At 72.4% G+C, this 57008-nt stretch carries 55 protein-coding genes and 2 tRNA genes (1 of these 57 running past the window's edge); 22 read left to right on the top strand and 35 right to left on the bottom strand.

What is annotated here, in order from left to right:
* The 9 genes from hypF to ABZ881_RS26510 form a co-directional block, all read right to left on the bottom strand.
* Window positions 1-1504 carry the 5' portion of a carbamoyltransferase HypF gene (gene hypF, locus ABZ881_RS26550; RefSeq protein ID WP_358488336.1) on the bottom strand. It extends 884 nt beyond the left edge of the window, so the window shows 1504 of its 2388 coding nt (coding positions 1-1504); its start codon is at window positions 1502-1504; its stop codon lies off the left edge, out of view.
* Window positions 1501-2697 carry an NHL repeat-containing protein gene (locus ABZ881_RS26545; RefSeq protein ID WP_358488335.1) on the bottom strand — a complete coding sequence of 399 codons (1197 nt, stop codon included), beginning with the start codon at window positions 2695-2697 and terminating at the stop codon, window positions 1501-1503. The genes hypF and ABZ881_RS26545 overlap by 4 nt, the downstream gene beginning before the upstream one ends.
* The gene (locus ABZ881_RS26540) at window positions 2694-3602 is read right to left on the bottom strand and encodes a NifU family protein (protein WP_358488334.1); all 909 of its coding nucleotides are present in this window, start codon (window positions 3600-3602) and stop codon (window positions 2694-2696) included. Before ABZ881_RS26540 ends, ABZ881_RS26545 begins: the two co-directional genes overlap by 4 nt.
* 54 nt (window positions 3603-3656) lie before the next feature.
* Window positions 3657-4940, bottom strand: a complete 1284-nt coding sequence (locus ABZ881_RS26535; RefSeq protein WP_358488333.1) for a hypothetical protein — start codon at window positions 4938-4940, stop codon at window positions 3657-3659.
* Between the two features lie 17 nt (window positions 4941-4957).
* Window positions 4958-5206 carry a hypothetical protein gene (locus ABZ881_RS26530; RefSeq protein WP_358488331.1) on the bottom strand — a complete coding sequence of 83 codons (249 nt, stop codon included), beginning with the start codon at window positions 5204-5206 and terminating at the stop codon, window positions 4958-4960.
* Window positions 5207-5212: 6 nt separating this feature from the next.
* Window positions 5213-6028, bottom strand: a complete 816-nt coding sequence (locus tag ABZ881_RS26525; protein WP_358488330.1) for a hydrogenase maturation protease — start codon at window positions 6026-6028, stop codon at window positions 5213-5215.
* Window positions 6025-7632, bottom strand: coding sequence for a nickel-dependent hydrogenase large subunit (locus tag ABZ881_RS26520; protein ID WP_358488328.1), 1608 nt, complete (start codon window positions 7630-7632; stop codon window positions 6025-6027). The genes ABZ881_RS26525 and ABZ881_RS26520 overlap by 4 nt, the downstream gene beginning before the upstream one ends.
* Before the next feature lie 41 nt (window positions 7633-7673).
* Window positions 7674-8645, bottom strand: a complete 972-nt coding sequence (locus tag ABZ881_RS26515) for a hydrogenase (RefSeq protein WP_344023974.1) — start codon at window positions 8643-8645, stop codon at window positions 7674-7676.
* A gap of 105 nt (window positions 8646-8750) precedes the next feature.
* Window positions 8751-9278, bottom strand: coding sequence for a DUF1641 domain-containing protein (locus ABZ881_RS26510; RefSeq protein WP_358488327.1), 528 nt, complete (start codon window positions 9276-9278; stop codon window positions 8751-8753).
* A 287-nt stretch (window positions 9279-9565) separates the two neighbouring features.
* On the opposite strand from ABZ881_RS26510, the gene ABZ881_RS26505 reads away from it, so the two are divergent.
* The 5 genes from ABZ881_RS26505 (at window position 9566) to ABZ881_RS26485 (ending at window position 13802) form a co-directional block, all read left to right on the top strand.
* Entirely contained in the window at window positions 9566-10534 is a 969-nt protein-coding gene (locus ABZ881_RS26505; protein ID WP_344023970.1) for an AraC family transcriptional regulator, read from the top strand.
* A 56-nt stretch (window positions 10535-10590) separates the two neighbouring features.
* Window positions 10591-10929, top strand: a complete 339-nt coding sequence (locus tag ABZ881_RS26500) for a hydrogenase maturation nickel metallochaperone HypA (RefSeq protein WP_344023968.1) — start codon at window positions 10591-10593, stop codon at window positions 10927-10929.
* A gap of 2 nt (window positions 10930-10931) precedes the next feature.
* A complete protein-coding gene (gene hypB / locus ABZ881_RS26495) occupies window positions 10932-11720 on the top strand; it encodes a hydrogenase nickel incorporation protein HypB (protein ID WP_358488325.1) in 789 nt (262 codons plus the stop codon).
* A gap of 111 nt (window positions 11721-11831) precedes the next feature.
* Complete coding sequence (locus ABZ881_RS26490) at window positions 11832-12767, top strand: class I fructose-bisphosphate aldolase (RefSeq protein ID WP_358488323.1); 936 nt, start codon at window positions 11832-11834, stop codon at window positions 12765-12767.
* A 90-nt stretch (window positions 12768-12857) separates the two neighbouring features.
* A complete protein-coding gene (locus ABZ881_RS26485; protein ID WP_358488322.1) occupies window positions 12858-13802 on the top strand; it encodes a calcium/sodium antiporter in 945 nt (314 codons plus the stop codon).
* Between the two features lie 49 nt (window positions 13803-13851).
* On the opposite strand, the gene ABZ881_RS26480 is transcribed toward ABZ881_RS26485, so the two are convergent.
* The 4 genes from ABZ881_RS26480 to ABZ881_RS26465 form a co-directional block, all read right to left on the bottom strand.
* The gene (locus ABZ881_RS26480) at window positions 13852-14490 is read right to left on the bottom strand and encodes an AmiS/UreI family transporter (RefSeq protein ID WP_358488321.1); all 639 of its coding nucleotides are present in this window, start codon (window positions 14488-14490) and stop codon (window positions 13852-13854) included.
* A 10-nt stretch (window positions 14491-14500) separates the two neighbouring features.
* Complete coding sequence (gene fmdA, locus ABZ881_RS26475; protein WP_358488319.1) at window positions 14501-15754, bottom strand: formamidase; 1254 nt, start codon at window positions 15752-15754, stop codon at window positions 14501-14503.
* A 134-nt stretch (window positions 15755-15888) separates the two neighbouring features.
* Entirely contained in the window at window positions 15889-16176 is a 288-nt protein-coding gene (locus tag ABZ881_RS26470; protein ID WP_358488318.1) for a zinc ribbon domain-containing protein, read from the bottom strand.
* A 69-nt stretch (window positions 16177-16245) separates the two neighbouring features.
* A complete protein-coding gene (locus tag ABZ881_RS26465; RefSeq protein WP_358488317.1) occupies window positions 16246-17331 on the bottom strand; it encodes a substrate-binding domain-containing protein in 1086 nt (361 codons plus the stop codon).
* Window positions 17332-17417: 86 nt separating this feature from the next.
* On the opposite strand from ABZ881_RS26465, the gene ABZ881_RS26460 reads away from it, so the two are divergent.
* The 6 genes from ABZ881_RS26460 to paaE all read left to right on the top strand — a co-directional run bounded on the left by ABZ881_RS26460 (window position 17418) and on the right by paaE (window position 21764).
* Complete coding sequence (locus tag ABZ881_RS26460) at window positions 17418-17858, top strand: MarR family winged helix-turn-helix transcriptional regulator (protein WP_358488315.1); 441 nt, start codon at window positions 17418-17420, stop codon at window positions 17856-17858.
* Between the two features lie 79 nt (window positions 17859-17937).
* A complete protein-coding gene (gene paaA / locus ABZ881_RS26455; protein WP_358488314.1) occupies window positions 17938-18900 on the top strand; it encodes a 1,2-phenylacetyl-CoA epoxidase subunit PaaA in 963 nt (320 codons plus the stop codon).
* A complete protein-coding gene (paaB, locus tag ABZ881_RS26450; RefSeq protein WP_358488313.1) occupies window positions 18897-19259 on the top strand; it encodes a 1,2-phenylacetyl-CoA epoxidase subunit PaaB in 363 nt (120 codons plus the stop codon). Before paaA ends, paaB begins: the two co-directional genes overlap by 4 nt.
* Window positions 19256-20152: a 1,2-phenylacetyl-CoA epoxidase subunit PaaC gene (gene paaC, locus ABZ881_RS26445; RefSeq protein WP_358488311.1), complete on the top strand. Its 897-nt coding sequence runs from the start codon at window positions 19256-19258 to the stop codon at window positions 20150-20152. The genes paaB and paaC overlap by 4 nt, the downstream gene beginning before the upstream one ends.
* A 5-nt stretch (window positions 20153-20157) precedes the next feature.
* Window positions 20158-20658, top strand: a complete 501-nt coding sequence (paaD, locus tag ABZ881_RS26440; protein ID WP_358488378.1) for a 1,2-phenylacetyl-CoA epoxidase subunit PaaD — start codon at window positions 20158-20160, stop codon at window positions 20656-20658.
* Window positions 20658-21764 carry a 1,2-phenylacetyl-CoA epoxidase subunit PaaE gene (gene paaE, locus ABZ881_RS26435; RefSeq protein WP_358488310.1) on the top strand — a complete coding sequence of 369 codons (1107 nt, stop codon included), beginning with the start codon at window positions 20658-20660 and terminating at the stop codon, window positions 21762-21764. Before paaD ends, paaE begins: the two co-directional genes overlap by 1 nt.
* Before the next feature lie 29 nt (window positions 21765-21793).
* Here paaE and ABZ881_RS26430 read toward each other — a convergent pair whose 3' ends face one another.
* The 7 genes from ABZ881_RS26430 to ABZ881_RS26400 all read right to left on the bottom strand — a co-directional run bounded on the left by ABZ881_RS26430 (window position 21794) and on the right by ABZ881_RS26400 (window position 29200).
* On the bottom strand, window positions 21794-22945 hold the full coding sequence (locus ABZ881_RS26430; RefSeq protein WP_358488309.1) for a DUF6596 domain-containing protein: 1152 nt from the start codon (window positions 22943-22945) through the stop codon (window positions 21794-21796).
* A 6-nt stretch (window positions 22946-22951) separates the two neighbouring features.
* Window positions 22952-23359, bottom strand: a complete 408-nt coding sequence (locus ABZ881_RS26425; protein ID WP_358488308.1) for a YciI family protein — start codon at window positions 23357-23359, stop codon at window positions 22952-22954.
* Between the two features lie 193 nt (window positions 23360-23552).
* On the bottom strand, window positions 23553-23753 hold the full coding sequence (locus tag ABZ881_RS26420; protein ID WP_344023939.1) for a cold-shock protein: 201 nt from the start codon (window positions 23751-23753) through the stop codon (window positions 23553-23555).
* Window positions 23754-24575: 822 nt separating this feature from the next.
* On the bottom strand, window positions 24576-25385 hold the full coding sequence (locus ABZ881_RS26415; protein WP_358488307.1) for a methylenetetrahydrofolate reductase: 810 nt from the start codon (window positions 25383-25385) through the stop codon (window positions 24576-24578).
* A 47-nt stretch (window positions 25386-25432) separates the two neighbouring features.
* Entirely contained in the window at window positions 25433-26428 is a 996-nt protein-coding gene (locus ABZ881_RS26410) for an AraC family transcriptional regulator (protein ID WP_358488305.1), read from the bottom strand.
* A 279-nt stretch (window positions 26429-26707) separates the two neighbouring features.
* Window positions 26708-28183, bottom strand: coding sequence for an aldehyde dehydrogenase (locus ABZ881_RS26405; protein WP_358488304.1), 1476 nt, complete (start codon window positions 28181-28183; stop codon window positions 26708-26710).
* A gap of 66 nt (window positions 28184-28249) precedes the next feature.
* Window positions 28250-29200, bottom strand: coding sequence for a helix-turn-helix domain-containing protein (locus ABZ881_RS26400; RefSeq protein WP_358488303.1), 951 nt, complete (start codon window positions 29198-29200; stop codon window positions 28250-28252).
* 319 nt (window positions 29201-29519) lie between these two features.
* On the opposite strand from ABZ881_RS26400, the gene ABZ881_RS26395 reads away from it, so the two are divergent.
* Together ABZ881_RS26395 and ABZ881_RS26390 are read left to right on the top strand one after the other, a co-directional pair.
* On the top strand, window positions 29520-30659 hold the full coding sequence (locus ABZ881_RS26395; RefSeq protein ID WP_358488301.1) for an LLM class flavin-dependent oxidoreductase: 1140 nt from the start codon (window positions 29520-29522) through the stop codon (window positions 30657-30659).
* Between the two features lie 270 nt (window positions 30660-30929).
* Window positions 30930-31085, top strand: a complete 156-nt coding sequence (locus tag ABZ881_RS26390; RefSeq protein WP_358488300.1) for a hypothetical protein — start codon at window positions 30930-30932, stop codon at window positions 31083-31085.
* Window positions 31086-31404: 319 nt separating this feature from the next.
* Here ABZ881_RS26390 and ABZ881_RS26385 read toward each other — a convergent pair.
* The 11 genes from ABZ881_RS26385 to dnaA all read right to left on the bottom strand — a co-directional run bounded on the left by ABZ881_RS26385 (window position 31405) and on the right by dnaA (window position 44872).
* Window positions 31405-31480: transfer RNA gene (locus ABZ881_RS26385), tRNA-Ala, on the bottom strand.
* A 35-nt stretch (window positions 31481-31515) separates the two neighbouring features.
* On the bottom strand, window positions 31516-31626 hold the full coding sequence (locus ABZ881_RS26380) for a DLW-39 family protein (RefSeq protein WP_211286625.1): 111 nt from the start codon (window positions 31624-31626) through the stop codon (window positions 31516-31518).
* 38 nt (window positions 31627-31664) lie between these two features.
* A tRNA-Ile gene (locus ABZ881_RS26375) sits at window positions 31665-31738 on the bottom strand.
* Window positions 31739-31830: 92 nt separating this feature from the next.
* Window positions 31831-32610, bottom strand: coding sequence for a DUF3566 domain-containing protein (locus ABZ881_RS26370; RefSeq protein ID WP_358488298.1), 780 nt, complete (start codon window positions 32608-32610; stop codon window positions 31831-31833).
* Between the two features lie 103 nt (window positions 32611-32713).
* The gene (gyrA, locus tag ABZ881_RS26365) at window positions 32714-35218 is read right to left on the bottom strand and encodes a DNA gyrase subunit A (protein WP_358488377.1); all 2505 of its coding nucleotides are present in this window, start codon (window positions 35216-35218) and stop codon (window positions 32714-32716) included.
* 57 nt (window positions 35219-35275) lie between these two features.
* Window positions 35276-37342, bottom strand: coding sequence for a DNA topoisomerase (ATP-hydrolyzing) subunit B (gyrB, locus tag ABZ881_RS26360; protein WP_358488296.1), 2067 nt, complete (start codon window positions 37340-37342; stop codon window positions 35276-35278).
* A 505-nt stretch (window positions 37343-37847) separates the two neighbouring features.
* Window positions 37848-38402, bottom strand: a complete 555-nt coding sequence (locus tag ABZ881_RS26355) for a DciA family protein (protein WP_358488295.1) — start codon at window positions 38400-38402, stop codon at window positions 37848-37850.
* A 228-nt stretch (window positions 38403-38630) separates the two neighbouring features.
* Window positions 38631-39830, bottom strand: coding sequence for a DNA replication/repair protein RecF (gene recF, locus ABZ881_RS26350; protein ID WP_358488293.1), 1200 nt, complete (start codon window positions 39828-39830; stop codon window positions 38631-38633).
* A 7-nt stretch (window positions 39831-39837) separates the two neighbouring features.
* The gene (gene gnd, locus ABZ881_RS26345) at window positions 39838-40773 is read right to left on the bottom strand and encodes a phosphogluconate dehydrogenase (NAD(+)-dependent, decarboxylating) (protein ID WP_358488292.1); all 936 of its coding nucleotides are present in this window, start codon (window positions 40771-40773) and stop codon (window positions 39838-39840) included.
* 122 nt (window positions 40774-40895) lie between these two features.
* The gene (gene dnaN / locus ABZ881_RS26340) at window positions 40896-42050 is read right to left on the bottom strand and encodes a DNA polymerase III subunit beta (RefSeq protein WP_358488291.1); all 1155 of its coding nucleotides are present in this window, start codon (window positions 42048-42050) and stop codon (window positions 40896-40898) included.
* Window positions 42051-43192: 1142 nt separating this feature from the next.
* A complete protein-coding gene (dnaA, locus tag ABZ881_RS26335; RefSeq protein ID WP_358488289.1) occupies window positions 43193-44872 on the bottom strand; it encodes a chromosomal replication initiator protein DnaA in 1680 nt (559 codons plus the stop codon).
* Between the two features lie 493 nt (window positions 44873-45365).
* On the opposite strand from dnaA, the gene rpmH reads away from it, so the two are divergent.
* From rpmH to ABZ881_RS26295, 8 genes are all read left to right on the top strand, one after another.
* On the top strand, window positions 45366-45503 hold the full coding sequence (gene rpmH / locus ABZ881_RS26330; RefSeq protein WP_085915072.1) for a 50S ribosomal protein L34: 138 nt from the start codon (window positions 45366-45368) through the stop codon (window positions 45501-45503).
* A 27-nt stretch (window positions 45504-45530) separates the two neighbouring features.
* The gene (gene rnpA / locus ABZ881_RS26325; RefSeq protein ID WP_358488287.1) at window positions 45531-45947 is read left to right on the top strand and encodes a ribonuclease P protein component; all 417 of its coding nucleotides are present in this window, start codon (window positions 45531-45533) and stop codon (window positions 45945-45947) included.
* Window positions 45948-46051: 104 nt separating this feature from the next.
* Window positions 46052-46318, top strand: a complete 267-nt coding sequence (gene yidD, locus ABZ881_RS26320) for a membrane protein insertion efficiency factor YidD (RefSeq protein WP_358488375.1) — start codon at window positions 46052-46054, stop codon at window positions 46316-46318.
* 72 nt (window positions 46319-46390) lie between these two features.
* Window positions 46391-47542, top strand: coding sequence for a membrane protein insertase YidC (gene yidC / locus ABZ881_RS26315; RefSeq protein WP_358488286.1), 1152 nt, complete (start codon window positions 46391-46393; stop codon window positions 47540-47542).
* A 90-nt stretch (window positions 47543-47632) separates the two neighbouring features.
* Window positions 47633-48151: a R3H domain-containing nucleic acid-binding protein gene (locus ABZ881_RS26310; protein WP_344023853.1), complete on the top strand. Its 519-nt coding sequence runs from the start codon at window positions 47633-47635 to the stop codon at window positions 48149-48151.
* The gene (rsmG, locus tag ABZ881_RS26305; RefSeq protein WP_358488285.1) at window positions 48148-48822 is read left to right on the top strand and encodes a 16S rRNA (guanine(527)-N(7))-methyltransferase RsmG; all 675 of its coding nucleotides are present in this window, start codon (window positions 48148-48150) and stop codon (window positions 48820-48822) included. The genes ABZ881_RS26310 and rsmG overlap by 4 nt, the downstream gene beginning before the upstream one ends.
* Before the next feature lie 71 nt (window positions 48823-48893).
* Window positions 48894-49787 (top strand): ParA family protein, encoded by an 894-nt coding sequence (locus ABZ881_RS26300; RefSeq protein WP_358488283.1) that lies wholly within the window; start codon window positions 48894-48896, stop codon window positions 49785-49787.
* A 1-nt stretch (window position 49788) separates the two neighbouring features.
* Complete coding sequence (locus tag ABZ881_RS26295) at window positions 49789-50757, top strand: ParB/RepB/Spo0J family partition protein (protein ID WP_358488282.1); 969 nt, start codon at window positions 49789-49791, stop codon at window positions 50755-50757.
* Between the two features lie 1328 nt (window positions 50758-52085).
* Here the strand turns inward: ABZ881_RS26295 and ABZ881_RS26290 are convergent.
* A complete protein-coding gene (locus ABZ881_RS26290; protein WP_358488281.1) occupies window positions 52086-53036 on the bottom strand; it encodes a D-alanine--D-alanine ligase in 951 nt (316 codons plus the stop codon).
* Between the two features lie 77 nt (window positions 53037-53113).
* Window positions 53114-54511: a PLP-dependent aminotransferase family protein gene (locus ABZ881_RS26285; protein ID WP_358488280.1), complete on the bottom strand. Its 1398-nt coding sequence runs from the start codon at window positions 54509-54511 to the stop codon at window positions 53114-53116.
* A gap of 280 nt (window positions 54512-54791) precedes the next feature.
* Between ABZ881_RS26285 and ABZ881_RS26280 the strand changes: the two genes are divergently transcribed.
* A complete protein-coding gene (locus ABZ881_RS26280; protein ID WP_358488279.1) occupies window positions 54792-55466 on the top strand; it encodes a GNAT family N-acetyltransferase in 675 nt (224 codons plus the stop codon).
* A gap of 98 nt (window positions 55467-55564) precedes the next feature.
* On the opposite strand, the gene ABZ881_RS26275 is transcribed toward ABZ881_RS26280, so the two are convergent.
* Window positions 55565-56725: an N-acetylmuramoyl-L-alanine amidase gene (locus ABZ881_RS26275; protein ID WP_358488277.1), complete on the bottom strand. Its 1161-nt coding sequence runs from the start codon at window positions 56723-56725 to the stop codon at window positions 55565-55567.
* Between the two features lie 183 nt (window positions 56726-56908).
* Window positions 56909-57008 (bottom strand): integrase core domain-containing protein (locus tag ABZ881_RS26270; protein ID WP_358488374.1); only part of this gene is annotated, 100 nt, incomplete at its 5' end.

Here is a 57008-nt window from a genome sequence, read left to right as displayed (position 1 = left end):
CGTGCGCGTGGTGGTGCTGCACCAGGTCGGGCGGGTGATCCACGGCGTACCGCTCGGCCCGCTGCCTGCTCAGGTAGCCGGGATGCAGGTCCGCGGCGATCCGGTCCGGGCGTCCGCGCAGCGTGGTGAGCCGCTCGACAGCCCGGTCGAAGGCCAGCGCGGTGTCCAGCGATCCCATGTCCCCGACGTGCGCCGAGCAGAACGCCCGGCGGCCGTCGGTCAGGCAGAACGTGTTCTTCAGCTCGCCGCCGACGGCCAGCACCCGCGGCCCGTCGATCCCGAGATCGACCGGCAGCGGGGCGAACCCGCGGGACCGGCGGATCGGCAGCTCGGCGCCGTCGACGACCCGCACGACGGAGTCGTCGCACGGGACCTCGATCGGCCGGTCGTGGTCGAGCACCGCGTCGCACAGCGCAGGCAGCCGGTCGCGGGCGTCGGCGTCGGTGTGGCAGAGCGGCTCGTCGCTGAGGTTCGCGCTGGTCAGGACGACGGCGTCCGGCACCGGGGCCGGATCGCCCGGCACCGGGGCGAGCAGCAGGTGGTGCACCGGGGTGTAGGGCAGCAGCAGCCCGAGCAGCGGGTTCCCCGGGGCGACGCCTGCGGCGACGGGGGCGTCGTGGCGGCGGTCCAGCAGCACGATCGGCCGCTGCGCCGAGCCGAGCACGGCGGCCTCGTCCGGCCCGACGACGGCGTGTGCCGCGGCGACGCCGAGATCCCGGACCAGGACGGCGAACGGTTTCGCCGAGCGGGCCTTGCGCCGGCGCAGCTCGGCGACCGCGCTCCCGTCGTCCGCGCGGCAGGCCAGGTGGTACCCGCCGAGCCCCTTCACGGCGACGATCCGCCCGGCGGCGATCGCGCGCTGCGCGGCCGCGATCGCGGCGTCCCCGGTGTGCCCGGTGTGCTCGCCGTCCGCAGCGCGGTAGCAGAGGGTGGGCCCGCAGTCCGGGCAGGCGACCGGCTGGGCGTGGAACCGCCGGTCACCGGGATCGCCGTACTCGGCGGCGCAGCGCGCGCACATGCCGAACCCGGCCATCGTCGTCGACGGCCGGTCGTAGGGCAGGGCGCGGATGATCGTGAACCGCGGTCCGCAGTCGGTGCAGGTGACGAACGGGTGCCGGTACCGGCGGTCGGCCAGGTCGAACAGCTCGCCGACACAGGCGTCGCAGGTGGCGACGTCCGGTGGGACGACGGTGACGGCGCCACCGGAGCCCCGGCTCCCGTCGATCCGGAACGAGCCGCCCGCACCGGCCGGCAGGCCGGTCCAGCGGACGGTGTCGATCCTGGCCAGTGGCGGGGCGTCGGTGCGCAGCCTGCGGCCGAACTCGTCGAGTGCCTCGGCCGGGCCCTGCACCTCCAGGAACACCGCGGCGGAGTCGTTGCCGACCAGCCCGGCCAGCCCCAGCTCGGTGGCCAGCCGGTGCACGAACGGCCGGAACCCGACCCCCTGGACGACGCCGGTCACCTCGGCACGACGGCGGACGGCGCCGGTCGCCGGGGCGCTCACGACTCGGGCTCCGTCCGGTGCCACAGCACGACCCGGTTGTTCCCGGAGTCGCACACCGCCATCCGGTCGCCGTGCAGGGACAGGCCGTACGGCCAGCACAGCGTGTCGTGCAGCACCGCGGCCCACCGGTTCTCGCCGTTGCGGGCGAAGTCCGGCTGGGCGAGGACGTGATCGGCGCCCCGGCCGTCGTCGGGCACGGTGTCCCAGAGCAGCACCCGGTTGTTCGCCGTGTCGGCCACCGCGAACCGCTCGCCCAGCGGGTCGAGGCAGGCGGCGTAGGGAAACCGCAGACCGGCTGCGGTCTGCGGGGCGTAGGGCCACTCGTCGGCGGTGTACAGGCCCGGCTGACCGATCGCGTACCCGGCCGCCCGGTCCGCGTCCGGGACCGGGGACCAGCCCAGCACCCGGTGGTTCCCGGCGTCGGCGACCAGCAGCAGCCCGTCCCGGCCGGTGATCGCGTGCGGCCAGCGGAAGCTGGCCGGCCCGACGCCCTCGCCGCGGTTCTCCTCCCGCGCCGCCGGTCCGGGTTGGCCGAGGACGACGTCGGCGGGCCGCCCCGGGCCGGGGATGCCGCCGTCCCAGCCGAGCACCCGGCGGTTGCCGGTGTCGGCGACCCAGAACCGGCCGTCCACGATCCCGACGCCGAACGGCCAGTAGAAGGTGCCCGCGGAGCACTCGCCGCCGGCGTTCGGCTCGACGCCGGTCGCGTCGCGCTGGCCGAGCACCAGGTCCGGCGGGACGTCGTCGGAGCGCGGCACGGTGTCCCACACCAGTACCCGGTGGTGCCAGGCGTCGGCGACGACCAGCCTGCCGTCGTGCACGAGGACGCCGGTGGGCAGGTTCATCCCGTTCTCCGGGCCGCGCCCGCCTGCGGCCCGGCCCTCGGTGACGGCGTCCGGCTGCCCGAGGACGACGTCGGCGGGCTGCTCGTCGGTGTCCGGCAGGGCGTGCCAGAGCAGCACCCGGTGGTTCCCGGTGTCGGCGACCACCAGCAGGTCGGGTCCGATATGGACGCCGCGCGGCGAGTACATCCAGGACCGGGACGGCGCGGCGCAGGGCAGCGCGAGCCCGCCGGTCGCCGGCGCGCCCAGCCACGCCCCCGGCGCCCATCCCCCGGCCAGCGCGGGATCGGTGCCGGGATCGGTGCGGTCCGGGCGCCCGGCGACGGTGTGCCGGACGGTCAGCCTGCTCACGGGTCGGCCCGTACCCAGACGGTGTCCCGCTCGACCCGCATCGGGAGCCGTTCCAGCTGGGCACCGGGCGCGCTCAGGCACTCGCCGGACCCGGCGTCGAAGCAGAAGCCGTGCCACGGGCAGGTCAGCGTGCCGCCGCGGACGTCGAGCACGGCGTCGTCGAGCGGGAGGCCCTCATGCGCGCACTCGTTGCGGAAGGCGGCGAGCCCGTTGTCGACGTTCACCAGGATCACCGAGGTGCGGCCGCCGGGCGTGTCCAGCTCGACCGGGTGCACCTCCCCCACCCCGAACCGGTCGGTGGTCCCGGCCCTGGTCCAGCCGGTAGTCGCCGGGTCGGGGCCGATCCGCAGCTCGTCGAGCGGGATCAGGGTCGGGGACGGCTCGTTCGGCAGCACCTCCACCCCGGTCACCTCGTCGACGCCGTCGACCAGGCTCGACTCGACCAGGTTCCGAAGCGTCACCGCCGACATCGAGCAGCCGTTGCAGGCGCCCTGCAGCCGGACATAGGCGGTCGCTCCCTCCACCCGGTCCAGCAGCACGTCGCCGCCGTGGCTCGCCAGCTGCGGCCGCACCCCGGCGAGTGCCCGCTCGGCCCGGACCGACACCGGCTCGCGCACGATCCCGTGCAGCGAGAGCAGCATCCGCACCACCGGCACGTCGGCCAGCTCGAACAGCGCGGGCCGGGTCGACTCGTCGTCCTTGAGCCGGCGGACGATCTGCACCAGTCCGGCCCGGTGCACGGCTTCCAGGGCCGATCGCAGCTCCTCGGCGGCGGACCGCGCCGCCGGATCGAGTTCGTCCAGCGCGCGCACGGCGCGGTCCACCCGGTCGGCGAGCTCCTCGAACGTCGGGTCGCCGCCCGGCTCCCCGGCCGGGGCTGCCGTTCCCGGCATCACTGCCGTCATCGCCGGCTCCTCACTGCGGTGTGGTGGGTGGTGGTCGTCCGGGACGGGTGCGGATCAGCCGGGGGCGGGCGCCGGCGCGTTGCCGTGCTCGGCGGTGCGGGCCAGCGCGACCTGCCGGGCGATCTCGTCGAGCACCCCGCGCACCGCACGGACCGACGCCTCGTCGGTGTGCTCCTCGAACAGGAACCGGGCCTCGTAGAGCCGGGCCTTGGCCTCGTCGAACGCGCCGAGATGGGCGAGCACGGTGCCCTGGTTGCTCAGCACCCTGGCCCGGCCCAGCGGGTCGGTGTCCCGGTCCCGGGTCTGCAGCACCGCCTCGTAGATCTCCACGGCGTCGACCAGGTTCTCCTCCCGGTGCGCGGTCGGCCCGTAGACCAGCGAGTTCGCCAGGTTGAGCTGCAGGCTCGCCCACTCGGCGGGATGGTCCTCACGGGTGTAGACGGTCATCGCGGCCCGCAGCGACTGGGCCGCGATGCCCAGCCTCAGCTGGCCGGAGGCCTCCACCATCGGCATCGTCAGATAGGCGGTGGCGAGTCCGGCGTGCGACGCCGCCCAGGTCAGCGGGGCGTCCTCGCGGCGGACCAGCTGCAGCGCCGAGTGGTAGTGCGGCACGGCCGCGTTCAGCAGGTCGGGCCGGTCGTCGGCCTGCTCGTGCAGTGCCCCGGCCAGTTCCAGGTGCACCTCGGCCCGGCCGACTCCGAGCCCGTCGGCATCCTCCAGGAGCGCCAGCGCCCGCTCGAACCGGGGCACGCAGCGGCGGTCGCCGTGTTCGCGCAGGATCCCCGCGGACGCCGCCGCCAGGAGCCCGGCCAGCGGCCGCGACACCGGGGACGCCGACTCGGCGGCCCGGTCCAGCAGGTCGACGGCGGCGGCCGGGCCGTCGGTCCCGAGCGCGTGGGTGGCCCTGGCGGACAGCACCAGCGCCGCGATCTCGCCGGTCGCACCGCGGTCGTCCGGGGGCAGGTCGGTCCGCCCCAGCGCGAACAGCACCAGATCGACCAGCACGCCGAGCTCGCCCAGCTCGGCCCTCAGCGCAGCGGGGGACGCGCCGTCCGGGTCGAGGACGAACCGGTTGTACCGGGTGACCGGCCCCTGGTCCGGGTCGGCGGCGAGCGCGGCCAGTGCGCCGTCCCGGTCGCCGGCGTGTGCCCGTTCGTGCGCGCGCATCGCGCCCGGCCAGCTGCCGGGGATCCGGCCGGCGAGCAGCTCGGCACGGGCCGGGTCGGAGCCGGGCCCGGCCGGCACCAGGAGGTACCCGAGCGGCAGCGGCAGCACGCCGAGCGGCTGCGGGCGCGGCACCGGACCCGCCGGGCCGGGATCGTGCGGACGGTCCAGCATCTGGGGTTCCCCCGTGTTCATCGCAGGTCTCGCAGGTCTCGTTCGGCGGCGCGGCGGATCAGCCGGGCGGAGATCCGGGCGCGTGCCTCGGTCGGGTGGTCGCTGATCCGCCTGCGGACGACACCGTCGGCGAAGACGACGACGATCTCGACCACCCACCGGCCGCGTTCGTGCACGACCTCGGTGTGCACGTCCAGGGCCTCGTCCGCGGAGCTGTCCGGGCGGGGTGCGGTCCTGGGGCGCTCCTCATCCGGTGTCCCACCCATCGCCCGTCACGCCTCCCGGAGCGGGATCCGTAACGCCTTCTGCTCGTCGTCCCACCGGGTCGGCCGTGGCCCGGTGACCGTCCGTTCGCCCAGCACCTCGCGGACCAGGACCGAGCGGTCCCCGGCCGGGTTGCGCTGTTTGAGCATCAGGCCGCCGCTGCGCGGGCCGTGCAGCGGGACCAGCCAGAGATCGTCGTCGCGGACGGCGGCGACCGCGGCGTCCGACGGGAACCGGCCCGCGGCGAGCCGGGCGGGCAGCCGCAGGTAGCCGTCGGCGGTGAACTCCACCGGATCGTCGGCACCGTCGGGCCGCAGCGGTGCCAGGTACTCCCGCTCCACCATCTCGATCACCTGCTCCATCCCCCGGGTGGCCGGATCGGACAGCTCGGCACCGAACTCCACGCCGGCCGCCTCCACCAGGAACACCGTGACGTCCTCCGGGCAGGCGTCCCCGAGTGCCCACCTGGCCAGGGGGATCGCATGGTCCCAGCGGAACGAGTGCGTGTGTACTCCCTGAAGCGGTGGGAGCTCGGCCAGCTCGGAGCCGGGCACCCGGAACACCGTGCCCGGCGCGGAGCCGGTCGCCGCCGCGTCGACGATCACCACCCGTTCCGCGCCGCGCATCTGGAAGGCCACGTCCATCCCGGCCGTCCCGCCGTCGACCAGCCGGGCCCCGTCCGGCATCCCGCGTTCCCACAGGTGCCGGACGAGGACCGGGCCGATGCCGTCGTCGCCCCGGAGCAGGTTCCCGCAGCCGACCACCAGCACGGCGCAGCCGGGCGGTTCCAGGTCCGGTGGTTCGGTGGCGGACGTCGGACTCACACCATTCCGTTGACGACGAACTTCGACAGCTCGCGCCCGGTCCTCCCATCGTAGGCGTGCACCGTGCACACCAGGCAGGAGTCGAAGCTGCGTGCCACGTGCCCCAGCTCGACCGGGTCCTCGGCGTCCACGATCGGCGAGCCGACCAGCGCGGACTCGATCGGGCCCAGCATCTCGGCGCCGTCCCGCGGACCGATGTTCCAGGCCGTCGGCGTCACCACCTGGTAGTTCTTGATCTTGTTGTCCTCGATCACGATCCAGTCGGACAGCGCACCCCTGGCCGCCTCGGTGGACCCGAAGCCCTTGCCCTCGGCGTGCTCGACCGGCTTGGTGTAGAAGCTCTCCTTCAGGTCGAGCCGGTCCAGCCAGGTCCGCACCCAGGAGTAGTACTTCGGCGCCTCGTGCATCCGGGCCAGCTGCCGGACGAACACGCTCGGCCCGATCGAGTTCACGATGTCGACGAACAGCGGGTCGTCGTCCTGGTGCTCGGCCGCGCCCGGTCCGCCCGCCGCCATCCGGCGGGCCAGCGGGCCCGCCTCCAGCGGCACGTGACCCAGGCCGGGCACGTCGTAGCGGGGCGACTTCGCCCAGCTGTACTTGCCCTGCTTCGCGCCCTCGGCCGGGTCGATCGGGTTCGTCTCGCCCTCGAACGGGTGCAGCGAGCCGGTGCCCTCGTAATACGAGTGCGTGACGTCCTCGGTCACCCGGGCCTGGTCGAACGCGTGCCAGGTCCCGTCGGCGTAGATGCCGGAGCGGCCGATCAGGGCGTCGTTGCGGCCCTCGATCGTCGGGTTCTCGTAGAGCGACGGCTCGAAGTAGGTCCCGGTCGCCAGGAAGTTCCCGACACCGCGGCCGTACTTGTCGAGGCCGACGTCCAGCGCGTAGCGGATGAAGAAGCCGCAGTCGCTCTCGTAGTGCGACTCGTTCTCGTCGACCCAGGCGAGCACGTCCTCCCAGGTCCGGTTCTCCAGCCAGCGCTCCACCGAGCAGCCCAGCCACTGCTTCTCCAGCCAGTTGTCCTTCCAGTGCTCGAAGATCGCGATGGCCCGGGTGACGTCGGCCAGGGTCGGCGCGCACATCACGCCGCCGGGCACCATGAAGCTGGAGTGCGGCCACTGCCCGCCGAAGATCGCGTAGACCTCGACCGGCTTGGCCGAGAGCACCACGCCCGGCTGGTAGCTGGTCCCGACGTACGGCGCGAACCGGCGGACCGCCTCGTCGTACAGCGCGGACTTGGCGTAGTTCTTGTTGGTCAGGTCGATCGCGAACAGCGCGTAGAAGTACCGCGGGATCGACTGCAGTGTCTCCGCCGCCTGGCAGATGTTGCGGATCAGGGTGGCGTTCGGCGGCATGTGCGTCTTCCATGCCGTGTCCAGCGCGTACGCCGACTTGTAGAGGTGGCTGCCGCCGCAGATGCCGCAGATCCGCGGCGTGACGATCAGGCCGGCCTGCGGGTCCTTGCCGCGCAGGATCATCTCGAAACCGCGGAACATGGCGGCCTCGGTCCAGGCCGAGGTGACGACCCCGTCCTCGACGGTCACCCGGACGTCGAGGTCGCCCTCGACCCGCCCGAGCGGGCTGACGTGGAGATCGAGTGTGGTCATGGTGGTGGTGGTCCTTTCGGAGCGTCGGTCGGGACGGCCGGTCAGACGACGAACATGTCCTCCTTGGACCACTGCGGCGCCGCGATCTTCGCCGCGGCCGCGTGCGCCATGTAGGTCAGGTGATCGCTGCCCTCCGGGACCTCCTTCGGGATGGCCCCGCTGACCTTCTGGGTCTTGAAGACCGTCCCCGGAGCGAGGTCGAAGTGCGGGAACTCGGGCTCGGTGCACCCCAGGCACGGCATGCCGGCCCTGGTCTTCGACGACTGCCGGTTCCACAGGATGCGGTTGCACGGCGAGTGCGTCATCGGCCCACGGCAGCCGAGCTCGTAGAACAGGCAGCCGGTGCGGGTGCCCTCGCCGAACGAGTAGGTCGACTGCTTGTACTCGAAGAACTGGACCCTGGTGCAGCCGGTCTGGGTGAAGGACTTGAAGAACGTCTCCGGCCGGTGCATGTCGTCCAGCGTGATGTCGCCCGCCCGGCCGGTGGCCAGCGCGACCAGGATCTGGGTGATCCAGTCCGGGTGTGCGGGACAGCCCGGGACGTTGATCACCGGCAGTCCCATCTTCGACGTGAAGTCCGGGCCGAGGAAGCCGCCCTTGGCCCGCTTGTGGAACTGCAGGCCGGTCGAGCCGGACGGGTTGGGCTCCATCGCCGGGATCCCGCCGAAGCAGGCGCAGTCGCCGATGGCGACGACGATCTGCGCGGCGGCGGCCAGGTCGGTGACCCAGTCCTTCATCGGGCGGTCGGCGAACATGTCCATCCGGCCGGAACCGTCCGGGGCCTCGATGACGGTGCCCTCGAACACGAAGATGTCCAGCGGGCGTTCACCGTTCACGCAGTCCCAGAAGACCTTCTGGGCGTTCTTCCCCAGCTCCAGCCCCAGCGACGGGTGCCAGACCAGGTCCAGCCCGAAGTCGACGATCAGGTCGACGACGTTCGGTTCCTCCGCGTTGAGGAACGACATCGTGTTCCCGCTGCACGCTCCGCCCTGGAACCACAGCACGGATGCCATGGGGGACTCCTCTCGGCAGGCTCCGCCCCGCGGCGGGCCGTGGTGGGCCGGTGGCCGGAGCCGCCGGTGCGATCTGTTCGGACGTGGGTGGTGGGTGGTGTGCGCTCAGCCGACCCGGCGGCCGAGCGCCCGCGCGGTCTCGAGCAGGACGGCGAGGCCGCGGGCGACGTCGTCGTCGCGCAGCGTGCGCAGCAGGCCGAACACGCCGGACGGTGGCGCGGCCCCGGCGGACGCCCGCTCCCGGCCCTCGACCAGCGCCTCGCCGAACAGCACCAGCGTGTCCGCCGTCCGCGGGTCGGTGAGCAGCGACGAGGTGAGCAGGGTCTGCAGCTGCGGGGTCGCACCGGCGACCCCGCCGGACAGCGTGACGAGGCTGCCGAGCAGCCCGCGCAGGTCGAGATCGGCGAGCTCCGCCGGGAGCCCCCCGGACCGGAGGTCGCGGATCCCGCCGGCGACGGCCTCGGTGATGGCGTCTCCGCGCCGGATGACGCCGTCCAGCGACTCGACCAGCAGGGCGAGCAGGTCGGCGTGCTCGAGGATGTCGCCGAGCGCGGCGGCGACCTCCGGGTCGTCCAGCCGTTCCACGAGCCCGTCGGCAGGCGACCGCGCGGCGAGCTGACCGTTGACGGTCACGGGTTCCTCCTCGGTGGTGGGCGAGCGTGTGAGGTGAGGCACAAGGCTAGGCCCGCGGATCGGCCCGGCCTATCTCTTCTGCGCAGCAACTGTCGCGATCGCGCGGACCTTGTGACGGTCATGCGCTGTTCTGCGAGACGAACTTGCGTGCAGGGTGGAGGATTCCGCACGGATCACGGAGTTGTGAGCGGCTCATGTCTCGTCTGTCCCGACTGCGCTCGATCGACATCCGGCGAACCCGGGGGCCCGTCCGACGGAAGATCCGGTCCCGCGGCGTCCCGCCGGCGTTGGCCGAGCACGAGATCTTCTACTCGGAGGAGCTGTGGGAAGCGGCTTTCATGGTCGGCAAGGTGCTGTCGGCCGCGACGCTCGACCTGCGCCACCCGCAGGATCCGGGATTCGCGGCGAGCCTGTTCGGGGTGCAGCTCCGCGACATCAGCCTGCTGTACCTGGACCTGACGGTGGCCGCCACGCTGGACATCCCGGCGCTCGGGCCGTACTTCACGGTCTGCATGCCGACGAACGGCCGGGTGGTGTGCGAGCACGGCTCCGGGGTCGCCTTCGAGGCGAACACGGTGCGCGCCCTGGTCACCAGCCCGGGCACCGCGCTGACCATGCACTTCGACCACGACTCGCCGATCCTGCTGCTCCGGATCGAGGAGCAGGCGCTGCTGGCGTACCTGACCCGGCTGCTGGGGCGGCGGCTCCCGCACCCGATCAGCTTCGAGCCGGAGTTCGACCTGGCCGCGGAGCCCGCGATGCGCTGGAACACCGCGGTGCAGCTGCTGCACGCCGAGGTGTACTACCCGGACTCGCTGGTCCAGCACGGGCACGGCATCGGGGCGGTGGAGGAACTGCTGATGTCCAGCCTGCTGTTCCTGCAGCCCTCGAACTACCACGCCGACATCACCCGGCCCACGAGCTCCACCGGGCGCCGGGTCGTGCGCGAGGCCACCGAGTTCATCGAGGCGCACCTGGGCGAGCGGATCACGATGGACCTGCTCGCCCGCAGCGTGCACATGAGCGTCCGGTCGATCCAGCAGGCGTTCCGCGACGAGCTCGGGACGTCCCCGGTCGCCTATATCAGGGAGCGCAGGCTGAACAGGATCCGCGACGAGCTGACCGATGCGATGCCGCGCGACGGGATCACCGTCACGGCGGTCGCCGAGCGGTGGGGCTTCCACCATCTCGGCAGCTTCTCGGTCGAGTACCGCAAGCGCTGGGGCGAGTCGCCGTCGGAGACGCTGCGCCGCTGACCATGCGCCGCTGACCATGCGCCGCTGACCGTGCCCACCCACCGGAAGGAGTCGCCGTGCACGAGCTGTCCCTCTGCCGCTCGATCGTCGGGGTCGTCGAGCGGCACGCCGACACCGCGCGCGTCCGCCGGGTGAACCTGCAGGTGGGGCAGCTGCGGCAGGTGGTGCCCGCGACGCTGACCTACTGCTGGTCGCTGGTGAACGCCGACACCCCGCTCGGCGGGTCGGAACTGTGCATCGAGTCGGTGCCCGCCCGGATCCGCTGCACCGGCTGCGCGGGCACCACCGAGCTCGACGCCCCTGTCCTGGTGTGCGCACACTGCGGCGGGACCGCGGTGCAGGTCGTCGCCGGGGAGGAGTTCCTCATCACCTCACTCGAACTCACGGAGGCCTGACCATGGGTCGATTCCACCGGCACGACGAGCACGGCCACGCGCACGAGCACGGCCAGGCGCACGAGCACGGCCAGGCGCACGGGCACGGCCACGGCGCGGATCCCGGCGACCACTCCGGCTACGACACCGGGCCGGAGCGGGTGAGCGTGCTCGAGCGCATCTTCGACGAGAACGACGCCACCGCCGCCGCGAACCGGGCCGACTTCGAGGCCGCGGGCGTGACCGTGGTGAACCTGATGTCGTCACCCGGCGCCGGCAAGACCTCGCTGCTGCGGGCCACCCTGCAGCGCCTGGCCGGCGGGCCGCGGATCGGGATCGTCGAGGGCGACATCGAGACCAGCATCGACGCCGACCGGCTCGCCGGTCTCGGCGCCGCGGTCACCCTGGTGAACACCGGCAACGGGTTCGGCGGCGAGTGCCACCTGGACGCCCCGATGGTGCGCTCGGCGCTGCCCCGGCTGCCGCTGAACGAGCTCGACCTGGTGATCATCGAGAACGTCGGCAACCTGGTGTGCCCGGCCGAGTTCGCCGTCGGGGAGCACTCCCGGGCGATGGTCTACTCGGTGACCGAGGGCGAGGACAAACCGCTCAAGTACCCGGTGATGTTCCGGTCCGCCGACCTGGTCGTGGTGAACAAGATCGACCTGCTGCCGCACCTCCCGTTCGAGCTCGACGCGTTCTACCGCAACCTGCGCGCGGTCAACCCGGACGCCGCCGTCGTCGAGACGAGCGTCCTCACCGGCGCCGGGATCGGCCGCTGGTGCGACTGGCTCACCGGCGTCCGGCGATGACCGGCGGCTACCCCGCCGGATCCTCCGTTGCGGGGAGGCGACCGGCCGCCGGCCGGTCCTAGTGTCACGGCACGACCGCGACGCGGTGTCGCGGTCGCCGAGGAGGTGTCCATGCACGGGATGCGGGCGACGGCGGGTGCTCTCGTCGGCCACCCCCGGGGGATCCTCGCGCTCGACGCGGGCCCCGACGGCCCGGACGAGCGCGCGTTCCGGCAGCTGGTCGTCACGATCCCCGGGCTGCCGGAGTACGTGAGCGGGCTGGTGCTCCCCGCGGCGGCCCTGCGCCGCGGGCCCGACCGGCCGTGGGCCGACGCCGGGATCCTCCCGGGTGTCCGGGCCGATCCCGGTCGGATCCCGCTGCCCGGCGCACCCGGCGAGACCGTCGTCGGCGGGACGGACGATCTGCCGGCCCGGATGGCGGAGCACGCCGGGGCGGGCGCCCGGTTCGTCAGCTGCCGGGCCCGGACCGTCGCCGGGGCGTCCACCTGGTCGATCCGGTCCAACGCCAACGTGCTCGCCCGGTACGCCCGGGCCGCCCAGGACGCCGGGCTCGTCCCGCTGCTGCACTGCGGCATCGCCCGCGACGGCGGGCACCCGGCCGACGCCGCGGCGACCACCCTGGCGGCGCTGCTGACCCGGCTGGCCGGGGAGCTCGACGACGCCGGGGTCGATCCGCGGGCGACCGTGCTCGGCCCGGGTGCGGCGCTGCCCGGGACCGGATCCGGGCAGCCGGTCGACCCGGCCGGCCACGGCGCCCTGACCCGGGAGGTGCTGCGCTGCGTGGTGCCGCCGGAGTTCGCCGGCGTCGCACTGCACACCGGATCCGTCCGGCCGGACGACGGCGCCGGCCTGCTCGCCGCCGCCCAGGCACCGGACCTGCGCTGGCCGTTGACGTTCTGCACGGGCCGGAGCCTGACCGGGCCGGCCGCACGCACCCTCCGGCGCCCCGGCGGGAGCCCGCAGCGCGCGCAGGCGGAGCTGCGGCACGGGCTGGGCCGGGCGTCCGGGGCCCTGCGGCCCGTCCGGCCCCGGCTGCGGATCGCCTGATCCACCGGCGCGGCGCCGGCGCCGGTCCCGGCACCCGGGTGGGAAGCTGCTCCCATGCGCAGGCCCTCCCCCGGCGCCGGGTGACCCGAGGTGCAGCCGATCCTGCTCGGCCTCGGCGGCCTCGCGCTGCTGCTGGTCGGCGCCGAGCTGCTGGTCCGGGCCGGTTCCCGGCTCGCGAGCCGGCTCGGGCTGTCCCCGATGGTCATCGGGCTGACCGTGGTCTCGGTCGGCACGAGCCTGCCCGAACTCGCCATCGGCATCGACGCCGCCCGCTCGGGCAGCGCCGGCCTGGCCACCGGGAACATCGTCGGCACCAACCTGGTCAACCTGCTGTTCGTGCTCGGCCTGGGTGCGCTGCTGCGGCCGGTGCTGTTCAGCGGCCGGACGCTGCGGTTCGACCTGCCCGCGATGGTCGTCGCGACGCTGCTGTTCTTCCTGCTCGCCCGGGACGGGTCGCTCGGCCCGCTGGACGGTGCGCTGCTGCTCACCGGCGCCGTCGCCTACACCGTGCTGATCTTCCGGACGAGCCGCCGGGAGGACGTCACGGCGGAGGCCGACACCGGCGGCAGCGGCGGGCCGGTGGTGCAGCTGCTGGTGCTCGCCGCGTCGATCGTGCTGGTCGTCGTCGGGGCGGAGCTGCTGGTCGACGGCGCCGTGCAGGGGGCGCGGGCGTTCGGTGTGGACGAGGCGGTGATCGGGCTGACCGTCGTCGCGATCGGCACGTCGGCGCCGGAGCTGGTGACGATGCTCGTCGCGATCGCCCGCGGGGAGACCGGGCTGGCCGTGGGCAACCTGGTCGGCTCCAGCGTCTACAACATCGCGCTGGTCCTCGGCATCACCGTGCTCGCGGCGCCCGGCGCGTCGATCGACGTCCCGCCCGACGTGGTCGACGCCGACCTGGTGCTGCTCGCGGTCGCGACGGTCGGGACCGCGATCGCGATGCGGACCGGGGCGAGGCTGACCCGGTTCGAGGGCGGCGTGCTCGTCGCCACCTACCTCACCTACCTGGTCTGGCTGATCCTCACCCGCACGTAGCGGGCCGCGGTCCACCCGGGACCGCGGCCCGCCCGTGCGAGGATCCGGTTCAGGCCGGGACGCTCCGGTCCCCGGCCGGGGCGACCGGCGCGGCGTCGGATCCGCGCCCGAGCACCACGTAGAGCCCGCCGTAGACGACGACGCCGAACACCGCGAGCGCCACCGCGACCGTCCCGGCGAACTGCTGGTAACCGCCGGTGAGCAGCAGCAGTGCCGGCAGCCACGCCGTCACCCAGCCCTGGATCGCGCAGACCGCGCCGGTGTAGCGGCCGATCCGGTCCTGCTTGAGCCCGAGCAGCAGGAAGAACAGCAACCACAGGAACGCCCAGTGCAGCCAGATCACGCCGAACCCCGGATCCGCGAAGCGGGTGAAGTTCAGCCAGGAGAACACCAGCGCGGACAGGAACACGAACAGGCAGAAGTAGCCGAGCCCGCTGCTGTCCAGGCCGAGCGTGATGTTCAGCGCGACGTAGAGATAGGTGAAGGAGAACAGGTACAGCCCGGAGGCGGCCAGGATGACGTTCGGGTCACCACCCGCGGTGAAGATCAGATAGGTGGGCGTGATGATCTGCAGGCCGCCGACGAAGAAGTTCATCGGCGCCGCGGACCGCGCGTCCACCCATCCCAGCAGCATCACGCCGTTGATGAACAGGACGGCGCCGACGAACAGCAGTCCGACGGATCCCATCGCCGGTTCCTCAGGCCCGCGCCACCGGGACGCCCTGTCCCGGGTCGATCGTCGTCGGGCCGTCCTTGCCCGGCCGGACGTCGAAGTCGAAGATCTCGGTCGGCAGGTACACCGTCGAGCACGAGTTCGGGATGTCGACGACGCCGGACAACCTGCCCTCGATCGGCGCCGCCCCGAGGATCATGTACGCCTGGATGTCGGAGTACCCGAACTGCTGCAGGTAGTCGATCGCGTGCAGGCAGGCCCGCTGGTACGACAGGTGCGAGTCGAGGTAGCGCTGCTCGCCGGACAGCGTCACCGAGGTGCCGGAGAACGCCAGCCACTCGCTGTACTGCGGGTCGGTCCGGCCGGGCATGAAGATCGCGTTCTCGGAGACGCCGTACTTGTCCATCCCGCCCTTGATGACGTCGACGTGCAGGTCCATGAACCCGCCCATCTCGATCGCCCCGCAGAAGGTGATCTCGCCGTCGCCCTGGGAGAAGTGCAGGTCGCCCATGGACAGCTTCGCCCCGTCGACGAACACCGGGTAGAACACCCGGCTGCCCTTCGTGAGGTTCTTGATGTCCTGGTTGCCGCCGTTCTCCCGGGGCGGCGCGGTCCGGGCGGCCTCGGCCGCGGCCCGGTCGAAGTCGGCCCCGGTCAGCGAGCCGAGGATCGCCGAGTCCGGGTTCGGCGGCAGCGCCAGCGGCGGGACGCGCTGCGGATCGGTGTCGATCAGCGCCTGCTCGCGGGCGTTCCAGGTGCGCAGCAGGTCGTGCGACGGCGCGGTGCCCATCAGTCCGGGATGGACGATGCCGGTGAACGACACGTGCGGGACGTGCCGGGAGGTGGCGACGCCGCCGCGGAAGTCCCAGATCACCTTGTAGGCGTCCGGGAACTGCTCGGTCAGGAAGCCGCCGCCGTTGCGGGTGGCGAACACGCCGGTGTAGCCCCAGCCCTGCCCGGCGAGCGGGCCGGAGTCCTCCTGCGGGATCGGGCCGACGTCGAGGATGTCGACGATCAGCAGGTCGCCGGGTTGCACGCCCTCGACGTGGATCGGCCCGGAGAGCACGTGCACGCCGGCCAGCGGCGCGTTGAGGATGTCGTCGGCGGAGTCGTCGTTGCGGATGGCCCCGTCGAACCACTCGCGACAGTCGACCCGGAAGCTGTCGCCGGGGCGTACCCGGACCTGGGCGGGGACGTCGGGATGCCACCGGTTGTGGCCGACGATCTGCTGTTCGGTGAACTTCTTGCGGGAGTCGAGTGGGAACACGACCTCGGGCATGACGAACACACCTTCCATCTCATCGGGGACCGCCCGGAGGGGCGGGGCAGGCGGGATCGCACGACGGGCCGGTGGCCCGTCGTGGGTGGGGCCGGCCGGGCCCGGGACGCGGGACGGCCGGTGACGTCAGCGGGTCAGGGCCGCGGGAGGCCCCGGGTCCGGGGATCGATGCGGGCGTTCGGGCGCGGCGCGCCGGCCGCCGACGGCAGCGAGGTGACGACCTGCGGCTCGGTCCGGCTGGCCTCGGCCCGGTCGATCAGGCCCATCCGGCCCCGGTCGGCGATCCCGAGCATCGGCGGCGTGATCAGCCGGACCGCCTCGGCGCCGCAGGCCGGGCAGGCCAGGGTGGCGGGGGCGGTGCCGATCGGCCGGCGGACGTCGACCGGACCGTCCGTGGCGCACCGGTACGTGTAGGTCGCCATGCCATCCTCGCTCGTCCTAGGAAATAATTTCCTAGGAAAGCTATAGCGGAAGGCGCATGGTGTCAACGGTCACAGCTGCTGGAGGACGTCCCAGCTCAGGCCGTCCGCCGCGGCCAGGAACACCCGCTGCCGCAGGTGCCGGTCCCGCAGCTCGACGGTGCCGCGCGGGCTCTCGTAGGACAGACCGTCGGACACCGCGACCATCGACCGGACGTCGGTGGCCCCGGCCCGGCGCATCAGCGCGGTCAGCAGCCGGACCCCCTCGTAGCAGGACTCGCCGAGGCTGTTCAGCACCGGGGCCTCCGGCCCGAAACGGCGCGCGTACCAGGCCGCGAAGTCCAGACCGGAGGCCGTGGCGAGGTCCTCGAAGTAGCCGGCCGAGGTCATCAGGCCGCGGGTGCTCTCCGCCCCCGAGGCGAGCAGCACGTTCTCGTCGATCAGCGAGCTGAACCGCAGGATGTCGCGGTCCATCCCGGCCGCGGTGAACGCCCGGTTGAACGCAACGGCGTCGTCACCGATCAGCAGCATCAGCACGGCCTCGCAGCCGCTGCGCTCGACCCGCCGCAGCACGTCGTCGAACCGCGTGGTGCCCAGCGGCACGTACATCTCGTCGCAGACGGTGCCGCCGATCCGGCGCAGGAACCGGCGGGCCGCGTCGGCCGAGCGGCGCGGCCAGACGTAGTCGTCGCCGACGATCGTCCAGCGCCGGACGCCGGCCGTCCCGGCGAACCAGTCCAGGGTCGGGCCGAGCTGCAGGTCCGGCGTCTCGCCGGTGAGGAAGACCCCCGGCCGGGACTCGCCGCCCTCGTAGAGCGCGGTGTAGGCGTAGGGCACCCGGCCGTCGATCGCCGGCGCGACCGCCTCGCGGACCGCCGAGATGTGCCAGCCGGTCACCGCCTGCACCGCACCCGCGGTGACCAGCGCGGCGACCTCGCGGGCGACCTCCTCCGGGGCGGCGCCGCCGTCCACCGGGAGCAGCCGCAGCTCGCGGCCCAGCACGCCGCCCTCGTCGTTGGTCTCCTCCATGGCGAGCGTTCCGCAGCTCTCGCAGGACGGGCCGAAGATCCCTGCCGGGCCCTGCAGCGGCACCACGAGCGCCATCGTGAGCACGTCCCGGCGGGACGCGGGCGGCACGGTGAGACGCGGGGGCGTCATGCGGCTACGCTAGAGGTCTTCCACCTGCGTGTCCTGCTCTGTTCGGGGGGATGGTCGAGGATGATGTCCGCCCGGGGTGCGTTCGGGTGAGCGACGAGACGCTGCGCCTGCTCTCGATGGCCGAGCGTGCCGCGACACAACGACTGGACGACGCGCTGCGGTCGGCCGGTGCCGATCTCGACCAGTGGCGGGTGCTGTCGCTGCTCGCCGACCGGGGCGGCTGCCCGATGAACGTGGTCGCCGAGCACGCGCTGATGCTCGCCCCCAAGTGCTCCAAACTGGTCGACCGGATGGTCTCGGCCAACCTGGTGCTGCGCAGGCCCGACGAGCACGACCGGCGCCGGGTGCTGATCTTCGCCTCGGCCCGTGGCCGGGCGGCGCTGGCCCGCTGGGACGCCGCCGTGGCCGGTGTGCGGGACCGGTTCACCGAGATCGTCGGGTCCGACGTGGCCGTCCTGGACGAGCTGCTGCGCAGGCTCGCCACCGGGATGGAGCGGTCCCCCGAGCCGGATCCCGCCGCCGGCTGAGTCCCGTCCCACTTGCGCTCCGGGCCGGTACTGGTCCACCCTCTGGACGAACGAACATTCGGTCGCTGGAAGGTGGATCGTGACGACGGCTGACCCGCACACGCCGGAGAGCCTGCAGGCCCGGTTCGACGCGACGATCGCGGCGGACCAGCGGATCGAGCCGCGGGACTGGATGCCCGAGGCGTACCGGAGGACGTTGATCCGCCAGATCGCCCAGCACGCGCACTCCGAGATCATCGGCATGCAGCCGGAGGGCAACTGGCTGCTCCGCGCACCGTCGCTGCGCCGCCGGGCGATCCTGCTCGCCAAGGTGCAGGACGAGGCCGGCCACGGCATGTACCTCTACGCCGCCGCCGAGACTCTCGGGGTGGACCGCGAGGAGCTGACCGAGAAGCTGATCGACGCGAAGCAGAAGTACAGCTCGATCTTCAACTACCCGACGCTGTCCTGGGCCGACATCGGCGTCATCGGCTGGCTGGTGGACGGTGCCGCGATCGCCAACCAGGTCCCGCTGTGCCGCTGCTCCTACGGCCCGTACGCCCGGGCCATGATCCGGATCTGCAAGGAGGAGTCGTTCCATCAGCGCCAGGGCTACGAGTCGCTGCTGGCGATGGTGAACGGCACCGACGCGCAGCGCGCGATGGTGCAGGAGTCGGTGGACCGCTGGTGGTGGCCGTCGCTGATGATGTTCGGCCCGGCCGACGGGAACTCCCCGAACACCCGGCAGTCGATGGAGTGGGGCATCAAGCGGCACACCAACGACGAGCTGCGCCAGCGGTTCGTCGACATGACCGTCCCGCAGGCCGCCACGCTCGGCGTCACGCTGCCGGACCCGGACCTGCGCTGGAACGAGGAGCGGCAGGCGCACGACTTCGGTGAGCCGGACTGGTCGGAGTTCACCGCCGTCGTCTCCGGGGCCGGCCCGGCCAACCGGCAGCGGCTGGCGCACCGGCGCCGGGCGCACGAGAGCGGCGCCTGGGTGCGCGAGGCCGCCCGGGCCTACGCGGACAAGCAGGCGGCACGGGCGGAGGCGGGCGCATGAACACCCCGGACACCGGCAGCGGCGACACCGCCGAGGCCACCACTCCGACCACCGGCACGACCACCGGCACGCCGGCACGCCGGTCCTGGCCGCTCTACGAGGTGTTCGTCCGCGGCAAGCGCGGCCTCAACCACGTGCACGTCGGCTCACTGCACGCCGCCGACGACGAGATGGCCCTGCACAACGCCCGCGACGTCTACACCCGGCGCAACGAGGGCGTCTCCATCTGGGTGGTGCGGGCCGACCTGATCACCGCGTCCAGCCCGGACGAGAAGGACCCGTTCTTCGCGCCGTCCGCGGACAAGGTCTACCGGCACCCGACGTTCTACGAGATCCCGGAGGAGGTGCCGCACCTGTGAGCGGAAACGTCTACGACGCGCTGACCGAGGCCGACGACCCCCGCTGGGCGTTCGGCTCCGGCTTCTCCGAGGCCGGTGCGGAGATCGCGGCGCCGGTCCCGGACGGCGCCGACCCGGCCGATCTCGCCGAGTACTGTCTGATGCTCGGCGACGACGCGCTGGTCTACAGCCACCGGCTCACCGAGTGGGTGTCGAACGCCCCCGAACTGGAGGAGGAGGTCGCGCTCGCCAACACCGCGCTCGACCTGCTCGGTCAGGCCCGGATGCTGCTGTCCCGGGCCGGGCACGTCGAGGGGCTCCTCGACGGGCGCACCGCCCGCACCGAGGACGATCTCGCGCACTGGCGCGAGGCCGCGGAGTTCCGCTGCGTCGCGCTCACCGAGCCGTCCGACGAGCTGGACTTCGCCCGCGCCGTCGCCCGGCTGCTGGTGTTCTCCGCCTGGCGGCTCGCACTGCTCGACCGGCTGCGGGACTCGGCCGATCCGGTGCTCGCCGCGGTCGCCGCGAAGGGGGTCAAGGAGGTCGCCTACCACCGCGACCACGCCGCCCGCTGGGTGCTGCGGCTCGGCGACGGGACCCCCGAGTCGCACGCGCGCATGCAGGACGCGCTGCAGTGGGTGTGGCCCTACCTCGGCGAGCTGTTCCGCACCTCCGACGTCGAACGCAGGCTGGTCGCCGCCGGGATCGCCGCCGACCCGGCGCAGACCCGCGACGAGGTCGACGCCGTGCTGGACCGGGTGCTCGACCGCGCCACGCTGACCCGCCCGGACGTGCCCGCGGCCGGCACCATCGGCGGCCGCGGCGGCCGCCAGGGCGTGCACACCGAGAAGCTCGAGCAGGCACTCGTCGTGCTGCAGAGCCTCGCCCGCAGGCACCCGGGGGCGGCGTGGTGACCGGCCTGCTGCCGGGCCTGGGCGCCCGCGACGTGGTGGCGGCCGTGGTCGATCCGGAGATGCCGATGCTCACCCTGGACGATCTCGGGGTGATCCGGTCGGTGACCGAGGACGGCGGCCGGGTCGCCGTCACGATCACCCCGACCTACTCGGGCTGCCCGGCGATCGAGGAGATGCGCGCCGACATCGCCGGTGCGCTGACCGCCGCCGGCTACGGCCCGGTCGAGGTGACGACCGTCCTGTCCCCCGCCTGGAGCACGGACTGGATCAGCGAGGCCGGCCGGCGCAAGCTCGCCGACGCCGGCGTCGCCCCGCCGGGCGCGGCCGCCGCGGCCGGGCCCGGCCCGGTCCCGCTGGTCCTGGACCCGCCGTCGTCGGTGGTGCGCTGCCCGCAGTGCGGGTCGCCGGCGACCGAGGCACTCTCCCGGTTCGGCCCGACCGCGTGCACCGCGCTGCGCCGGTGCACGGCCTGCCGCGAGCCGTTCGAGCACATGAAGGAACTCTGATGCTGCTCACCGAACCCGGCGCGGTCGACGCACCGGCGGACCTCCCGGCGGGCTTCCATCGGCTGCGGGTGGCCGACGTCGATCGGCTGTGCGAGGACGCCGTCGCGGTCACCTTCGACGTGCCGGAGCACCTGCGCGCGCACTACGCGTTCCGGCCCGGCCAGTACCTGACGCTGCGCACGGTGACCGCCGACGGGGAGGAGCGCCGGTCGTACTCGATCTGCTCCCCGGCCGGCGCCGCCCCGCGGATCGGGGTCCGCCGGGTCGACGGCGGGCTGTTCTCCGGATGGCTGGTCGACCGGCTCGCCGCGGGTGACCTGGTGGAGGTCGGCCCGCCGGGCGGGTCGTTCACGCCGGTGCAGGCCGCGGGCGCCCATCACGCGCTCGTCGCCGCGGGCTCGGGGATCACGCCGATGCTGTCGATCGCCGCGTCCGCGCTCGCCGCGCACGACGACACGCAGATCACTCTGGTCTACGGCAACCGGCGCACCGACACGGTGATGTTCACCGAGGAGATCGCCGACCTGAAGAACGCCTACGGCCCGCGGCTGCACCTGATCAACGTGCTGTCCCGGGAGCCCACCGAGGCGGAGATCGTCAACGGCAGGCTCGACGCCGACCGCCTCCGCAGGCTGCTCACCGGGCTCATCGACGTCCCCGGCGTGGACCACTGGTGGCTGTGCGGCCCGCTCGGGATGACCGAGGACGCCGTCACCGTGCTGACCGAGCAGGGCGTGGACCGGGCGCGGGTGCACCGCGAGCTGTTCTACGTCGGCGAGCCGCCACCGGAGCCGCACCGCACCGACGACGATCCGGCGCCCGGCGGCACCGGCAGCGCGGTCACGATCGTCCTCAACGGACGGTCGACCACACTGGACCTGCCGCGCACCGAGTCCGTGCTGGACGCCGCGCAGAAGGTCCGCGGTGACATGCCGTTCGCCTGCAAGGGCGGCGTGTGCGGCACCTGCCGGGCCAGGGTCACCGCGGGTGAGGTCGAGATGCGGCGCAACTTCGCCCTGGAGGACGACGAGGTCGCCGCCGGTTTCGTGCTCACCTGCCAGAGCAGGCCGGTGTCCGACACCGCGACGGTCGACTTCGACGCCTGAGCGGGGCGGCCGTAGTGCCCGGCCGCTGCTCAGCCGCGCAGCCGGGTGTTGAGCCGCGCGGCCTGCCGGACCAGGTGGTCGCGCTCGCCGAGGTCGGTCGCCGCCGCGGCGGCCCGCGCGTACAGCGCGGCCGCGGTCGCCGGGTCCCCGGCGCGCTCGGTCAGGTAGGCCACCGCGGCGGTGTGCCGGGGCAGCGATCCGTCCAGCTCGGCGAGCGCAGCCAGCCCGGCCCGCGGGCCGTCGGCCTCGCCGAGCGCCACCGCCCGGTTCAACCGGACCACCGGGCTGCCGGTGAGCGCGACGAGCTCGTCGTACCACTCCACGATCTGCACCCAGTCGGTCTCGGCCGCGGTGCGGGCGTCGGCGTGCAGCGCGGCGACGGCGGCCTGCGCCTGGTACTCCCCGAGCCGGTCGCGGGCCAGCGCGGCCTGCAGCACCCGCACCCCGTCAGCGATCATCGCGGTGTCCCACCGGCCGCGGTCCTGCTCGGCGAGCGGCACCAGGCTCCCATCGGGCGCGGTGCGGGCCGCGCGCCGCGCGTGGTGCAGCAGCATCAGTGCGAGCAGCCCGGCCACCTCCGGATGGTCGATCCCGGCCGCGAGCCGGCGGGTGAGCCGGATCGCCTCGACGGCCAGGTCGACCTCGCCGGTCGCCCGGTATCCCTCGTTGAACACCAGGTACAGCACCCGCAGCACGACGGCGACGTCCCCGGGCCGGTCGAACCGCACGTCCGACACCGTGCGCTTGGCCCGGCTGATCCGCTGGGCCATCGTGGCCTCCGGAACCAGGTACGCCTGCGCGATCTGCCGGGTGGTCAGCCCGCCGACCGCGCGCAGGGTGAGCGCCACCGCCGACGACGGCGGCAGGGACGGATGGGCGCACAGGAAGTACAGCTGGAGCGCGTCGTCCGTCCCGGCCGCCGGGCCCGGTGCCGGCTCGGCCTCGACCAGCTCCTCACGCCTGCGGCGGGCCGACTCCGCCCGGGTCCCGTCCAGGAACCGCCGCCAGGCCGTGGTGACCAGCCAGCCCTTCGGGTCCCGCGGCGGATCGGACGGCCAGACCCGGACCGCCTCGACCAGCGCCTCCTGCACGGCGTCCTCGGCGGTGGCGAAGTCGGCGCCCCGGCGGACCAGGATCGCGGTCACCGCCGGGGTGAGCGTCCGCAGCAGCGCGCCGTCCATCGCCGGTCACTCCTGGATGGTCGGCGGCGCGGTCAGGAACGGGCGCAGCTCCAGCCACTCGTGGATCGGCCGCCCGCCGGCCCCGGGTGCGGCGGACAGCTCCCCGGCGAGCTCGACGGCCCGGTCGTAGCTGTCGACGTCGATCACCATCCAGCCGGCGATCAGGTCCTTGGTCTCGGCGAACGGGCCGTCGGTGACCGGCGGGCGGCCCTCGCCGTCGTACCGGACGAACGTCCCCTCGGGGGCGAGCGCCTGCCCGTCGACGTACTCACCGGTCTGCTCCAGCCGGTCCGCGAAGTCCTGCATGTACCGGACGTGATCGGTGATCTCCTGCGGGGTCCACTTCTCCATCGGGACGTCGTTCACCGATGCCGGGGCGCCGCGGTAGTGCTTGAGCAGCAGGTACTTGGCCATCGTGGCCCTCCTCCGTACGGCCGTGACCCATTCTGGTCACGTTCACGCCGGGGACGGAGCCGATCGGGCGTTCTCGACAGCACCTGACAGGACATGAGTGTGACCTGAACCACACGATCGACAGCGGGCCACGAACGACGACGGCGGTGGTGCCCTCCGAGGAGGGGCACCACCGCCGGTGTGCCGAGGAACGTCAGATGGTGACGTTCGAGGCCTGCGGGCCCTTGGCGCCCTGGGTGACCTCGTAGGTCACGGACTGGTTCTCGGAGAGCTCACGGAAGCCCGAGGCGTCGATCGCCGAGTAGTGCACGAACACGTCGGCGCCGCCGTCGTCGGGGGCGATGAAGCCGAAGCCCTTTTCGGCGTTGAACCACTTCACGGTGCCGGTAGCCATGTGGATGCTCCTTCGTTGCCTAGCTTTGTGGACGGAACAACCACGTCCTGCGGCTGCCCGGGTCACTGCGATTCCCAGACGGCAGCCAGCTACAGCTACACCACAGACAGCGAATCCGCCCGCATCATCATTCCGCGAGCGCGCTCAGAGAAACGAACTTCAGAACTTACGGTGACCGATCATCACGCTACACCCACCCACCCGAGCGTCCAACAACGATCACCGGGGAGGGGCGTCGCGGGTCGTCCGTGGCCGGACCGCCGCGGCCGTCGAGAGTGGACCGGCGCCCCGCCGACCGGTGATCGACCTGCGATGCACCGGCCTCGCCAGCCGGCCGGTCGCGACCCGGAGTAATCTGCACCACAGTGCGCCGGTACCGCTCCGGTGATCGCCGCGATCCGGCGGAACCGGCGCGGAGGGTTGACGCGATCTGCAGCGCTGACTATAGATATGGGCATCGAACGAAGGCAGTCCTGACGCCACAGGGACGGCGACCGGGTCGAGAGGTTGGGGAGGGCGATTCATCAGAACAGCACCCGATCATCTGGATCATTGAGTACGCAGTAGCCGACGAATGCGGGGCCCGGCCGACACGGCCGGGTCCCGCTTTCCGTCCGCTCCCGGCGGCCGGCGCCCGGACATAGGTGTACTGACCACAGACGTTCACGGCGGGTGGGGTGTCCGCGCACCGCGCCCAGTACTCGTCCTGCGCGGCGGCCTCCCCGGCGTTGATCTCGGCGTCCTGCTCCGGGGAGAAGCCGTACCCGATGCGGCCGCCGTCGATCCGGGTCTGCTCGACGAGACGTCAGAAGTGGTGCTGCGCTACGCCGGGCGATCGTCGGCCGGTGGCTTCCGGAGCAGGCGCTCCAGTTCGATCGCCACCTGCCGGTAGCGGCTGACGGGGACGAAGTGCACGCCGTCGCAGGCCCCGCTGTCTCGCAGCGCGACGACCTGCTCGCACGCGGCGGCCACCCCGGCATCGGGATCGGCGGCGACCCGGTCGACCAGCGCACCCGGGATCTCGATGTCCGGGACGCTCGCCCGCAGCCGGGCCGCCATCCCGGCGCTCGCCAGCACCATGACGCCGGCGAGGACGGGCTGGTCGGTCGGGTTCTCCTCGCGCCACCGCACGACCTCGTCCACCGAGAAGCCGACCTGCAGGAACACGAAGTCCGCCGCCCGCTTCCACGGGGCGAGCCGGCGGCGGCTGCCCGACGTGACGCCGATCCCGAACGGCTGCACCCCGGCGAACTCCGGCCGCCCGGTGATGGCCCGGGCCTCCTCGATCATCGTCCGCACGGTGAGCCCGCCGGCCCGGTCGCCGGCCGTCGGCTTGTCGCCGGCGACGAACAGGAAGCGGTCGACCCCGTACGCGGCCGCCGTGAGGAGGTCGCGCCGGAGGCCGAGCAGGTTGCGGTCCCGCGAGTTGAGGCAGGCGATGCTCCGCCGTCCCATCGCGTGCACCTCGTTCGCGACGGCGATGCTCGACACCGTCGCCCGGCCGATGTGGTTGTCCGGGATCAGGAAGTCGTCGACGACCGGGGCGAGCATGCCGATCTGGTGCCGGGCGCGCGTCAGGTCCGGCCTGGTGGGGGGCTCGATCTCACAGACGACGGAGAAGCTGCGGCTCACCGTGCAACGGTAGCGCCGGGATGGGCACCGATCACCGACGCTGACGGCTAGCCTCGCGGGACCTGGCGCACCGTCTCGGACGGCAGCTGGCCGAACCGCTGACGGTACTGCTGCGCGAAGCGGCTGAGGTGGAAGAAGCCCCAGCGCATCGCCACGTCGGTCACCGAGACGACGCCCGTTCCCTCCTGCAGCTCGGCGTGCACCCGGTCGAGGCGGACGGCGCGGAGGTAGGCCATCGGGGACACGCCGACGGTCTCCTTGAAGCCGCGCTGCAGCTGCCGGGCGGTGACCCCGGCGGCGGCGGCCAGGTCACCGAGTGACAGCTCGGCCCGCGGATTGGCCTCGATCATCTCGATCGCCCGCTGCACCTTCCCACGCTGCGCGGGCCGGCAGGGGGCGGTGAGCAGCTCGGTGAAGGCGTTCGGGACGGTCAGCAGCAGCTGGGTGAGCACGAGCGACTCCAGCTGGTCCCGGGCCAGCGGCATCTCGGAGATGCCGCCCGGTCGGGACAGCTCGCAGCGCAGGTAGTCGACCGCGGCCAGCAGTGACTGCCCGGTGGGTGAAGCGAGGTCGAAGCCCAGGTCGAACGCGATCGGGCGTTCGACGGGCCGGTTGACGAGCTTCGACAGGTGCGCCTCGAGCGGGCGTCGCGGCAGTTTGACGGCGTACTGGACGGCCTCCGGGCTCCACCGCACGGTGAACGGGTCGTCGGGCCGGAAGAACACCCCACTCTGTTTGGCCCGGGTCGCGGCCCAGCGCCCGTTCTGCGACACCATCGTCTGCCCGCTGAGCGTCAGGTTCATGTGGTAGCAGTCCAGCATCGGCGGAACGAGGAGCTCGGCGTCCGCGCCGTAGACGAGGTGACCGACGGTCAGCCGCTCGGAGGCGAGGTAGCGCAGCTTGAAGTCGAGGGCTCGGCCGTCGCGGGTCTGCAGGTTGTGCGGGATGTAGACGTCGGTGATGAAATGCCGTGCTTCCTCGAGATCGCGCGTCACGAGGAACGGCCGTGCATCCAGCTCGGCGCCGGTGCCCTCACCTGTCATGTCCAGCCTCCGCGGGTCACGACCGTCATGGTCGATTCTGCCCGTCACAGCGGCATCGCTGCTGTTCAGGAGGCCGACGCTAGCCGACGGTGCTCGGCGCCACCATCTGCTCCGCGACAGCACTGTCCGGAGAGCGACATCGGCTGCAACGGCGTCACCACGGACCGGGTCTCGCCGGACGGTGCCCGGTCGGGTGCCGCACGACGACGGCGCCCTGCCCGCGGCCACGGTGGCCGCGGGCAGGATCGGGGGCTGCTCCCGCTCGGTGCGGGCGTCAGCTCAGCCGAGGGTGAAGGGATCGCGGGTACCGCCGGTGAGCTCGACCCAGACCGACTTGTTCTCGGTGTATGCCTCGACGGCCTCGACGCCGTTCTCCCGGCCGATCCCCGACAGCCCGTAACCACCGAAGGGGACACTCGGCGCCACGACCCGGTATGCGTTGATCCACACCGTGCCGGCGCGGACCTTGGCCGCGATCCGGTGGGCGCGGTGCACATCCTTGGTCCAGACGGCGCCGGCGAGACCGAACGGGGTGTCGTTGGCCAGTTCGAGTGCCTCGTCCTCCTCGCGGAAGGTGTAGGCCGACAGCACCGGCCCGAACACCTCCTCGCGCACGATCGTCGACTCCGGGCCGACACCGGTGAGCACGGTCGGCTTGACGAACAGCCCGCCCAGGCCGTCGTCGGCGGCGCCCCCGTAGGCGACCGTGGCACCCTCGTTCCGGGCGGTCTCGAGGTACTGCAGCACCTTGGCGTACTGCGGGGCGTTCGCGACCGGGCCCATCTCGGTGTCGGGGTCCATCGGGTCGCCGAGCTTGATCGCCGCCGCACGCTCGGCGACCAGACGCACCAGCACGTCGTGCACCGACTCGTGCACGATCAGCCGCGAGCCGGCCATGCAGGTCTGCCCGGTCGCGGCGAAGATGCCGGAGACGACCCCGTTGGCCGCAGCAGCCAGGTCGGCGTCGGGGAAGACGATCTGCGGGGACTTCCCGCCCAGCTCGAGCGTGACCGGGTTGAGGTTCTCCGCGGCGGCGCGGGCGACGTGCCGCCCGGTCGAGGTGGCGCCGGTGAACGCCACCTTGTCCACCCCCGGGTGACCGGCGAGGGCGGCTCCGACCTGCGGGGCCCGGCTGGTGACGACATTGACCACACCGGGCGGGAACCCGGCCTGGTCGAACAGCTCCACCAGTGCGACGGTCGAGGCGGACGCGTGCTCGGAGGGCTTGACGACCATCGTGCAGCCGGCGGCGAGCGCGGGCGCGAGCTTCCAGGTCAGCAGCAGCAGCGGGGAGTTCCACGGGGTGATCGCGGCGACCACCCCGATCGGCTCCTTGCGCGTGTAGACCAGGTAGTTCGGGTTCGGGGACGGGATCTGGCGTCCCTCGACCTTGTCCGCAAGTCCGGCGTAGTAGTCGAACCAGGAGTTCAGCCCGGCCATCTGGCCGATCATCTCCCGGTAGAGCTTGCCGGAGTCGTTGACCTCCAGCGTCGCCAGCCGCTCGGCGTTCTCGGCGATCAGGTCGCCGACCCGGCGCAGCAGCCGGGCGCGGACGAACCCGGTCGCGCTGCCCCACTCGCCGTCGAGCGCCGCCCGGGCCGCGGTCACCGCCGCGTCGACGTCCTCCGGGCCGGCGTCGGCGAGCACTGCCCACGGCTGTCCGCCGTAGGGGTTCAGCGACTCGAACGTGGCCCCGGACAGGGCGTCGACCGGCTTGCCGCCGATCACCAACTTGAACCGCTCGAGATCAGCCATCGGTCCGTCCTCCTCGACAGTGCGTGCCGTGCTCGTGGCGACGCTAGGAGGGCCTCGATCCTCGAACTATCCGTTCCAGGCCGCACGATGTCCGCGGCACGACACCGGTGGACGGCGAGCCGGGCTGCACCCGTAGCGCTCCCGGTACTCCGTGCAGAATCGGCTCGTGCTGCTGAAGCCCCAGCGTCGCGCGACCGCCGCCACCGAGTCCCCGGGTCCGGGCCCGCGAAGCTGCGCATGGGCCCGGGTGAGCCGGACCTCGCGGACATAGGTCTCCGCGCGAACCCCCAGCTCGGCGGTGAACGCCGCCTGCAGCGCGGCCGCACCCACACCCGTCACAGCCGCGAGCTCGGCGATCCCCAGCGTCCGCTCCGGATATGCCTCGATGTAGTCCACGGCCTCGCTCACCGCGAGGCGATCCGGGGCATCGCTGTGGTGCAGCCGCCCCGAGTAGTCGTGCTCGCTCCCCAGCAACAGCTGCGTGAGCAGGTAGGACTCCAGCTGCTCGTGCACCAGATCGGCGGCGCCACCCCCGTCGAGTTGGTCGGCCAGGAACGTCGCCGCGCCGAGCAGACCTCGGCCGGCGTCGCTGTCCAGCTCGACGCGCAGGTCGAAGCGCGGTGCCGCCACCGTTTCCTGCAGCAAGCTCGACAGCTGCGCCCACAGGGACCGAACCGGGATCCTGACCGCGAACTGCGCGGCATCCGCCGACCACCGCAGCCGGGACTCCTCGAAGGGCGAGAGCAACACCCCGGACAGGCCGGCGTTCGTGATCGTGGCCGTCGCACCCTGGTGGACGGCGGTCCGGCCACGCACCGTCAGGTTGAGGTGGTAGCACTCGACCATCGGCGGCACCGACAGCTCGATCGCAGTGCCGTACGACAGGTAGCCGAAGGTCAGTCGCGTGGACCCGGCCAGGTTCAGCCGGGCGTCGAGGACGCCGGAGGCCCACAGGCGGTGTGGCACGTACACCCGGGAGACCACCTGCTGCGCCTCGTCGGGATCCGCCGTGCGCATGGCAGGGCATCGAGCCAGCGGCTCGTTCGGCGTGCTCATCTCCCACCCCCGGGCGTCGTCCGTGACATCTCCGACCCCGTCGACGCTAAGAGGTGATCCCGGGTGCTGCTATCCGCGGAGCGACCCCGCGCGGGCTGTGCGGCGCGGCGCCCGGGTTCGAACACCGCACCCGCGCCCGGTCGTTTGCCGGACAGCCCAGGTCGGTGCGCGGATAGTCGGGCGTCCTCGCTGATCCTTACGTTCCTGCTCACAGCGATCCGCCGGCGCGCGACGTACTGCCCGGCGCGCAATCCCTGATCACCGATGATGGAGGACTGCTGTGACCTACCCCATGCACGAGACGGACAGCCTGCTCGGCCACGACAAGCCGGTCAACGAGAACCCGGTCTTCAGCGACCAGAAGCTCAAGCTCGGCATCTTCGCCGCGAACTGCAGCGGCGGTGTCGTCATGAGTCACGAACCGACCGGCTTCCGGGTCACCTGGGAACAGCAGCTCGAGATCGCCCGCACCGCCGACCGGCTCGGTATGGAGGCGATGGTCCCGGTCGGTCGCTGGACGGGCTTCGGCGGTGAGACCAACTTCAACGGTGTCTGCTTCGAGACCTACACCTGGGCCGCCGGTCTCGCCCAGGCCACCGAGAACATCGGCATCTTCACCACCACTCACGTGCCGACCGTGCACCCGATCGTCGCCGCGAAGATGGCCACCACCGTCGACCACATCTCCGGTGGTCGATTCGGGATGAACCTGGTGATGGGCTGGTTCAACCCCGAGATGGAGCTGTTCGGCCGCAAGCAGCTCGAACACGACGAGCGCTACGAGTACGGCCAGGAGTGGATCGACTTCGCCATCGAGCTCTGGAACGAGAAGGGGACCTTCGACCACAACGGCACGTTCTTCCAGTCCACCGGCGCCCACGCCTACCCCAAGCCGGTCCAGGACCCGCGCCCGGCCCTGCTCAACGCCGGCGCCTCCCCGCGCGGCCAGGAGTTCTCGGCCAAGAACGTCGACATCAATCTGATCGCGCTTCCGACCGAGGAAGCGCCCGACTACATCACGGGCATCAAGCGTCTCGCCAACGACAAGTACGAGCGCGACATCGATGTCTGGACCTACTGCCTGGTGGTCTGCCGCGAGACCGAGAAGGAGGCGAAGGCCGCGCAGCAGGCCATCATCGACAACGGCGACTGGGCGGGGGCGAAGAACGTCATGGACGTCCTCGGCATCCAGTCCGGCTCCTTCTCGAGTCAGATCGAGAAGTACCAGGAGCGCTTCATCGCCGGCTGGGGCGGCCCGAACCTCGTCGGCACCCCCGAGCAGGTGGCCGAGCAGTTCGCCGAGCTGTCCGAGGCCGGCATGGGTGGTGCGATCTTCGGCTTCCACGACTACACCACCGAGCTCAAGGAGTTCGGCGCCGAGGTCATGCCCCAGATGCGCAAGATCGGTATCCGCCACTGATCGATCCGGGTCCTGGCCGCCGGCAAGATCGTGCCTCGTGCGCGCCGAGGCGGCTCCCACCCAGAGCTGCCTCGGCGTCGTTCGTCCGGTCGCCGCGGCCGAACGCCTCTCCCCCCGGGGCCACACGACCCACCCTCGCAGTCGGTCACGCCTCACCTGGACTCCGATTCCGGAAGTGGGTTCCCCCTCGGTCCGGTGGCCCTCCCGGCACGCCGTGAGGAGACCAGCACTCCCCTGGTCTCCGAGCGGTGTCGGGGGTGGGCGGAGCCCATGTCAGTCTCCGAGTCCCCGGATCTCGGCTTCGAGTTCCTCGATCTCCTGCACCACGTGCGGGCGGGTGTCCTTGGCGAGCCGTGCCCACTGCAGCTCGACGATGGCGCGGGCACCCGTGTCGTCGACGCCCAGCAGTTCCCTGGAGCGCCATGAGGGCGGCGGCCCGGTTCTCGGACGGCATGAGCGTGTCGGTGACGGCTCGTGCGTTGTCGAGCCCGAGTGCGGCACTGCGCAGGACTGCGAGTCGCCGGCGTGCATGGCGGACGTGCTCGGCGCGATCCTGGGGCTCACGGCGCTGAGCCTGCCATCAACCCGGTGAGGATCCGCTCCCCTCGGCGCCTTGATCCACAAGAGGTGCACCCGGCGGTGCGAGCCGACTCGCGCGGTGTCCGCGGCACAGGCTGTGGCTACCCGGTTGGCGGCACTTGGCCGGTCCGCGAGCGGGCTCGCCAGCGAATCTGCTGGTGAGCGGTGGTGGAGACGAGGGGAATCGAACCCCTAACCCCCGCCTTGCAAAGGCGGTGCTCTGCCAATTGAGCTACGTCCCCGGGTGGGTGCGCACCACCGTACCCGGTGGACGGGTTCAGCGAGTCGTGGCCTCGTGCCAGAGATCGTCGGACCCGACGCCCCGGAGGCGGGACCAGCCGACGTACGCGGCGCCGGCCACCAGGGCCAGAACGAGCAGCTTCTTCATCGACGGTCTCCTCACGAGTACTTCGGAGGCGGGAGGTGTGGGCCTAGCTGGATTTGAACCAGCGACCTCATCGTTATCAGCGATGCGCTCTAACCAACTGAGCTATAGGCCCTTGCGACAGGAGGAACAGTACCGCACGGGGTCGAGCGGGTTACCGGCGGGGTCCTCCCCGCGGACCCGCCGGATCCCGTGCGGAACAGGCCCTCAGTCGCGCTCGGAGAGGGTGACCTCGACGCCGCCGACGAGGTCGGCGGCGACGTTGTAGACGAACGCCACGATCGTGATGGCGACGGCGAACAGCAGGCTGTTCACCGCACCGACGACGGCCGCCAGCCCGAACACCCGGCCGGCGCTGATCAGCGCACCGCCGGTCTCCTCCTGGCCGGTGACGAGATCGGCGTAGGTACCGTTGAGCCGGTCCCACACGCCCATCCCGCCGAGCACGCCGTACAGCACGCCCGCCGCGACCATCCACACCAGCCACAGCACGACCGCCAGCGCCAGCGCCATCTTGAGCACGGACCACGGGTCGAACCGCTTGAGCTGCAGCAGCGCCTGACGCGGCGGGCGGTTGCGCACCGACGCGCGGGGCGCCTCGGAACCGGTGGCCTCCCGCTGCTCCGGCTCGCGGACCGCGGTGGCGGTGCCGCCGCCGCCCGGCGCGGTGAGGAACGCCGTGGGTGCCTCGCTCAGCAGCGAGTCCGCCACGGTCGCCTGCTCCGCCTCGCGGGGCTGCTCGTTCGGGTCAGGCACCCGGCGCCACGGCGGCGGAGACGCGCCGGCCGGATCGACCGCGGCGGGCTCCTCCGCCACGGGCTCGGTCCGCGGGACCGGGCTCGGCTGCGGGTCCGCGGACGGTGCCGCCGGGGTCGTGTCGCCGGCCTCGGGGGCCGGTTCGGCAGCCGGGACGCCGGGCTGGTCCGCGTCGGTGGCGACGGTGCGGCCCTCGTCCGGCGACGACGGGGTGCGGTCGTCGGTGCTCACGAGCTGGAGCTCTCCTCGCTTGTCGTCGCTGCAGTCCTGCAGACGACCCTGGCCGGTCGACGGCGCGGGTGGTCGGTCACGCCGACCGGCCACCCGCGATCGCCTACGCCTGCTGGCCCGGGTCCTCCTCGGTCTCCTCCGCGTTGCGGGCGACCGCCAGCAGCGTGGAGCTCTCGCCCAGGTTCATCAGGCGGACTCCCTTCGTCTGCCGGCCGGCCTTCCGCACCTCGCGGGCAGAGGTCCGGATGACCCCGCCGGTGGAGGTGATCGCGTACAGCTCGTCGTCGATACCGACGATGAGTGCACCGACCAGCGTGCCACGGCGACGGTCGTACTGGAGCGTCAACACTCCCTTCCCGCCACGACCCTGGACCGGGTAGTCCTCGATCGGGGTGCGCTTCGCGTAGCCGCCGGTGGTGGCGACCAGCAGGAAGGTGTCCGGGCGGATCACGCCGAGCGCGAGCAGCTGGTCACCGCTGTTGAAACGCATGCCCAGCACGCCGGACGTCGCCCGGCCCATCGGGCGCAGCGCGTCGTCGGTGGCGGTGAACCGGATCGACTGTCCCTCCGCGGAGACGAGCAGCAGGTCGTCGTCGGAGGAGCAGAGCACGGCGCCGACCAGCTCGTCGTCGTCACGCAGGTTGATGCCGATCAGGCCGCCGGTCCGGTTGGAGTCGAAGTCGGTGAGCCGCGACTTCTTCACCAGCCCGTTTCGCGTCGCGAGGACGAGATACGGCCGCGCCTGGTAGTCCTTGATCTGCATGACCTGGGCGATCTCCTCCTCCGGCTGCAGTGCCAGGAGGTTCGCCAGGTGCTGGCCGCGGGCCGTCCGGTTCGCCTCGGGCAGCTCGTAGGCCTTGAGCCGGTAGACCCGCCCGCGGTTGGTGAAGAACAGCATCCAGTCGTGCGTGGAGCAGACGAAGAAGTGGGCGACGATGTCGTCCTGCTTCAGCGCGGCACCCTGCACGCCCTTGCCGCCGCGCTTCTGCGCCCGGTAGAGGTCGGTCTTCGTGCGCTTCGCGTAGCCGGTCCGGGTGATCGTGACGACGACGTCCTCGACGGCGATCAGGTCCTCGTCGGTGACGTCGCCGTCGTAGCCGACGATCCGGGTGCGGCGGTCGTCGCCGTGCTTCTCGACGATCTCCAGGAGCTCGTCGCGGACGATCGCCCGCTGACGCTCCGGGCGGGCCAGGATGTCCTGGTAGTCGGCGATCTCGAGCTCGATCTCGGCCAGCTCGTCGATGATCTTCTGCCGCTCCAGTGCGGCGAGCCGCCGGAGCTGCATGTCGAGGATGGCCTGGGCCTGGATCTCGTCGACGTCGAGCAGGTCGATCAGGCCGGCCCGGGCGACGTCGACCGTGGCCGACGCCCGGATCAGTGCGATGACCTCGTCGAGGGCGTCGAGCGCCTTGACCAGACCACGCAGGATGTGGGCCCGCTCCTCGGCCTTGCGCAGCCGGTAGCGGGTCCGCCGGACGATGACCTCGATCTGGTGCCGGACGTAGTGCCGGACGACCTGGTCCAGGCGCAGCGTGCGCGGCACGCCGTCGACGATCGACAGCATGTTCACGCCGAAGCTGTGCTGCAGCTGGGTGTGCTTGTAGAGGTTGTTCAGCACGACCTTGGCGACCGCGTCACGCTTGAGCGTGATCACGATCCGCATGCCGATCCGGTCGGACGACTCGTCGACGACCTCGGAGATGCCGGCGATCTTGCCGTCCCGCACCATGGTCGCGATCGACTCGATGAGGTTGTCCGGGTTCACCACGTAGGGCAGCTCGGTGACCACCAGCGTGGTCCGGCCCTTGGTGTCCTCCTCGACCTCGACGACCGCGCGCATCCGGATGGAGCCGCGGCCGGTCCGGTAGGCCGACTCGATGCCGTCCCGCCCGACGATCAGGCCGTGCGTCGGGAAGTCGGGGCCCTTGATGCGCTCCATGAGCGCGTCGAGCAGCTCGTCGTCGCCTGCGTTCGGGTTCTCCAGCGCCCAGACGACGCCGTCCCCGACCTCGCGCAGGTTGTGCGGCGGGATGTTCGTCGCCATCCCGACCGCGATGCCGGAGCTGCCGTTGATCAGCAGGTTCGGCACCCGGGACGGCAGGACGACCGGCTCCTGGGTCTTGCCGTCGTAGTTGTCCAGGAAGTCGACGGTTTCCTCGTCGATGTCCTGCAGCATCGCCATCGCCAGCGGCGAGAGCCGGCACTCGGTGTACCGCATGGCGGCCGCCGGGTCGTTGCCGCGCGAGCCGAAGTTCCCCTGCCCGGAGATCAGCGGGTAGCGCATCGACCAGGGCTGGGCCATCCGGACGAGGGCGTCGTAGATCGCCGAGTCGCCGTGCGGGTGGTAGTTGCCCATCACGTCACCGACGACGCGGGCGCACTTGACGTACGACCGTTCCGGCCGGAAGCCGTTCTCGCCCATCGAGTACAGGACGCGGCGGTGGACCGGCTTGAGGCCGTCCTCCACCAGCGGCAGCGCCCGCCCGACGATCACGCTCATCGCGTAGTCGATGTAGGAGCGCTGCATCTCCTGCTGGATGTCGACCGGTTCGACCCGGCCGCCACCGCCGCCCTCGCCGCCGCCCGCGGCCGGGGCCGCGGGATCGATCGTGTCCGTCACGAAGTCTCCTGTGAGTTCATACGTCCGTCTGGATCAGATGTCCGATCAGACGTCGAGGAAGCGCACGTCCTTGGCGTTGCGGGTGATGAACGACCGGCGGGACTCGACGTCCTCACCCATCAGCACCGAGAACAGCTCGTCCGCGGTGGCGGCGTCGTCCAGGCTCACCTGGTACAGCAGCCGGTTCGACGGGTCCATCGTGGTCTCCCACAGCTCCTTGGCGTTCATCTCGCCGAGGCCCTTGTACCGCTGGACGCCCTCGTCCTTCGGCAGCTTCTTGCCCGCCGCCCGGCCGGCCTCGATCAGCCCGTCGCGCTCGCGGTCGGAGTACGCGTACTCCGGCTCCGACCCGCGGCCACCCCACTTGATCTTGTAGAGCGGCGGGGCGGCGAGGAAGACGTGGCCGTTCTCGATCAGCGGCCGCATGAACCGGAACAGCAGCGTGAGCAGCAGCGTCCGGATGTGCTGGCCGTCGACGTCGGCGTCGGCCATCAGCACCAGCTTGTGGTACCGCAGCTTCGCCAGGTCGAAGTCGTCGTGGATGCCGGTGCCCATCGCCGTGATGATCGACTGGACCTCGGTGTTCTTCAGGACCCGGTCGATCCGCGCCTTCTCGACGTTGATGATCTTGCCGCGGATCGGCAGGATCGCCTGGTGCATCGAGTCGCGGCCGGCCTTCGCCGAGCCGCCGGCGGAGTCGCCCTCGACGATGTAGAGCTCGCAGCTCTCCGGGTCGCGCGAGCGGCAGTCGGACAGCTTGCCCGGCAGGCCGCCGATGTCGCCGGCGCTCTTGCGGCGGACCAGCTCGCGGGCCCGCCGCGCGGCGAGCCGGGCCTGGGCCGAGGAGACCGCCTTGTTGACGATCGTCTTCGCCTCGGTGGGGTTGCGCTCGAACCAGTCCGCGAGCCACTCGTTCGACACCCGCTGGACGAACGACTTGACCTCGGTGTTGCCCAGCTTGGTCTTCGTCTGGCCCTCGAACTGCGGCTCGGAGATCTTCACCGAGACGATCGCGGCGAGACCCTCGCGGATGTCGTCGCCGGACAGCGCCGGGTCCTTCTCCTTGATCAGCTTCTTGTCGCGGGCGTACCGGTTCACGGTGGCCGTCAGCGCGTGCCGGAAGCCCTCCTCGTGGGTGCCGCCCTCGTGCGTGTTGATCGTGTTCGCGAAGGTGTAGACCGACTCCGAGTAGCCGGAGTTCCACTGCATCGCGACCTCGACCTGGTGGCCGGGGCCCTCGCCGGTGTAGGACACGATCTTGCGGTGGATCGGGTCCTTGGACTTGTTCAGGTGCGCGACGAAGTCCTCCAGCCCGTTCGGGTAGTGGAAGACGTACTCCTTGGGCTTCGCGATGTAGCCCTCGGCGTCCGGCTCCTCGTCGGCGTCGACCACCGGCACGACCTCGGCCGGGTTGCCGTCCTCGTCCACCCCGTCGCTCGACGGCAGCAGCTCGGCGGCCTTCTCCGGCCGGCGCTCGTCGCGCAGGACCATGGTCAGGCCCTTGTTGAGGAACGTCTGCTCCTGCAGCCGGCGCCGGATCGTCTCCAGCGTGTAGCTGGTCGTCTCGAAGATCGTCGGATCGGCCCAGTAGGTGATCGTGGTGCCGGTGTCGGACTTCTTCGTGGTGCCGGCCTCGATCAGCTCGCCGGGCCGGGCGTGGTCGTAGTGCTGCTTCCAGATCACGCCGTCCTTGCGGACCTCGACGTCGAGGGCGGTGGACAGCGCGTTCACCACCGACACGCCGACGCCGTGCAGACCGCCGGACACCGCGTAGGACTTGTCGTCGAACTTGCCGCCGGCGTGCAGACTGGTGAGGACGACCTCGAGGGTCGGCTTCTTCTCGGTCGGGTGCATCTCGACCGGGATGCCGCGCCCGTCGTCCTCCACCCGGACGCCGCCGTCGGCCTGCAGGGTCACGACGACCTTCGTGGCGTGACCGGCCATGGCCTCGTCGACCGAGTTGTCCACCACCTCCCAGATCAGGTGGTGCAGGCCCCGCTCACCGGTGGAGCCGATGTACATGCCGGGCCGCTTGCGGACCGCCTCCAGCCCTTTGAGGACCGTGATGGACGACGCGCCGTAGGCGTTCTTCGCTGCCTTGTCCTGAGCCACGAGTAGCTGGTTCTCCTCGCCACGTGAACCGCCGACGATCCGCAGACGCCGCAGGGGCGCGACGACCGTCGATCAGGTTCCACCGACCGGGCGCTCTGTGCATGTCAGGGGAGCCACCCGGGAACACCCCACAAGTCTACCCGGCGGCAACGACAGAAAGGCGGTCAGGACCCGCCTAGAACCGTCACAGACGGGCGAACGACTGCCGCTGCGGGATGTTTCGTGCCGACCCGGGGTCGAACGGTGCCGCGGCCGTGTCATCTCGCGCTCACCGGCGACGTGAGCGGCCCGGCCCGGTCGGTCCGACTCCTGACCCGATCCGCACCCTCGTGCCGGTCACGGGGCCGTCATACGCACGGAACGTTTCCGGCGCCGCCGGCCGTCCGGCGCCGACGCCCGGTCACCGGCGCGTCCGGCCGGTGCCCCGTCCGGTGGCGGCCGGCGGCCCGGCCGGACCGTTCGTGGCTGCCCGTGACGGTTCCGGTGGCGGCCGGGCGGGCCGCGGTCAGCCGTAGGTGTCGCGGGGGCCGCGGCCCCGCACGTGCCGCGGCCCGTGCCGCCAGCTCGGCCCGCTCGGGCCGACCACCCGGATCCGGCGCACCACGTCCGGGCCGACCGCCGCGGACAGCCGGGTCAGCAGCTGGCGCTGCAGCGTCCGCAGCTGGGTGGCCCACGCGGTCGACTCGGCCTGCAGGGTCAGCTCGCCGTCGCGCAGCGACACCGGGATGCAGTGGTCGGCGACGTCCGGGCCGACCAGCTGCGGCCAGCGGCCGAGGACGGTGGCGTCGGTCAGCCGGGACGACCAGCCCCGGTCCATCGACACCCGGGACACCACCCGGCCGAACGGCTGCGGGTCCCGGTCGTCCGGCCCGGAGCCGGACCAGCGCCGGCGCCTGCCCTTCCCGGACACCACCCGCAGCTTCGGCCGGGCCTCCTCGGCCCGCTCGTCCGCCTTGCGCGCGGTCGCCTCCCGGGCGGCACGCAGTGCGTCCCTGGCGAGATCGGCGCCGCGCAGACCGGCCCGCTCCCCCGCCAGGAGATCACCCTGCTCTCCGGGCACCCCGCCGCCCGTGACCGGGCCGTGATCGGCGGCCGGATCGTCGCCGGGGCGTCCATCCCCAGGACGCGGACCGTTCGCCCCGCCGTCACGACGCCGTGTCCGGGGGTTCGAGGTGCCGCGGCGCCGCCCGGTCTCCGCCGCTCCGGAGTTATCCACAGAATCCACAGGCTTGTCCCCAGGTCGCCGTGATGCGGTCGAGATATCTGCGACAGGGAGTCGCTGCAACGGTCATGCCGCTCCCCCGTCCGGTTCGCGGACGACCCGCCGGTCCCCGACGTGGAACCGGGCGCCGTCCAGCTCGCGCGGCACGTCCTCGGCGACGGCGGCCGTCACCAGCACCTGCTCGGCCCCGGAAACCAGCCCGGCCAGGGCCCGCCTGCGGGTGGCGTCGAGCTCGGCGAACACGTCGTCGAGCACCAGCACCGGCTCGACGTCGTCGGCGTGCAGCAGCCGGTAGGACGCCAGCCGCAACGCCAGCGCGAAGGCCCACGACTCGCCGTGGCTGGCGTACCCCTTCGCCGGGCCCTCGCCGAGCGCGAGCTCCAGCTCGTCGCGGTGCGGACCGACCAGGCACACCCCGCGCTCGATCTCCTGGCGGCGGACGTCGGCGAGCCGGGCGAGCAGCAGCGCCTCCAGGTCCTCGGCCGACGACGGCAGGTCCGCCACCCCGTCCGTGCCGAGACTGGACCGGTAGTCCAGCCCGATCGGGTCCGACGACGGGGCGACCTGCGCGAACGCCGCCCTGGCGTACGGCGCGAGTGCGACGACCAGCTCCCGGCGGCCGGCGAGCAGCGCGGCGCCGGTGCGGGCGAGGTGCCCGTCCCACACCTCGAGGGTGGTCAGGTCGTCGGGCAGGTCGTCGGCCGGGGGCGCCTCGGCGCGCGGCCGCGACCTCCCCCGCGGCCCGGCCCGCAGCGCCGGCTTCGCCGACTTGAGCAGGGCGGACCGCTGGCGGAGCACCTTGTCGTAGTCCGAGCGGACGCCGGCGTACCGGGGGAAGCGGGCGACCAGCAGCTCGTCGAGGAACCGGCGTCGTTCCGAGGGGTCGCCGCGGACCAGCGCCAGGTCCTCCGGCGCGAACAGCACGCTGCGCAGGATCCCGAGGACGTCCCGCGGCCGGGAGACCGGGGAACGGTTCACCCTGGCCCGGTTCTGCTTCCCGGAGTTGATCTCCAGTTCGACGCCGAGCATGCGGCCGTGATGGTGCACCTCGCCGCGGACGACCGCCTGCTCGGCACCGCGCCGGATCAGCGGGACGTCGGAGGTGACCCGGTGCGAGCCGAGCGAGGCGAGGTACCCGACGCCCTCCACCAGGTTCGTCTTGCCCGCGCCGTTCGACCCGACCAGCACCGTGACGCCGGGGTCGAGCTCCAGCTCGGCCTCCGGCCAGGACCGGAAGTCGGTGACCGAGAACCGCCTGAGGTACACCGAGGGGTCAGCCTCCCGCCGCGGACGCCGGACCCGCCTTGTCACCGGGTGCACCGGCCGGGCCGGAGCGCTTCACGGCGTGCCCGCCGAACTGCTGGCGCAGCGCGGCCACCGCCTTCATCGCCGGGGACTCGTCCTGCCGGGAGGCGAACCGGGCGAACAGCGCGGCGGAGATCACCGGCAGCGGCACGGCGTGGTCGATGGCCTCCTCGATGGTCCACCGGCCCTCGCCGGAGTCGTCGACCCACGCCTCGAGACCGTCCAGGTCGGGATCGTCCTTCAGCGCGGCGACCAGCAGGTCGAGCAGCCAGGAGCGGACCACCGTGCCGCGCGACCAGGCCTGGATGACGCCGGGCACGTCGGTGATCAGCTCGCTGGCCTGCATGAGCTCGAAGCCCTCGGCGTAGGCCTGCATCAGGCCGTACTCGATGCCGTTGTGCACCATCTTGGAGAAGTGGCCTGCGCCGACCGGGCCGGCGTGCGCGAAGCCCTCCTCGCGTGCACCCTCCGGCCGGAGCGCGTCGAAGACCGGCATGGCGCGGGCGATGTGCTCGTCCTCGCCGCCCGCCATCAGGCCGTAGCCGTTGTCCTTGCCCCAGATCCCGCCGGAGACGCCGCAGTCGACGTAGCCGATGCCGTGCTCGGCGAGCAGCGCGGCGTTCGGCCGGTCGTCGGTGTAGCGGGAGTTGCCGCCCTCGATGACCAGGTCACCGGAGCCCAGCACGGTGGCCAGGGTGGCGATCGTGTTCCGGGTGGGCTCGCCGGACGGGACCATCACCCACACCGTGCGCGGTGCGTCGAGCGCGGCCGCCAGATCGGGCAGCGAGGCGACGTCGCTGACCTCGGGCCGGGGATCGAATCCGATCACCTCGTGGCCCGCGGCGCGCAGCCGTTCCCGCATGTTGCCGCCCATGCGGCCGAGTCCGATCAGACCGATCTGCACAGTGAGCTCCTCCGTCCGTGCCACCGGTCGCGTCGTGGAGCCGGCGGGCGGCGTTGATCAGGCCGGGGCCGAGTCTTCCCGTTCCGCCCGCCGGCCGGCGGGCGGGGGAGCGGTGCGCGGACTCAGCCGGGGAGCCGGACCGGCATCAGCAGGTGCAGGTACCCGGACTTCTCCGGGGACGGTGCGTCCTCGGCGTCGTCGGTCGCGGGTTTCGGCACCGGCCGGACCAGCGCCGGCCGGTTCGGCGTGGTGAAGGTCAGCTGCGCGCGGTCGGTGTGCAGCGCGCCGAGCGAATCGAGCAGGTAGCCCGGGTTGAACGCGATGGTCAGCGGATTGCCGTCCAGCGCGCAGGGGACCTCCTCCTCGGCCGATCCGACGTCGTCGCCGCCGGCGGCCAGCCGCAGACCGTCCTCGCCGAACTCGAGCCGGATCTGGGCAACCCGGTCGGCGACCAGCGAGACCCGCTTGATCGCCTCGACCAGCAGCGCCACGTCCAGCTCGACGGCGGTGGTGTGCTCGGCCGGGATCAGCTGGCGGAACCGGGGGAACTCGGCGTCGAGCAGGCGGCTGGTGGACCGCCGGCCGCCGCCGGTCAGGCCGAGCATACCGTCGCCGGCGGACAGCGCGATCTCGACGGTGCCCGAGCCGGCGAGCGTCTTGGCGACCTCGGCGAGCGTCTTCGCCGGGATGAGCACGGCGGTCGAGATCGACGCGTCCTCCGGGACCCACTCGAGCTCGCGCACGGCCAGCCGGAACCGGTCGGTCGCGGCCAGCGTCAGCTGGGATCCCTCGATCTCCAGCCGGACGCCGGTCAGCATCGGCAGCGTGTCGTCCCGGCCGGACGCGACGGCGACCTGGGCGACCGCCGCGGCGAGCGCGTCGGCGGCGACCGAACCGGCCCGCTGCGGCATCTCGGGCAGCTGCGGGTAGTCCTCGACCGGCATCGTCGGGAGGCTGAACCGGCTGTTGCCGCAGTTGATCGTGGCGCGCGCCCCGTCGACCACCAGGTCGACCGGTTTGGACGGCAGCGCCCGGGTGATGTCGGCCAGCAGCCGCCCGGACACCAGCATGCGACCCGGCTCGCCGACCGTGGCGTCGAGCTCCACCCGGGCCGAGGTCTCGTAGTCGAATCCGGAGACCGTGAGCCGTTCGGCGGCCTCGCCGTCGGACTGGATGAGGACTCCGCCGAGCACGGGCACCGGCGGGCGCGCCGGAAGGCTGCGCGCCACCCAGGCAGCCGCGTCCGCTAGGACGTCGCGTTCGACCCGGAACTTCATCGAGAACCTTCCCCGGTAGCGCCTCGGCCCGCTGCCCGTCGCCGGGCCCGGACCGCCGGCGGGACGGCGGTGCGACGGCGAACCGGTGCCCTCCCCCGCTGCGGTGGTGCCGTGCCGCCACCGGGCGGCTGCTGCGGGATCGGGACCCGGGGTTCGCCGGGACGCTCACGGTAGAGCCTCCCACCGACAGTTTCCACGCCGCCCCGGCGGTCACCGGCCGGACGGGCGGCGACCGGGTGTGCCCGTGGAGGGACCCCGTCCGGGTCCCTCCACACGCCTCTTCTTGAGTAGTAGAGAAGAAGGAGAGAAGAACAGACGTAGCAGTAAGGGCTGTGCACAGTGTGGATGGACCTCATCGGCGCTGGTCAGCAGGCCGCGTCGACTGGGGACGTGACGGTGGGGGCATCCGTTGACAGCTTCCCGCGGCGGTGGACGGACGGCCCGTCCACCCATCCGTCCCCGATCCATCCCGGGTTCCGGGGGGAGTTGTCCACGGATCGTGGGGCATCCGTCCACGGGCCCGGCGCGGTCCATCCACAGAGTTGTCCCCAGATGTGGGTGGAAACGTGGTGGATCGTGGACCCAGGGTGATGGAGACCGCAGAGCGAGCGGCACCCTGACGTTGCGCTCTGAACCCACATTCGCCTCATGCGCCACAGACCGGTCGACGGAGGGTGACGACCCGGTCGGCGCGGATGATCACCTGCTCGGGTGGCCGTGCGCCCAGCGCCCATTACCGGACGACGAGCGGACGTCGTGGGAGCGACACGCCAGTGTCGGCACGCCGGACCCGATCGGGATCAGGGTGTGCCGGCTCCGGACGCCGGAGCGGGTCGTCGCCGGGGTACCTGATCATCCCGGGACGGCCGGGAGCGGGCCTCAGCGGCCGTCTGAGGGCTGGTAACCGTGTGGGTGCGACGGAATCGGTCCCGGCGCGGCCGGTGACCGGGGTCGCGCGGCGGTCCCGGCGTCCGCGGCGCTGTGGATCGTGCGGCCGGGCGGTGGACAACTCGGCCGGCGCGGCTCCGACCCGACCCGACCCGACGCCGGGCGCGGGTGCGACGCCATGGGTCGCGAGCGCGACACCATGAGTAGAGGTGCGACGCCGGTGCCGCCGGTGCGAAGGCGAGGCCGGCGCGGAGTCAGTGCCGGGCGCGCAGCTTGATCCGCGCGGTCAGCTCCTGCACCTGCTCGAAGGTCTTCCGCCGGAGCGAGATCTCGTTGCGGATCTTCTTGTCGGCGTGCATGACGGTCGTGTGGTCCCGGCCGCCGAAGGTCTGCCCGATCCGGGGCAGCGACAGGTCGGTCAGCTCGCGGCAGAGGTACATCGCGATCTGCCGGGCCTGCGCGAGCGCCTTCGTCTTGCCGGGCCCGGAGAGGTCGTCGAGCGTCACGCTGAAGAACTCGGCGGTCACCGCCATGATCGTCGGCGCGGTGATCTCGGAGGCCGCGGAGTCGGGGATGAGGTCGCGCAGCACGATCTCGGCGAGCTGGGTGTCGACGGCCTGCCGGTTCAGCGACGCGAAGGCGGTGACCCGGATCAGCGCGCCCTCGAGCTCGCGGATGTTGCGCTCGATCCGCTCGGCGATGAACTCCAGCACCTCGCCGGGCACGGCGAGCCGGTCCTGGGCGGCCTTCTTGCGGAGGATCGCGATCCGGGTCTCCAGCTCGGGCGGCTGGATGTCGGTGATCAGCCCCCACTCGAAGCGGGTCCGCATCCGGTCCTCGAGCGTCTCGAGGCGCTTCGGCGGCCGGTCGGAGGAGACGACGATCTGCTTGTTCGCGTTGTGGAGGGTGTTGAAGGTGTGGAAGAACTCCTCCTGCGTCCCCTCCTTGCCCTCCAGGAACTGGATGTCGTCGACCAGCAGCACGTCGACGTCGCGGTAGCGGCGCTGGAAGGCGACCTTGCGGTCGTCGCGCAGGGAGTTGATGAAGTCGTTGGTGAACTCCTCGGTACTGACGTACCGGACCCGCATCCCGGGGAACAGCCGCTGGGCGTAGTGCCCGACGGCGTGCAGCAGGTGGGTCTTTCCCAGCCCGGACTCGCCCCAGATGAACAGCGGGTTGTAGGCCCGCGCCGGCGCCTCGGAGACGGCGACCGCGGCGGCGTGGCTGAACCTGTTCGACGCGCCGATCACGAACGTGTCGAAGGTGTACCGCTCGTTGAGCCGGGTCTGCGAGCGCGGCGCGACCGGGTCACCGGCCTGCGGCGCGGTGTAGGCGGGCCACGCGGTACCGCCGGTGTCCCGGGCCGGCGGATCGGGCTGGGTGGCCTGCGGGGCCCAGCCGCCGGGCGACACCGGGGCGGGATCGGCCGGGTATGCGGGACCCCGGTCCGGTTCGGCGGCCACCTCGCCGGCGGCGGGTTCGGTCGCCACGGCCGTGCCGGTGTCCGGCTCCTCGGTCCGCGGGGACGGCTCGCCGGCCTGCGGGCCGGACCGGTCGACGGCACCGGTGTCCCGGGCGCTGTCGCCCGCCGATCCGCTCCGCGCGAGACCGAACCCGGGCGGATCGGGGACCTCGGTGCCGCCGGAGGCCGCCGAGGCGTCGACGACGACGGCCAGGTTGACCGAGACGCCGAGGTGCCTGCCCAGCGCGTCGCTGATCGGACGGCGCAGGATCCGCTCGATGGCGTCCTTGGCGAACTCGGAGGGGGCGGCGAGCAACGCGGTGCCGTCGAGCAGCCCGAGCGGCCGGGTGAGCCGGAGGAACGCGCGCTGCTGGGGGGACAGGGCGGGGGCGCCGGATTCCGCCGAGGAACCCGACAGGTCGGCGATGACCCGGTTCCAGACCCGGCCGAGATCGCCCGGCTGGTCGGTCATCCGCGGTTCCCCTTCCCGCTCGGCCGCCGTCCGCGGCTGCTCCCCCCGGACCAACCGGCCCTCACTCGCTCGGACGCGTCCGCTGCACCTGCGGGCAGATGTATCCCCAGAGTTGTCCACACTTGTGCGCAAATGTACGCAGCACGCTCCGCCCGGCTCGCGGCGGGGCCGCCGGACGGGTCGTCAGTGGGTTCGGTCCTGGTGCGGACGATCGTTACGCCCGCCACGGAGCAGCGGGAAAGGGGACGCTAGCAGCCGGGGCCCGCCCCGGCGCCCCGGGGGCGGCCGGTCCGGGGGCGGTTTGACCCCCTCGAAACGCGCTGCGTACCCTTGACACTCGGACACTGGTCAGGACGTGCATGACGTACGTCCAGCGCGCACCCGTTCGCACGCGGGCAGCGTGGCGGCCGGTGGCCCACGAACCAGTGCCAGTGACCGTAGAGATCATCGGCGTCGCAGGGCGCCTGCGAGCCGCCGACCAGGAGAGCCGACCGTGAGCAAGCGTACTTTCCAGCCGAACAACCGCCGCCGGGCCAAGACGCACGGTTTCCGGCTGCGCATGCGCACCCGTGCCGGCCGCGCGATTCTCGCCGCGCGCCGCCGCAAGGGGCGCACCAACGTCTCGGCCTGACGGCCGGCACCCCGACCGGCCAGCGCCGTGTTGCCGGCACACGCCCGGCTCACCCGCCGGCCAGACTTCGCCTCGACGATCCGGAACGGCCGACGTGCCGGGCGGTCGAGGCTGGTGGTGCATCTCGACCCGACCCGCCCCGGCGGCGTGCCCGAGCACGCCTCGCCGCGGGCGGGTTTCGTCGTGAGCAAGGCGGTCGGCAACGCGGTCGTCCGGCACCGGGTGACCCGTCGTCTGCGGCACCTGGTGGCGGACCGGCTGGACACGCTCCCGGCCGGTGCGGCACTCGTCGTACGGGCGTTGCCGCCGGCCGGCAACGCCACGTCCGCCGAGCTCGGCGCGGACCTGGACTCCGCGCTGCGGTCGGCGAGCCGTCCGCGCCGGCCGAGGTCCGCACAGCCGGACGCCCGGAAGCCCGCCGCTGCGCCGACGGCGCTGCCGTAGCCGAGGAGGACGTGGTGAGCGAGGAGTGCGAAGCCGCCGCCCGCGGACCCGGCTGCCCCGACGGCGGCGACCCGCCGGCGCCCCCCGCGGGGCTCGGTGCCCGGGTGGCGATGGCGATGGTCCGCTGGTACCAGGTCTGGATCTCGCCGAACCTGCTGCCCAGCTGCCGTTTCCACCCCAGCTGCAGTGCCTACGCCGTCGAGGCGCTCGGCATCCACGGGCTCGTCTGGGGCCTCGGGCTCACCGCGTGGCGACTGCTGCGCTGCGGGCCGTGGCACCCTGGCGGGTGGGACCCCGTGCCACCCCGGCGACCTCGCGGAACACCGCGGACCGGCCGGGAACCCGGCCAGGCGTCCACCGACCCGTCCTGAACCGAAGGCCTCCAGACGGCGCGGCCCGCCGCACAGCGTGCCCGACCCGAGACCCCGAGGAGCAACACACCCGTGCTGGACTTCATCTACTACCCCGTCAGCTTCATCATGTGGGTCTGGCACAAGGTGTTCGGCTTCGTGCTGGGCGACGACAGCGGTGTCGCCTGGGCATTGTCGGTGGTGTTCCTCGTCTTCACCCTGCGGCTGATCCTCTACAAGCCGTTCGTCAGCCAGGTCCGCTCCATGCGCAAGATGCAGGAGATGGCGCCGGAGATGCAGAAGCTCCGGAAGAAGTACGCCAACGACCGGCAGAAGCTCGCCACGGAGATGCAGAAGCTCCAGCAGCAGAACGGCGCCAACCCGATCATGGGTTGCCTGCCGATCCTGGTGCAGATCCCGGTCTTCATCGGCCTGTTCCACGTGCTGCGCGAGTTCAAGCCGGGCAAGACCGAGAACTACGTGTTCAACGCCGCGGAGAACGCGTCGTTCGTCGACTCCGACTTCTTCGGCTCCAAGCTCGGCGCCGCGATCTGGCCGCTGCAGAACACCTCGTCGGTCGCCGACCTGGGCGGGAACCTGGTCTCGCAGTGGATCGTCATGGTCCCGCTGATGATCATGGCCGGTATCTTCACGCACGTCACCGCGCGGCACTCGGTCGCCCGCCAGCAGGCGCAGATCGCGGCCGGCACCGTTGCGGCGAACCCGCAGGCCGAGATCATGCAGAAGCTGATGCTCTACGTGTTCCCGATCGGCGTCGTCGTCGGTGCACCGTTCCTGCCGCTCGCCGTCCTCTTCTACTGGGTCGCGAACAACCTGTGGACGCTCGGCCAGCAGTGGGTCGTCTACAAGCGGATCGACGCCGAGGAGGCGGAGAAGGAGCAGAAGGCGACCGAGTCCGCCAAGGCGCTCGCGCCGCGTCCGGGGCAGAAGCCGGTCCGCAAGGACGGGAAGGGTACCGCGCAGGACGTCCGCCGGATCGCCGACGAGCCGCTGGAGGCCGATTCCACGCAGGGCTCGGACGGTGCCTCCGCCGAGGGCGGGTCGCCGAACGGCTCCACCCCGAACGGCTCCACCCCGAACGGCTCCAGCGCGAACGGCTCGGGCAACGGTGCGGGCGCGAACGGCGCCGCGAAGAACGGCAACGGTTCCGGCGGCAAGAAGCCGGGGGCGAAGCCCGTGCAGCGCCGCCAGGGAACGAAGTCCAAGCGCGGCAAACGCCGCTGACCGACCCGCGGCGCCCCGCGGCCCCGGCGGACCCCACCGCCGCGCGGGCCCGGCGCCGCGCACCTGCCCACCCCAGCGAGAGGAGATCCCGTGTCCACCACTGCTCAGGACGGCGGCGTCCAGGACAAGCCGTCCGGTGACGAGCTGCTGATCCAGGAGGGCGACGTCGCAGGTGACTACCTGGAGCGTCTGCTCGACATCCTGGACTACGACGGCGACATCGATCTCGACGTCGACGGCGGCCGCGCCATCGTCAGCATCGAGGGCGCCGAGGGCGACACCGACCTGGAGAAGCTGGTCGGTGACAAGGGTGCGGTGCTGGAGAGCCTGCAGGAGCTCGCGCGGCTCGCGGTGCAGCAGCAGCTCGGCAGCCGCAGCCGGCTGATGCTCGACGTGGCGGGCTGGCGCAAGCGCCGCCGCGACGAGCTGACCGACCTGGGTCTGGAGACCGCGCGCGAGGTCAAGCAGTCCGGGCAGTCGGTCCGGCTCCGTCCGATGACGCCGTTCGAGCGCAAGGTCGTGCACGACGCGGTCGCGACGGTGAAGGGCGTCATCAGCGAGAGCGAGGGCGAGGAGCCGCGCCGGCAGGTCGTCGTCCACACGAAGTGAGTGCCGACGGGGTGCCGACCCCGGACGTCGCCGCGTCGGTGTTCGGCGAGCGACTGCCCTCGGCGGTCCGCTACGTCGAGCACCTGGCGACGTCCGGGATCGAGCGCGGGCTGATCGGGCCGCGCGAGCGGGAGCGGTTGTGGGACCGGCACGTCCTCAACTGCGCGGTGCTCGCAGAGGTGGTACCGCCGGACGCGAAAGTGGTCGATGTCGGCTCCGGCGCCGGGCTGCCCGGGATACCGTTGGCGCTGGCCCGCCCGGACCTGCGGATCGTGCTCGTCGAGCCGCTCGCCCGCCGGGTCGACTGGCTGGACGAGGTGATCTCGGACCTCGGTCTCGACATCGCCGTCGAACGGGGGCGTGCCGAGGAGCCTTCCGTTCTGCGACGATGGGAGGGCGCCGATGTGGTCACCGCCCGAGCGGTCGGGCCACTCGCCCGGCTCGCGGGGCTGTGCCTCCCGCTGTTGCGGACCGGTGGTGCGATGCTGGTGCTGAAGGGTGCCTCCGCTCCGGAGGAGATCGCGCGCGATGTGGACGCGGTCCGGCTCCTCGGGGGCGGCGACGCCCGGATCCACGAGTGCGGTGCCGGCGTCGTCGATCCGCTGACCACGGTGGTCGAGATTCCGCGTATCGGCGCGCCCCGCCGCAACCGGAGGAAACAACGGCGATGATGAGCAGGACACCGTCCTCGGCTGTTCCACGTGAAACATCACCAGGGGAATCGACGGAGAGAGGGCCGCGCGTGAGTCTCGGTTGGACCCCCATCGCGGACGAGGCCGAACGTGCCGCCCGCGTGCTGCATCCGGATCGGCACAGCATGCCCCGGCCGGCCGAACGCCGTGTCCTGACCGTCGCCAACCAGAAGGGCGGCGTCGGCAAGACGACCAGCACCGTGAACCTGGCCGCCGCGCTGGCGATGCACGGGATCCGCGTGCTGGTGATCGACCTCGACCCGCAGGGCAACGCGAGTACCGCGCTGGGCGTCGAGCACCGGACCGGAACGCCCTCGGTCTACGAGCTCATGCTCGGCGAGATCCCGCTCGAGGAGGCCGCGGTCACCAGCACCGCGTCACCCAACCTGCTCTGCGTGCCGGCGACCATCGACCTGGCCGGCGCCGAGATCGAGCTGGTCAGCATGGTGGCCCGGGAGTCGCGGCTGTCCCAGGCGCTCGCTGACGAGCACCTGGACAAGCTGGACGTCGACTACGTGCTGATCGACTGCCCGCCCTCGCTCGGCCTGCTGACGGTGAACGCGCTCGTCGCCGCCTCCGAGGTGCTCATCCCGATCCAGTGCGAGTACTACGCGCTGGAGGGGCTCGGCCAGCTGCTCAGCAACATCGACCTGGTCCGGTCGCATCTCAACACTGCGCTGCACGTCTCGACGATCCTGCTGACCATGTACGACGGGCGGACCAAGCTGGCCGACCAGGTCACCTCCGAGGTCCGCCAGCACTTCGGTCCGACGGCGCTGCGCACGGTCATCCCGCGCAGCGTGAAGGTCTCCGAGGCACCCGGCTACAGCCAGACCGTGCTCGAGTACGACCCCGGCTCGCGCGGCGCGATGAGCTACGTCGACGCCGCCCGCGAGATCGCCGAGCACGGGGCCTCCGGCGCCTACCGTGCGGGCGGGCACTGAGATGGCCGAACGCAAGGGTGGCCTCGGGCGCGGCCTCGCCGCGCTGATTCCCACCGCACCGGCCGAGGACGGCCCGGGCCCCGGGAGCGCCGCCGGCGCCCCGCTGCACCGGCCGGACCGGTCCGCGCGCCGGGACGGCACCGACGCGGAGACCTCGGTCGTCGACGGCGGTGCCGAGTACCGGGAGATCCCGCTGAAGCGGATCGTCCCGAACCCGAAGCAGCCGCGGACCCAGTTCGATGAGGAGCAGCTCGCCGAGCTGGAGCACTCGATCCGCGAGTTCGGGCTGCTCCAGCCGATCGTGGTGCGCCGCGCCGGCCGCGACTTCGAGCTGATCATGGGCGAGCGCCGCTGGCGGGCCGCCCAGCGGGCCGGCCTGGACACACTGCCCGCGATCGTCCGGCACACCGGCGACGACGTCATGCTCCGCGACGCGCTGCTGGAGAACATCCACCGCGTCCAGCTCAACCCGCTCGAAGAGGCGGCCGCCTACGAGCAGCTCCTCGCCGAGTTCGGGGTCACCCACGGCGAGCTCGCCGACCGGCTCGGCCGCAGCCGTCCGGTCGTCACGAACATGATCCGGCTGCTGAAGCTCCCGGTGACCGTGCAGCGCCGGGTCGCCGCCGGAGTGCTGTCGGCCGGGCACGCCCGGGCACTCCTCGGCCTGGAGGACGCCGGCCGGCAGGAGGAGCTCGCGACGAGGATCGTCGCGGAGGGCATGTCGGTCCGAGCGACCGAGGAGGCCGTCGTGCTCGCGCGGCAGGACGGCCCGGCGCGCGAGCCGCGGACCCGCAAGCAGGGGGTGCAGCGGCCCGAGTTCACCGACATGGCGGACCGGCTCTCCGACACCTTCGACACCCGGGTCAAGGTGGAGATGGGTCAGCGGAAGGGCCGGATCGTCGTCGAGTTCGGTTCGGTGGAGGACCTCGAGCGGATCACCGGCATGATGGGGCTGCGCGACCAGGGCTGACCCCTCCCCCGGTTCGCCCGGCAGCCGGGATCTGAGGGCGCCCCAGATCGGCCGCTGGGCGCCCGGCGCCGGGGTCGCCGCACGGATCTCACCCCGGCAGGGTGCCGGGCGTGGCCAGGGGCGGACTGAGCCGCTGTTCCGGGCGGTGGGGCGCTGGTCCCCGTCGGCGGCACGGTCCGGGCCGGCGCTGTCGGCCGCCTGGCGGGCCGTGCGCGGTGGCACGGTCGGCCAGAACAGCGTCGGACTGCGGGGTGTGGGGCCGAGGCGCGTCCCGGGTACAGCGCTCGGTGGTCGTGCGCGGATGGCGTAGGCCGGGCGCCGGCAGAGGTCGCTCGCGCCTTTCATGGTCTCCGCTCGGGGCCCGGCGCCACGCCGTTGCTGTTCCCGAGGCACCCGGCGTTCCCTCCCCCGGGTCGTGCGTGCTCATCCCGGACGGGTGCGCGCCGGCCCGGGCATCGGTGCTTCGGCCGGAGTGCGTTCGCTGGGCGGGCCGGGCCTCGTCTGCTCAGCGGCCCGGATCGAGCACCCGGTGGGCGGGACGACGGTCGCCGCGGCTGCGCCGGGTGGGTGTCCTGACGACCCTCGGGGTGTTGGTCTCCGCTCCGGAGGGTCGGCGGTCGCCCTGGAGTGTCGGGGATCCTGTACCGGCGTGCTCGGGCTCCGCGCCGGCGTGCCCGGGCTCTGCCTCGGAGTGCGTGGGTTCCGAGCTCGCGTGCTCGGGCTCTGTCTCGGAGTGCGTGGGTTCCGCGTCGGCGTGCCGGGCTCTGTCTCGGAGCGTGTGGGGTCCGCGCAGGCATGCTCGGGTCCGCGCGGACCTGCGCGGGCTCCATCTCGGAGTGCGCGGGCTCTGCGCCGGTGTGCTCGGCTTTCGCGCCGGCGTGCTCGGCCTCAGCTCTCGCGTTCCTGGCTCTGCCTCGGAGCGCTGGACCCCACTCCGGCGTGTCCGGCTTCGGCGCTGACGTGTTCGGCCCCGCTCTCGCGCGCCCCGACCGCACCTCGGAGGCACCGGCCGGATCCGCGCCCGGTTGGACGCGCCTGCGGTCCGCGCCGGCCGGTGTGCGGCCCGGGCCCGCCGCGAGCCCGCCGGCAGGCGACGGGCGCGGCCCGGCCCGGCGCACCCGAGCACCGGCCGGAGCCGCGCTCCCCTGGCTGCCCGGGCCCGGCGCAGGCGGATGCCGGATCGACGTCCGGACCGTCCGGAGCCCTGCGGCCCTGGCCCGAGTGATCGCAGCTCGGTCCGGAGTCCGGCCGTGCCGCACCGGCTCCGCGCGGTGCGGGTTTCACGTGAAACCGGCGCGCCCACATCCACCGGTTTCACGTGGAACATCTCAGCCCGGGCGGGAGGCCGCCCGTTCCACCAACGCCTGGTACACGGTCGCCAGGTCCGAACCGGCGGCGGTGACCGCGGTCGGGAGCAGCGACGTGTCGGTCAGGCCGGGCGACACATTCATCTCCAGTACGTGCACCCGCCCCTCGTCGTCGACGATCGCGTCGGTGCGCGAGAGGTCCCGCATGCCGAGCAGGCGGTGCGCGGCGAGCGCGGTCTCCGCCAGCGTGGCCAGGACATCGTCCGGGAGCCGGGCCGGGCAGTGGAAGCTCGCCGCCCCCGGCGTGTAGCGGCAGGTGTAGTCGTAGAAGCCGGACGGCACCTCGACCTCGACGGCGGGCAGCGCGCGCGGCTCGTCGCCGTCGTGCACGACCGACACCGCGACCTCGGTTCCGCTCACGAACTGCTCGGCGAGCACCGTGTCGGCGTAGGCGAACGAGCTCACCATCGCGGCCGGGAGCTCGGCGGCGTCACTCACCACCTGGACGCCCAGCGCCGATCCCCCCTGGTCCGGCTTGAGCACCAGCGGGAGGCCCAGCCGTTCGACGATCGCGCTCAGCACCCCCTGCGCGCCGAGCTCCCGGAACGTGGAGTGCGGCAGTGCCACCCAGTCCGGCGTCGTCAGCCCGGCGCGGACCAGCTCCGCCTTCACGCTCGGCTTGTCCCAGGCACGCCGGCAGGCTCCCGACGGCGTGCCCACGAACGGGATGTGCAAGAGCTCCAGGATCTGCTGGACGGCCCCGTTCTCCCCCTCGCCGCCGTGCAGCGCGACCGCGACGACGTCCGGGCGCTCGTCGTTCAACCGGCCGAGGAGCGCGCCGTCGACGTCCCATTCCCGCACGTCCACGCCGTTCGCACGGAGTGCACCGGCGAGCCGGCGGCCGGACCGCAGCGACACCTCGCGCTCGTGGGACAGACCTCCGGCCAGCACGGCCACCGTTCGATCGCTCACCCGGGCATTCTGCTCCATGCCCCGGAGACGGGAACGCCCCGGACCTTCCGGTCCGGGGCGTTTCACGTGAAACACGGTCAGGTCGTGTCGGGCGCCGGATTGTCCGAGCCCCGCTTGAGCTCCGGCCGGTCCGGTGTGCCGAACGTGCGCACCACGTCGAGCTCCGCCTCCAGGACGGCCGCCAGCCGGCGGACCCCCTCGGTGATCCGCTCGGGCGTCGGGAAGCAGAACGACAACCGCAGCTGCCGGCTGCCGTACCCGTCGGCGTAGAAGCCGGTTCCGGACGCGTACGCGACCCGTGCGGTCACCGCGCGCGGCAGCATCGCCTTCGTGTCCACGCCGGCCGGCACCGTGAGCCAGACGAAGAACCCGCCGTCCGGCACCGTCCAGCTGCACCCCTCCGGCAGGTGCGCCTCGAGTGCGGCCAGCATCGCGTCGCGCCGCTCCCGGTAGTTCTCGCTGAACGTCTTGATCTGGCTGCGCCAGTCGTGATGCGACAGGTACCGGGACACGAGCATCTGCGTGAAGCTCGGCGGGCACAGCGTCGCCGACTCCGCGGCCAGCACGAGCCGGTCGCGGACCAGCGGCGGGACCAGCGCCCAGCCGACCCGCAGGCCGGACGCGAACGTCTTCGAGAACGACCCGAGGTAGATCACGTCCGGGTCGAACGACCGCAGCGCGGGATGCACCTCGCCGGTGAAGCCGAGCATCCCGTACGGGTTGTCCTCGATGACCATGACGCCGTAGCGGCGGCACAGATCGAGGATCTGCGGCCGCCGCTCGTGGGCGAGCGTCACGCCGGCCGGATTGTGGAAGTTCGGGATCGTGTACAGGAACTTCGGGGTGATGCCCTTCCGGGACAACGACTCCAGCGCCTCGTGCAGGAGCGCGGGGACGAGTCCGTGCTCGTCCATCGCCACGTGCACGACGCGGGCCTGGTAGGCGGCGAAGCTGCCCAGCGCGCCGACGTAGGACGGTCCCTCGGCCAGCACGACGTCGCCCGGGTCGACGAAGATCCGGGTGAGCAGGTCGAGCGCCATCTGCGAGCCGACCGTCACCACGACGTCGTTCGGGTCGCCCTCGATCCCCTCCTCGCGCATGACCTCGCAGATCTGCTCACGCAGCTGCGGCACACCCTGCGCGGAGCCGTACTGCAGCGCGGTCATCCCGTCGACGTCGACCAGCTCGGCGACCTCGGAGGCGAGCGACTGCAGCGGCAGCGCCGCGAGGTTCGGCATGCCGCCGGCCAGCGACACGACCTCCGGCCTGCTCGCGACGGCGAACAGCGCCCGGATCTCCGACGCCGTCATCCCGGCCGTGCGCGCCGCGAAGCGCTCGGTGGGGGGCAGCAGCGCCGGCGCCACGGACCCGTCCGGGAGCGGGGCCGGAACGACGCCCTCCCCTGCCGCTGCGGCCGCCGCCGCTGCCGCGGTGCGGCGGGCGTCGGGCTGCTGCGGACGATCGGGCGAGGCCATCGGGGTGCTCCCCTTCGACGAGATGAATGGTCGGCCGAGTGTAACCACGACGGGTGATCGGCTTGCCCTTCGTCGTCACGGAGGGACCGGTGGGCCTTTCCGGGGTGACGGTGGCGCCGAATTCCGCTTACCCTCGGGGCAGGCGGATCGCCGGGTCCATTGCGGGGACCGGATACAGCGACGGGGGCTGTTGCGCCGGTTCGGGGGACGATCTCCGGGGCCGATCGTTCCGCGGATGTGCGCGAGTCCCGCGCGACGACGACAGCCGGAGGTTCGATCCGTGTCCTGGCATGTGGCCGCGCTCAATCTGGACAATCTGGGTGATCTACCCAAGCGCTGCCGGAATTGTGTCTACTGGGAACTGTCTCCGAAGCTGGCCGAACAGGCCGACGGTTACGGCACCACCGATCTGGAGAAGGAAGCCTGGCTGTCCGAGGTCCTGCTCGAGTGGGGATCCTGCGGCCGGATCGTCTACGTCGGCGGCGCTCCCGCCGGGTACGTGCTGTTCGCCCCGCCCGCCTCGGTCCCCCGGGCCGCCGAGATGCCGACCGGCCCGGTCAGCGCCGATGCGGTGCTGCTCACGACGATGCAGGTGCTGCCGGAGTTCTCCGGGGAGGGACTGGGCCGCGCGCTCGCCCAGGCCGTCGTGAAGGAGCTGGTGCGCCGCGGCGTCCGCGCCGTCGAGGCGTTCGGTGACGCCCGTCCCGGGACCGAGGCCGACTGTGTCGTGCCGGCGGACTTCCTCCGGTCGATCGGGTTCAAGACCGTCCGCCCGCACCACAGGTGGCCGCGACTGCGGATGGAGCTCCGTTCCGGAATCGAATGGAAGTCCGATGTCGAGGCCGCTCTCGAACAGCTGTTCAACACGGTGACGATCCCGATGCAGGCCCCGGCGCCGGTCGCGACGAAGACCCCCGTTCGGGCCGGCCGCTGCCAGGCGTCGAACAGGTCCTGAACACGCGTCAGCGGCGATCTCAGGGCTTCCTGAGATCGCCGCTGATCGACTTCCGGGGCGGCCCCGGTGTCCGGGGGCCGGGAAACGTCGGAATAGGCCTAAACGGCCCGGATCTGGTCCCTGCCGTACTCGCGGGCCAGCACGTCGTTGAAGGTGAACGTCCCGGTCGGCTGGTCGTCCTGGCCGAGCAGGTAGAGCCGCTTCACCGCGACGAGGATGCCCTCGGCCACCACGTCCCGGAAGCCGGGATCGAGCAGCTTGCGCCGGTCCCCCAGGTGGGTCAGGTAGCCCGTCTCGATCCGGACGGCCGGCATCCGGGTCCGCCGGACGAGCTCCCAGGTGCAGGTCTGGCTCCGGCAGTCGAGCATCGACGTCCGGGTGAGCAGCTCGCGCTGGATCAGCCCGGCGAGCGCCTCCCCCACGTTCGACGTGGTGCCGGAGCCGTTGCCGAAGTAGTAGGTCGCCAGTCCCTGGGCGTTCGGGCTGAAGCTCGCGTCGGTGTGCAACGACACGACCAGATCGGCGCCGACCTCGTTCGCGAACTCGGCGCGGTCGGCGTCCGGCGGGTCCCCGTTCTCCGGCCGGGACAGCAGCGCCTCCATACCGGTCGCGGACATCCGTCCGACCAGCCGGTGCGCCAGGTCCCACATCAGGTCGGCCTCGGTGACGCCGGCGACCTCGACGCCGCGGTCGTTCCCACCGTGCCCCGGATCGATCACGATCCGCTTGCCGCGCATCCGGGGCCCGGCCCGGCGCAGCAGCTCCTGCTCGCGCAGCAGGTGCGGACGACCGCCGGTCACCTTGCGGCCGAGCTGGCGCAGCGCGCGCAGCGTCTCCGGCCCGCAGACGCCGTCCGGGACCATGCCGTAGTCGCGCTGGAAGCGCATCAGGGCCTGCTCGGTCTGCTGGTCGAACAGACCGCTCGGGCGGCCGGAGTTGTACCCCAGCTCGAGCAGCCGCTCCTGCAGCATCGCGACGTCGTCGCCGGTGGTCGGGGTGGAGAGGGTGAACGACAGCATCCGGTCGCCCAGCGTCCACCCGGCCTCGCGCAGCGCGCGGGCGGTGTCCGGGCCGACGATGCCGTCGGTGATCAGGCCACGCCTCTGCTGGAAGACCCGGACGGCGTGGTCCACGGCGTCGTCGAACTGATGCCGGGACGCGGAGCCCGCCGGCAGTTCGGGCAGCAGACCGAGCTGCTGCAGCGTCACCCGGACCTCGAGAACAGCAGGACCGAAGTCACCGCGCCGGAGCAGCTGCATGCACCCCTCGCTCGCAGTCGATGGCGCCGTGTTGCGCCCCGTTGTCGGTTGGTCGCACCCGGTCGAACCGGGCGACGGCCGACGACCATTGTGCCCTGCCCGGGCCGCGAGGTAGTGCAGCGGGGCGTACACGCGCGTGTCCCGGTTGTGATCAACCGGGACACGCAGCGTGATCTCGATGCGCTAGATGTGATGCCCAGCCAGGTTGGTCAACCTGGTGATGGGCGCGGCCTTCCCGATTGCTGAGTGGGGCCGGTGGTGGTTGTACTCGTGGAGCCATGCT

Origin of the sequence: Pseudonocardia sp. NPDC046786, from assembly GCF_040645415.1 — a bacterium.
Classification (GTDB): Bacteria; Actinomycetota; Actinomycetes; order Mycobacteriales; family Pseudonocardiaceae; genus Pseudonocardia; species Pseudonocardia kongjuensis.
The sequence above is the reverse complement of the archived record's forward strand: the minus strand, read 5'-3'. Positions and strand labels throughout refer to the sequence as shown.

What these genes read in the sequence shown, in the direction of transcription:
- ABZ881_RS26540 (WP_358488334.1), bottom strand. Translation starts at nt 3,602, where the DNA reads ATGACGGCAGTGATGCCGGGAACGGCAGCCCCGGCCGGGGAGCCGGGC.
- ABZ881_RS26535 (WP_358488333.1), bottom strand. Translation starts at nt 4,940, where the DNA reads ATGCTGGACCGTCCGCACGATCCCGGCCCGGCGGGTCCGGTGCCGCGC.
- ABZ881_RS26530 (WP_358488331.1), bottom strand. Translation starts at nt 5,206, where the DNA reads ATGGGTGGGACACCGGATGAGGAGCGCCCCAGGACCGCACCCCGCCCG.
- ABZ881_RS26520 (WP_358488328.1), bottom strand. Translation starts at nt 7,632, where the DNA reads ATGACCACACTCGATCTCCACGTCAGCCCGCTCGGGCGGGTCGAGGGC.
- ABZ881_RS26515 (WP_344023974.1), bottom strand. Translation starts at nt 8,645, where the DNA reads ATGGCATCCGTGCTGTGGTTCCAGGGCGGAGCGTGCAGCGGGAACACG.
- hypB (WP_358488325.1), top strand. Translation starts at nt 10,932, where the DNA reads ATGGGTCGATTCCACCGGCACGACGAGCACGGCCACGCGCACGAGCAC.
- ABZ881_RS26490 (WP_358488323.1), top strand. Translation starts at nt 11,832, where the DNA reads ATGCACGGGATGCGGGCGACGGCGGGTGCTCTCGTCGGCCACCCCCGG.
- ABZ881_RS26480 (WP_358488321.1), bottom strand. Translation starts at nt 14,490, where the DNA reads ATGGGATCCGTCGGACTGCTGTTCGTCGGCGCCGTCCTGTTCATCAAC.
- fmdA (WP_358488319.1), bottom strand. Translation starts at nt 15,754, where the DNA reads ATGCCCGAGGTCGTGTTCCCACTCGACTCCCGCAAGAAGTTCACCGAA.
- ABZ881_RS26470 (WP_358488318.1), bottom strand. Translation starts at nt 16,176, where the DNA reads ATGGCGACCTACACGTACCGGTGCGCCACGGACGGTCCGGTCGACGTC.
- ABZ881_RS26465 (WP_358488317.1), bottom strand. Translation starts at nt 17,331, where the DNA reads ATGACGCCCCCGCGTCTCACCGTGCCGCCCGCGTCCCGCCGGGACGTG.
- paaB (WP_358488313.1), top strand. Translation starts at nt 18,897, where the DNA reads ATGAACACCCCGGACACCGGCAGCGGCGACACCGCCGAGGCCACCACT.
- paaE (WP_358488310.1), top strand. Translation starts at nt 20,658, where the DNA reads ATGCTGCTCACCGAACCCGGCGCGGTCGACGCACCGGCGGACCTCCCG.
- ABZ881_RS26430 (WP_358488309.1), bottom strand. Translation starts at nt 22,945, where the DNA reads ATGGACGGCGCGCTGCTGCGGACGCTCACCCCGGCGGTGACCGCGATC.
- ABZ881_RS26425 (WP_358488308.1), bottom strand. Translation starts at nt 23,359, where the DNA reads ATGGCCAAGTACCTGCTGCTCAAGCACTACCGCGGCGCCCCGGCATCG.
- ABZ881_RS26420 (WP_344023939.1), bottom strand. Translation starts at nt 23,753, where the DNA reads ATGGCTACCGGCACCGTGAAGTGGTTCAACGCCGAAAAGGGCTTCGGC.
- ABZ881_RS26410 (WP_358488305.1), bottom strand. Translation starts at nt 26,428, where the DNA reads ATGACAGGTGAGGGCACCGGCGCCGAGCTGGATGCACGGCCGTTCCTC.
- ABZ881_RS26405 (WP_358488304.1), bottom strand. Translation starts at nt 28,183, where the DNA reads ATGGCTGATCTCGAGCGGTTCAAGTTGGTGATCGGCGGCAAGCCGGTC.
- ABZ881_RS26400 (WP_358488303.1), bottom strand. Translation starts at nt 29,200, where the DNA reads ATGCGCACGGCGGATCCCGACGAGGCGCAGCAGGTGGTCTCCCGGGTG.
- ABZ881_RS26390 (WP_358488300.1), top strand. Translation starts at nt 30,930, where the DNA reads ATGTCAGTCTCCGAGTCCCCGGATCTCGGCTTCGAGTTCCTCGATCTC.
- ABZ881_RS26380 (WP_211286625.1), bottom strand. Translation starts at nt 31,626, where the DNA reads ATGAAGAAGCTGCTCGTTCTGGCCCTGGTGGCCGGCGCCGCGTACGTC.
- dnaN (WP_358488291.1), bottom strand. Translation starts at nt 42,050, where the DNA reads ATGAAGTTCCGGGTCGAACGCGACGTCCTAGCGGACGCGGCTGCCTGG.
- dnaA (WP_358488289.1), bottom strand. Translation starts at nt 44,872, where the DNA reads ATGACCGACCAGCCGGGCGATCTCGGCCGGGTCTGGAACCGGGTCATC.
- ABZ881_RS26295 (WP_358488282.1), top strand. Translation starts at nt 49,789, where the DNA reads ATGGCCGAACGCAAGGGTGGCCTCGGGCGCGGCCTCGCCGCGCTGATT.
- ABZ881_RS26285 (WP_358488280.1), bottom strand. Translation starts at nt 54,511, where the DNA reads ATGGCCTCGCCCGATCGTCCGCAGCAGCCCGACGCCCGCCGCACCGCG.
- ABZ881_RS26275 (WP_358488277.1), bottom strand. Translation starts at nt 56,725, where the DNA reads ATGCAGCTGCTCCGGCGCGGTGACTTCGGTCCTGCTGTTCTCGAGGTC.